This window comes from Ruegeria sp. H8 (assembly GCF_056532905.1).
Window position 1 is genome coordinate 1 of sequence record NZ_JBQFNY010000007.1, and the last position, 57421, is coordinate 57421.

Annotated in this window: 52 protein-coding genes (1 of these 52 cut by a window edge); 31 read left to right on the plus strand and 21 right to left on the minus strand. The window is 58.4% G+C overall.

Features of this window, described 5'->3' with window-relative positions; genetic code table 11:
* Window positions 1-224, plus strand: a 224-nt coding sequence (locus tag ACR0A2_RS15560; protein WP_480835953.1) for a transposase, incomplete at its 5' end; no start/stop codon positions are given.
* Window positions 225-232: 8 nt separating this feature from the next.
* Here the strand turns inward: ACR0A2_RS15560 and ACR0A2_RS15565 are convergent.
* From ACR0A2_RS15565 to ACR0A2_RS15585, 5 genes are read right to left on the minus strand one after another with little or no spacing between them, the layout of a single operon-like run.
* A complete protein-coding gene (locus tag ACR0A2_RS15565) occupies window positions 233-1249 on the minus strand; it encodes an Ldh family oxidoreductase (protein ID WP_152459696.1) in 1017 nt (338 codons plus the stop codon).
* Between the two features lie 11 nt (window positions 1250-1260).
* Window positions 1261-1890, minus strand: a complete 630-nt coding sequence (locus tag ACR0A2_RS15570) for a DUF3726 domain-containing protein (RefSeq protein WP_480835956.1) — start codon at window positions 1888-1890, stop codon at window positions 1261-1263.
* Window positions 1887-3575: a hypothetical protein gene (locus ACR0A2_RS15575; protein WP_480835958.1), complete on the minus strand. Its 1689-nt coding sequence runs from the start codon at window positions 3573-3575 to the stop codon at window positions 1887-1889. The genes ACR0A2_RS15570 and ACR0A2_RS15575 overlap by 4 nt, the downstream gene beginning before the upstream one ends.
* A gap of 4 nt (window positions 3576-3579) precedes the next feature.
* Window positions 3580-4554: a membrane dipeptidase gene (locus ACR0A2_RS15580; protein WP_480835960.1), complete on the minus strand. Its 975-nt coding sequence runs from the start codon at window positions 4552-4554 to the stop codon at window positions 3580-3582.
* The gene (locus ACR0A2_RS15585) at window positions 4554-5996 is read right to left on the minus strand and encodes an aldehyde dehydrogenase family protein (RefSeq protein WP_480835962.1); all 1443 of its coding nucleotides are present in this window, start codon (window positions 5994-5996) and stop codon (window positions 4554-4556) included. Before ACR0A2_RS15585 ends, ACR0A2_RS15580 begins: the two co-directional genes overlap by 1 nt.
* Window positions 5997-6099: 103 nt before the next feature.
* On the opposite strand from ACR0A2_RS15585, the gene ACR0A2_RS15590 reads away from it, so the two are divergent.
* The 3 genes from ACR0A2_RS15590 (at window position 6100) to ACR0A2_RS15600 (ending at window position 11560) form a co-directional block, all read left to right on the plus strand.
* Window positions 6100-6984 carry a LysR family transcriptional regulator gene (locus tag ACR0A2_RS15590; protein WP_480835964.1) on the plus strand — a complete coding sequence of 295 codons (885 nt, stop codon included), beginning with the start codon at window positions 6100-6102 and terminating at the stop codon, window positions 6982-6984.
* Between the two features lie 116 nt (window positions 6985-7100).
* Window positions 7101-10376, plus strand: a complete 3276-nt coding sequence (locus ACR0A2_RS15595) for an adenylate/guanylate cyclase domain-containing protein (RefSeq protein WP_480835965.1) — start codon at window positions 7101-7103, stop codon at window positions 10374-10376.
* A 20-nt stretch (window positions 10377-10396) separates the two neighbouring features.
* Window positions 10397-11560 (plus strand): hypothetical protein, encoded by a 1164-nt coding sequence (locus ACR0A2_RS15600; protein WP_480835967.1) that lies wholly within the window; start codon window positions 10397-10399, stop codon window positions 11558-11560.
* On the opposite strand, the gene ACR0A2_RS15605 is transcribed toward ACR0A2_RS15600, so the two are convergent.
* Together ACR0A2_RS15605 and ACR0A2_RS15610 are read right to left on the minus strand one after the other, a co-directional pair.
* Window positions 11557-15156, minus strand: a complete 3600-nt coding sequence (locus ACR0A2_RS15605) for a flavoprotein (RefSeq protein WP_480835969.1) — start codon at window positions 15154-15156, stop codon at window positions 11557-11559. The genes ACR0A2_RS15600 and ACR0A2_RS15605 overlap by 4 nt on opposite strands.
* Window positions 15157-15486: 330 nt before the next feature.
* Entirely contained in the window at window positions 15487-17064 is a 1578-nt protein-coding gene (locus ACR0A2_RS15610; protein WP_480835971.1) for a DUF5928 domain-containing protein, read from the minus strand.
* A gap of 143 nt (window positions 17065-17207) precedes the next feature.
* On the opposite strand from ACR0A2_RS15610, the gene ACR0A2_RS15615 reads away from it, so the two are divergent.
* A complete protein-coding gene (locus tag ACR0A2_RS15615; RefSeq protein ID WP_480447158.1) occupies window positions 17208-18026 on the plus strand; it encodes a sulfotransferase family protein in 819 nt (272 codons plus the stop codon).
* 199 nt (window positions 18027-18225) lie between these two features.
* On the opposite strand, the gene ilvD is transcribed toward ACR0A2_RS15615, so the two are convergent.
* A complete protein-coding gene (gene ilvD, locus ACR0A2_RS15620; protein ID WP_480447159.1) occupies window positions 18226-20058 on the minus strand; it encodes a dihydroxy-acid dehydratase in 1833 nt (610 codons plus the stop codon).
* A 107-nt stretch (window positions 20059-20165) separates the two neighbouring features.
* Here ilvD and ACR0A2_RS15625 point away from each other — a divergent pair, with 107 nt between their 5' ends.
* From ACR0A2_RS15625 to ACR0A2_RS15640, 4 genes are all read left to right on the plus strand, one after another.
* Entirely contained in the window at window positions 20166-20729 is a 564-nt protein-coding gene (locus ACR0A2_RS15625; protein ID WP_480447160.1) for a helix-turn-helix domain-containing protein, read from the plus strand.
* Complete coding sequence (locus ACR0A2_RS15630; RefSeq protein ID WP_152459709.1) at window positions 20726-20995, plus strand: CBU_0592 family membrane protein; 270 nt, start codon at window positions 20726-20728, stop codon at window positions 20993-20995. Before ACR0A2_RS15625 ends, ACR0A2_RS15630 begins: the two co-directional genes overlap by 4 nt.
* Window positions 20996-21066: 71 nt before the next feature.
* Entirely contained in the window at window positions 21067-21921 is an 855-nt protein-coding gene (sseA, locus tag ACR0A2_RS15635; protein WP_480835974.1) for a 3-mercaptopyruvate sulfurtransferase, read from the plus strand.
* Window positions 21921-23105 carry an amino acid aminotransferase gene (locus ACR0A2_RS15640; RefSeq protein WP_480447162.1) on the plus strand — a complete coding sequence of 395 codons (1185 nt, stop codon included), beginning with the start codon at window positions 21921-21923 and terminating at the stop codon, window positions 23103-23105. The genes sseA and ACR0A2_RS15640 overlap by 1 nt, the downstream gene beginning before the upstream one ends.
* 70 nt (window positions 23106-23175) lie before the next feature.
* On the opposite strand, the gene ACR0A2_RS15645 is transcribed toward ACR0A2_RS15640, so the two are convergent.
* Together ACR0A2_RS15645 and ACR0A2_RS15650 are read right to left on the minus strand one after the other, a co-directional pair.
* Entirely contained in the window at window positions 23176-24498 is a 1323-nt protein-coding gene (locus ACR0A2_RS15645) for an ammonium transporter (protein ID WP_171230246.1), read from the minus strand.
* A gap of 33 nt (window positions 24499-24531) precedes the next feature.
* Window positions 24532-24870 carry a P-II family nitrogen regulator gene (locus tag ACR0A2_RS15650; RefSeq protein ID WP_152459713.1) on the minus strand — a complete coding sequence of 113 codons (339 nt, stop codon included), beginning with the start codon at window positions 24868-24870 and terminating at the stop codon, window positions 24532-24534.
* 258 nt (window positions 24871-25128) lie between these two features.
* Between ACR0A2_RS15650 and ACR0A2_RS15655 the strand changes: the two genes are divergently transcribed.
* Complete coding sequence (locus ACR0A2_RS15655) at window positions 25129-27303, plus strand: transglycosylase domain-containing protein (RefSeq protein WP_171171870.1); 2175 nt, start codon at window positions 25129-25131, stop codon at window positions 27301-27303.
* 75 nt (window positions 27304-27378) lie between these two features.
* On the opposite strand, the gene leuB is transcribed toward ACR0A2_RS15655, so the two are convergent.
* Complete coding sequence (leuB, locus tag ACR0A2_RS15660) at window positions 27379-28482, minus strand: 3-isopropylmalate dehydrogenase (RefSeq protein WP_171120093.1); 1104 nt, start codon at window positions 28480-28482, stop codon at window positions 27379-27381.
* 91 nt (window positions 28483-28573) lie between these two features.
* On the opposite strand from leuB, the gene ACR0A2_RS15665 reads away from it, so the two are divergent.
* A complete protein-coding gene (locus tag ACR0A2_RS15665; protein WP_480447165.1) occupies window positions 28574-29101 on the plus strand; it encodes a redoxin domain-containing protein in 528 nt (175 codons plus the stop codon).
* Window positions 29102-29104: 3 nt separating this feature from the next.
* Here ACR0A2_RS15665 and ACR0A2_RS15670 read toward each other — a convergent pair whose 3' ends face one another.
* Window positions 29105-29998 carry a LysR family transcriptional regulator gene (locus ACR0A2_RS15670; RefSeq protein ID WP_152459717.1) on the minus strand — a complete coding sequence of 298 codons (894 nt, stop codon included), beginning with the start codon at window positions 29996-29998 and terminating at the stop codon, window positions 29105-29107.
* Between the two features lie 84 nt (window positions 29999-30082).
* Here ACR0A2_RS15670 and ACR0A2_RS15675 point away from each other — a divergent pair, with 84 nt between their 5' ends.
* Window positions 30083-30991, plus strand: a complete 909-nt coding sequence (locus ACR0A2_RS15675; RefSeq protein WP_480835978.1) for a Rossmann-fold NAD(P)-binding domain-containing protein — start codon at window positions 30083-30085, stop codon at window positions 30989-30991.
* Here ACR0A2_RS15675 and ACR0A2_RS15680 read toward each other — a convergent pair.
* Complete coding sequence (locus ACR0A2_RS15680; RefSeq protein ID WP_480835980.1) at window positions 30983-32011, minus strand: endonuclease/exonuclease/phosphatase family protein; 1029 nt, start codon at window positions 32009-32011, stop codon at window positions 30983-30985. The two genes, ACR0A2_RS15675 and ACR0A2_RS15680, sit on opposite strands and share 9 nt — an antisense overlap.
* Entirely contained in the window at window positions 32008-32838 is an 831-nt protein-coding gene (locus ACR0A2_RS15685) for a hypothetical protein (protein ID WP_152459720.1), read from the minus strand. The genes ACR0A2_RS15680 and ACR0A2_RS15685 overlap by 4 nt, the downstream gene beginning before the upstream one ends.
* Window positions 32839-32943: 105 nt before the next feature.
* On the opposite strand from ACR0A2_RS15685, the gene ACR0A2_RS15690 reads away from it, so the two are divergent.
* Window positions 32944-33147 carry a hypothetical protein gene (locus ACR0A2_RS15690; RefSeq protein WP_480835982.1) on the plus strand — a complete coding sequence of 68 codons (204 nt, stop codon included), beginning with the start codon at window positions 32944-32946 and terminating at the stop codon, window positions 33145-33147.
* Window positions 33148-33171: 24 nt separating this feature from the next.
* On the opposite strand, the gene leuD is transcribed toward ACR0A2_RS15690, so the two are convergent.
* The 4 genes from leuD to ACR0A2_RS15710 are packed head-to-tail and all read right to left on the minus strand — an operon-like array spanning window position 33172 to window position 35966.
* Window positions 33172-33777, minus strand: a complete 606-nt coding sequence (leuD, locus tag ACR0A2_RS15695; protein ID WP_171206408.1) for a 3-isopropylmalate dehydratase small subunit — start codon at window positions 33775-33777, stop codon at window positions 33172-33174.
* Between the two features lie 42 nt (window positions 33778-33819).
* Window positions 33820-34374, minus strand: a complete 555-nt coding sequence (locus ACR0A2_RS15700; protein ID WP_152459722.1) for an HdeD family acid-resistance protein — start codon at window positions 34372-34374, stop codon at window positions 33820-33822.
* A 37-nt stretch (window positions 34375-34411) separates the two neighbouring features.
* Window positions 34412-35815 carry a 3-isopropylmalate dehydratase large subunit gene (gene leuC / locus ACR0A2_RS15705; protein ID WP_480835985.1) on the minus strand — a complete coding sequence of 468 codons (1404 nt, stop codon included), beginning with the start codon at window positions 35813-35815 and terminating at the stop codon, window positions 34412-34414.
* Between the two features lie 43 nt (window positions 35816-35858).
* Entirely contained in the window at window positions 35859-35966 is a 108-nt protein-coding gene (locus tag ACR0A2_RS15710; protein WP_010438763.1) for a hypothetical protein, read from the minus strand.
* A 103-nt stretch (window positions 35967-36069) separates the two neighbouring features.
* On the opposite strand from ACR0A2_RS15710, the gene ACR0A2_RS15715 reads away from it, so the two are divergent.
* The 4 genes from ACR0A2_RS15715 to ACR0A2_RS15730 all read left to right on the plus strand — a co-directional run bounded on the left by ACR0A2_RS15715 (window position 36070) and on the right by ACR0A2_RS15730 (window position 38948).
* The gene (locus ACR0A2_RS15715; RefSeq protein ID WP_171230251.1) at window positions 36070-37422 is read left to right on the plus strand and encodes a mechanosensitive ion channel family protein; all 1353 of its coding nucleotides are present in this window, start codon (window positions 36070-36072) and stop codon (window positions 37420-37422) included.
* Between the two features lie 164 nt (window positions 37423-37586).
* Window positions 37587-37946 carry a ribosome silencing factor gene (gene rsfS, locus ACR0A2_RS15720; RefSeq protein ID WP_058276550.1) on the plus strand — a complete coding sequence of 120 codons (360 nt, stop codon included), beginning with the start codon at window positions 37587-37589 and terminating at the stop codon, window positions 37944-37946.
* A 44-nt stretch (window positions 37947-37990) separates the two neighbouring features.
* Window positions 37991-38461: a 23S rRNA (pseudouridine(1915)-N(3))-methyltransferase RlmH gene (rlmH, locus tag ACR0A2_RS15725; protein ID WP_480835987.1), complete on the plus strand. Its 471-nt coding sequence runs from the start codon at window positions 37991-37993 to the stop codon at window positions 38459-38461.
* Window position 38462: 1 nt separating this feature from the next.
* Window positions 38463-38948, plus strand: a complete 486-nt coding sequence (locus ACR0A2_RS15730) for a flavodoxin family protein (RefSeq protein WP_480835989.1) — start codon at window positions 38463-38465, stop codon at window positions 38946-38948.
* Window positions 38949-38951: 3 nt separating this feature from the next.
* Here the strand turns inward: ACR0A2_RS15730 and ACR0A2_RS15735 are convergent, their stop codons facing one another.
* Window positions 38952-39299 carry a hypothetical protein gene (locus ACR0A2_RS15735; RefSeq protein WP_480835991.1) on the minus strand — a complete coding sequence of 116 codons (348 nt, stop codon included), beginning with the start codon at window positions 39297-39299 and terminating at the stop codon, window positions 38952-38954.
* Window positions 39300-39334: 35 nt separating this feature from the next.
* Complete coding sequence (locus tag ACR0A2_RS15740) at window positions 39335-40045, minus strand: DUF599 domain-containing protein (protein WP_480835993.1); 711 nt, start codon at window positions 40043-40045, stop codon at window positions 39335-39337.
* A gap of 79 nt (window positions 40046-40124) precedes the next feature.
* Between ACR0A2_RS15740 and ACR0A2_RS15745 the strand changes: the two genes are divergently transcribed.
* The 7 genes from ACR0A2_RS15745 (at window position 40125) to ACR0A2_RS15775 (ending at window position 48716) form a co-directional block, all read left to right on the plus strand.
* Window positions 40125-41564: an FAD-linked oxidase C-terminal domain-containing protein gene (locus tag ACR0A2_RS15745; protein ID WP_257599799.1), complete on the plus strand. Its 1440-nt coding sequence runs from the start codon at window positions 40125-40127 to the stop codon at window positions 41562-41564.
* Between the two features lie 49 nt (window positions 41565-41613).
* On the plus strand, window positions 41614-42714 hold the full coding sequence (glcE, locus tag ACR0A2_RS15750; protein ID WP_480835995.1) for a glycolate oxidase subunit GlcE: 1101 nt from the start codon (window positions 41614-41616) through the stop codon (window positions 42712-42714).
* Between the two features lie 4 nt (window positions 42715-42718).
* Window positions 42719-44032: a glycolate oxidase subunit GlcF gene (gene glcF, locus ACR0A2_RS15755; RefSeq protein WP_480835997.1), complete on the plus strand. Its 1314-nt coding sequence runs from the start codon at window positions 42719-42721 to the stop codon at window positions 44030-44032.
* A gap of 119 nt (window positions 44033-44151) precedes the next feature.
* Window positions 44152-44943, plus strand: coding sequence for a trypsin-like serine peptidase (locus ACR0A2_RS15760; RefSeq protein WP_480835999.1), 792 nt, complete (start codon window positions 44152-44154; stop codon window positions 44941-44943).
* Window positions 44944-44966: 23 nt separating this feature from the next.
* On the plus strand, window positions 44967-45755 hold the full coding sequence (locus ACR0A2_RS15765) for a trypsin-like serine peptidase (protein ID WP_480836001.1): 789 nt from the start codon (window positions 44967-44969) through the stop codon (window positions 45753-45755).
* Window positions 45756-45878: 123 nt separating this feature from the next.
* Entirely contained in the window at window positions 45879-46346 is a 468-nt protein-coding gene (locus ACR0A2_RS15770; protein ID WP_170345716.1) for an Hsp20 family protein, read from the plus strand.
* A gap of 144 nt (window positions 46347-46490) precedes the next feature.
* Window positions 46491-48716, plus strand: coding sequence for a HEAT repeat domain-containing protein (locus ACR0A2_RS15775; protein ID WP_480836003.1), 2226 nt, complete (start codon window positions 46491-46493; stop codon window positions 48714-48716).
* A 109-nt stretch (window positions 48717-48825) separates the two neighbouring features.
* Here the strand turns inward: ACR0A2_RS15775 and ACR0A2_RS15780 are convergent, their stop codons facing one another.
* Window positions 48826-50301 (minus strand): NAD-dependent succinate-semialdehyde dehydrogenase, encoded by a 1476-nt coding sequence (locus ACR0A2_RS15780; RefSeq protein ID WP_171171834.1) that lies wholly within the window; start codon window positions 50299-50301, stop codon window positions 48826-48828.
* A gap of 284 nt (window positions 50302-50585) precedes the next feature.
* Here ACR0A2_RS15780 and ACR0A2_RS15785 point away from each other — a divergent pair, with 284 nt between their 5' ends.
* From ACR0A2_RS15785 to ACR0A2_RS15815, 7 genes are all read left to right on the plus strand, one after another.
* Window positions 50586-51668: a hypothetical protein gene (locus ACR0A2_RS15785; RefSeq protein ID WP_480620216.1), complete on the plus strand. Its 1083-nt coding sequence runs from the start codon at window positions 50586-50588 to the stop codon at window positions 51666-51668.
* A 177-nt stretch (window positions 51669-51845) separates the two neighbouring features.
* Window positions 51846-52964: a hypothetical protein gene (locus ACR0A2_RS15790; protein ID WP_480836006.1), complete on the plus strand. Its 1119-nt coding sequence runs from the start codon at window positions 51846-51848 to the stop codon at window positions 52962-52964.
* Window positions 52965-53021: 57 nt separating this feature from the next.
* Window positions 53022-54953 (plus strand): AAA family ATPase, encoded by a 1932-nt coding sequence (locus ACR0A2_RS15795; RefSeq protein WP_480836008.1) that lies wholly within the window; start codon window positions 53022-53024, stop codon window positions 54951-54953.
* Between the two features lie 4 nt (window positions 54954-54957).
* Entirely contained in the window at window positions 54958-55788 is an 831-nt protein-coding gene (locus tag ACR0A2_RS15800; protein ID WP_480836010.1) for a hypothetical protein, read from the plus strand.
* Entirely contained in the window at window positions 55785-57122 is a 1338-nt protein-coding gene (locus ACR0A2_RS15805; RefSeq protein ID WP_480836012.1) for a DUF6638 family protein, read from the plus strand. The genes ACR0A2_RS15800 and ACR0A2_RS15805 overlap by 4 nt, the downstream gene beginning before the upstream one ends.
* Window position 57123: 1 nt before the next feature.
* Entirely contained in the window at window positions 57124-57390 is a 267-nt protein-coding gene (locus ACR0A2_RS15810; RefSeq protein ID WP_171120117.1) for a hypothetical protein, read from the plus strand.
* 10 nt (window positions 57391-57400) lie between these two features.
* On the plus strand, window positions 57401-57421 hold the 5' end (the start) of the coding sequence (locus tag ACR0A2_RS15815) for a DUF1523 family protein (RefSeq protein WP_480836014.1). 624 nt of this gene lie beyond the right edge of the window; only the first 21 of its 645 coding nucleotides appear in the window; its start codon is at window positions 57401-57403; its stop codon lies beyond the right edge, outside the window.

Below are 57421 nucleotides of genomic sequence, written 5' to 3' on the forward strand. Positions count from 1 at the left end.
GAGAAGCGTTGAAAGACAAAGGGATACGCGCCTGCATCCCCGGGCGAAAGCAGCGAAAGACGCCTGTCGAGTACGACAAGCGCAGATACAAGCGGCGAAACCGCATTGAGATTATGTTTGGCAGGCTTAGGGATTGGAGGCGCGTGGCGACACGCTGTGACCGTTGTCCCAAGGTCTTCCTATCAGCCATCGCACTCGTAGCAAACTTAATTTACTGGTTATGAATCCTGACCTAGCCTGAGCCCAAAATTGCTTCAATCTTTGACAGGGTTGCGGAGTTCACTGCAACTCCCGCTTTGCTTGACGAAAGCCGGCTCTTGCGGCGGCCATCACCTGGCAGATGCGCGCCGTCCTGAGATCTGATCGACTCAACCAGAGTTGCCATGGCGTTTGAAAACAAACCTGCGGACGACGCCACGGGATCAATCGCAATGAAGAACTGCCCCGTTTTCGGGGGGCCACCGGCCGTTCCGGAAAAAGGCGATGCGTTCAACCCAAGTGTCGATCCGGTAAGGGCTGCGGCCATGACTTCGGTCAGCAAAGCAACACCCACGCCCTTGTAGCCGCCCGAGGGAGCCATGCTGCCTTTCAGTCCAACGTCAGGATCCGTTGTCGGGTTGCCGTCAGCGTCCAGCGCCCATCCGACGGGAATGGCCTTGCCTTCCCTTGCATGCTTCATCACTTCGCTTTTGGCGATGGTGCTGGCGCTCTGATCTATCAGCAGTGCGGGTTGACCATCTGTTCCCGGTGCAGCGATCGAGAACGGATTGGTCCCAACGACAGGTTTCGATCCGCCCGAAGGTGCGATGGATGCTGGCGCATTGGTGAACCCCAATCCGACCAGCCCTGCCTGGGCCAGCCGATACGTGTGATAGCCCAGCACACCGCAATTGTAGCTGTTTGTAATCGCCAATGCGGCGATGCCCTGTTCCTGTGCCGCAGGGATCAGCGCCTCGAAACCCAGATCAATGGCCGAATGTGCAAACCCGGTTTTGGCATCGACGCGGATGAGGCCCGGACGCGGGGTTTCAAGGGCAGGTTTTGCCTGACCGTCCACCTTGCCGCATTGAACATGCTCGCAATAGATCGGGATATACGCCAGCCCATGGCTGGCCACGCCGTCTGCCTCGGTCGCGGCTGTGGCAACAGCCAAAGGGCGTGCGTTTTCTTCGCTTGTGCCGGCGGCAACCAGCGCATTGAATGACAGCTCTTCGATTTCGGCAAGCGAGAGGGTTCTGGTTTCGGTCATCGGGTGGTCCTTCAATCGTTGTCTGACAAGCCTGAACCAGCGCCAAGCAGTCGGGATTCTTCAGTTGCGGGGGCATAGGTGCGATGCGCCACAGTGTTGAGGAATTGCCACGCCCCCGGATCCGGGTCAGCGCGGCTGTGCATGGAACGGGTGGGTCTGATGCGGCCGGTTTCGGTTATCCCGACGCGATTTGCCCTCTCCATTCCGAAATCTTCACAGCTGAGATGAACACCATCAGTGGTCGCTGAAACCCCGTCCAATGTGATTTCCAAAGTCGATTTCCGCTTTTTCGCCATGGTGGCGACAAAGGGCAGCAACAGAAGAGGAGCGGCAACATTGGAAATCAGAACTTTGCCTTGCGACAGGGCGTCCGGGAAATCTGATAATGCCGATCCGGTCATAAGGGGACACAGATCCCGGGCGCCGGACCACATGCCGTCCCGGGCCTCTGGGATGTGATGTTCCAGGTGCGGCGCAAATTTCTGCTTAAGCAACTGGGCCAGGATCGCAGGCCCGTCAAACCCCTGGACGCACAGCCATCGGGTTGCTTTCGCAGCTTCTTCCGCCACACCCCAGGCATATCCAGCCCCACGGGTTGCGCGTTTGGCGGTGGCTTCCACTTCGTTCAACGAGAAGGTCATTGCGCAACCTCCGGATAAACCCAAAGATCGGCGTTCGCGGTGTTCAGCTCTTCCGGGTAGGGCGCGCCCGCATACATGCAGATACGCACCCACCGATCCGAACGCGGGTCGAAATGCGTCGCCCCAAAGAAGGACAGTTTGGCGCGCAGCATATCAATGGGCATCACCTGCGCGCTGATCGTGTTGTCTCGAATTTCACCGTAGGGAGCGATACGGCTGATTTGCGCGCGGCGCACGCTGTGGCGGTGTTCCGGATGGCGCAACAGAAACTCTGCTATCGGAGCGTCATCTGGCCAGTTCTGCAACGCTGCGAAAGCCAAGGTTGCATCCCGCGCCGGTGCAAGAGGTTGTTCATAATCCGAGATCGGCTCTTCGAACCGCTCGCCCAGCCGGGGTTCCAGCTTTTCTTCGGATACGTACCAGGCCCGCGCGCAGTTTTCGGCGGCGGCCCAATCAAGGTTCAAAGCCCAATCAAAGCTGTTCCGGATCAACGCACGCACCGCTGATACCGGCATGGTCCCATCAATCACCTGTGCAGAGGCGTCGGTGTCTGCCATGCAGCTCGCAAGCCCGTCAACAAGCGCGCCGTAAGGTTCAAGGATCAAAGAGGCCAGCAGCTCCTGACCTTCTTCGGTCAGCGCGGTTTCGGACCAAAGGATCAGACGGTTCCAGGGGTGATTCTGTGTCAGATCATCCTTGGCCAGGTATTTTTCGATTTCTTGCAGATCCGAATTCAGCGCCGCCAGCTTTTCCATCTGCACCGGGTGTTCAGATCGCCACCAGGCGATTGACCGTTTGCAGCGTGCAAAGACATCGCAAAAGACACGTGCCTCATCCGCCGAAGCCACATCAATGGACCGAACGCGCGAGATCGCCTCCTCGCGCACTATGATCCAGTTGTTGAACAGTACCGGGTGATTGACGATGAACGGTGCCATACCCAGGCCGGTCGAATTCCCGATACCCAGCCAGCGCGCGATGTCCGGATCAAGCTCTGCGGTCTGGTCTCGGCCTTTGACCCATGCCATGTGCTGTACCAGATCGCGCACAAAGGCGCGGGTCAGATAGACCGACAGCATCTCGATCTGGAACGGACCGCTGACTTCGGACCGGCCGGCTGTCTTTTCGCGGTCCGCCGCGCCGAATTTGCCCGAACCATAAACGGCCGTGGTCCGCATCAGATAGCCGACCTTGTAGATCTGTTCGAGGTCGGGTTGCCGTCCCGCAGCAAGCTGATCCACCACATGAGCCCAAAGCCGTACGGAACGGTTCGCCCGCGACAGGGACAGTTCGGCTTCGCTGACGCGTCCGGCTTCTTGCAACGGAACATTCTGCGACAGACGGTCGATATCGTCCGCCGTTGGAATGCCGTCAAACAAGGTAAAGGTGGTATCCCAAGCCTCGGCAATCACCCGGTCCGATCGTTGTTCGGGCGGCAGGTCATGGGCAAAGGCGACCAGCGAATAGGCCCGATCGGGGCCTTGCGCGGTATAGACCGCATGGCCCACACCCTTGTTGTCAATTTCGAACGCGGGGCGCGAAAAGCTCCAGTTTTCTTCGGCCATGCGACGCGTCAGCTGCCGCATAAAGCTGAGCCGACATTGGTGCAACGATCCCAAACGTGACAGCCGCATGACCGTGGATGGGTCACGTCTGGCGATCTCTGTCTGCGCGTGTGGTTCCATTTGGTTACCTTTGTGGGACGAAGTTCTCGGCAAAGAACCGATACCAGTTCCCGCCCATGATCCCGGCCACTTCGTCATCGTTCAGGCCGGTCGCGCTTAACCCTTTTTCGATGTTGCCAAAGTCCCGGTTGTCCTGAAACCAACCCGGCATCGGTGGGAATCCCGGCGCCGAGGCCGAGCCTTCGCCATAGTCGATCTCTTTTGTCCAACGCCCCACACGCATCCATTCCACGACGCTGTCGGGCTGATCCTGACACAGGTCGGTACCGATCCCCAGATGTTCGGCCCCGTATTTGTCGGCAGTGCGGGCGATCATTTCGCAGAAGCTCTCCAGCGTGCAATCGGACTTGTCTTTCAGGTGGTGAGGGTAGACCGAAAAGCCCAGCATCCCACCTTTTTCCGTTACCGCGCGGATGACGTCATCGCGCTTGTTGCGCAGGGCCGGGGACCATTCGTGCGGATTGGCATGTGTAATCGCGATGGGCCGGTCCGAGATTTCAGCCGCCTCGATCGTGGAACGGTCTGCCGAATGGCTCATGTCGACCACAAGGCCCACGCGGTTCATCTCTTTGATGACCTGCTTGCCCATGCGGGTGATGCCGGTGTCTTCGGCCTCGTAGCAACCGGTCGCCAGCAGGGATTGGTTGTTGTAGGTCAGTTGCATGAACCGGGCGCCCAGATCGTGCAGGATTTCGACCAGCCCGATATCGTCTTCGATGGGCGAAGGGTTCTGAAATCCGAAAAACACGGCGGTCCGGCCCGTTTCGCGCGCCGTGTCGATATCGCTGGCCCACCGGCCTTTCATGATCAGATCCGGGTACTGCTCGAACCAGCGGTTCCATTTCTCGAAATTCAGAACCGTCTCGCGGAAATTCTCATGATATGCGATGGTGACGTGGATCGCGTCCACGCCCCCTTCGCGCAACTGGCGGAAGATCTTTTCCGACCAGTTGGCATATTGCAGGCCATCAATCCGCATCAGACAGGGCCTGCGCTGATATAGGCGGTTTTGACGGTCGTGTAGAATTCAGCCGCCGCCTTTCCCTGTTCGCGGGGTCCGTACGAGCTGTCGCCGCGGCCACCGAAAGGCACGTGGTAATCGGTACCCGCGGTGGGCAGGTTCACCGTCACCACCCCGGTGCGCGCGTTGCGGCGGAAATGGGTGGCACGGGCCAGTGATTTGGTCACGATGCCCGAGGTCAGGCCGAAATTGGTGTCGTTCACAACGCTCAGCGCCTCGTCATAGCTGCCGACCTTGATGACGCTGGTCAGCGGTGCGAACATTTCTTCGCGGTTGATGCGCATGTCGTTGGTAGTGTTCAGGAACACGCCCGGCGACATGTAGAAACCGTCATGGGGCATCTCCAGCCGCTGACCGCCACAGGCCAGCTCGGCGCCTTCGGTTTTGCCCAGTTCGACATAGGCAAGGTTTTCATTCAATTGCTGCTGGCTGACGACCGGACCCATCTGAACCCCGTCCTCCAGCGCGTGGCCGACCTTGATGGCCTGCGCACCGGCCACAAGCTTTTCGACGAAGGCATCATGGATACCGGCGTGGACGACCAGACGCGACGAAGCCGTGCACTTTTGACCGGTGCCGCCGAATGCCCCGCCCAGCGCCAGCGTCACCGCCAGATCCAGATCGGCATCATCCATGACGGCCAGCGCGTTCTTGGACCCCATTTCCATCTGCACCTTGGTCAGATTCTGGATCGCCGCGGCGGCAATGCCTTTGCCCACGGGCACCGATCCGGTGAAGGAAATCGCATTGACCTTGGGGCTTTCCACAAGGCGCTGACCGATGGAACGGCCCGAGCCCATCACCAGGCTGAACAGACCCTTGGGGATGTCTTGCCGCGCTATGATTTCGGTCAGGGCCGCGGCCGAGGCAGGGGTGATGTTGGCGGGCTTCCACACAACCGCGTTGCCATAGCAAAGCGCCGGGGCGATCTTCCACGAGGCCGTCGCGGTGGGGAAGTTCCACGGGCTGATGATGGCAACCACGCCAACAGCTTCGCGGCGCACGTCAATTTCGATGTCCGGGCGCACGGAATCGGCATTCTCACCGATCTGTCGCAGGCATTCGGCCGCATAGTAGGTGAAGAACTGACCGGCGCGGTAGACCTCGCCCTTGCCCTCGGCCAGCGGTTTTCCTTCTTCACGGCTGAGCAGAGTGCCGAGCTCCTCGGCGCGGGCCATCAGTTCGTTGCCGATGGCGTTCAGCACGGCCTGCTTGCGCTCCAACCCATAAGCCGCCCATTCCACCTGGGCCGCGCGCGCCTGATCCAGCGTTGTCTCAAGCTGATCAGCACTGGCCTGCGCGAACATGCCGACCAGATCGCTCAGATCCGATGGGTTGCGGTTTTCGATTTCGCTTTCGCCAGCCAGCCATTCGCCGGCAATCAGATTCAGTTTGGTCACGTCGGGCCCCAAATTCGCAAATTTCAGTTTGCGAAAGGATGGAACTTGCCGGCGACATCAGTCAAACTCAAATAACTTTAGAAAACTTCAGAAAGATTGAAGCATGGCCGTGAAAATTGAAATGCTGCGGTGCTTTTGCACCGTGGCCCAAACCGGAAATCTTGCCGAGGCAGCCAGCCGTTTGGGCCGCACGCAATCCGCGGTCTCAATGATGTTGAAACAATTCGAAGAGCATCTTGGCAAAAAACTGTTTGAAGGCGAACGGAAAAACCACCTTACACCGCTGGGTCAGCAAGTTCTTGAGCTTGCGCTCAAACAGGTGCGGGATTTTGACCAGGCCGTTCAGAATATTGAACTGGCGGCACAGGCCGAGCACGGGTTGATCCGTATCGTATCCGTGCCGTCCGTGGGGGCGTTGGTGTTTCCTGCCCTGCTGGATCATATGACGTCTCGCTTTCCCGGCCTGAAGATCGAGCTGCGCGACGGAGATTCGCAGCAGGTTCTGGATGCGGTCGCCGGGGACACGTCTGATATCGGCATAGCGTCCGGCCATTTTCCACTGAACGGGATCAGTGCAGAGCCGCTGTTTCAGGACCGTTTCGGCTTGGTTGCAGCGTCCGATCATCCGCTGATGACACGGGCGGAACCGCCAGCCATTTGCGATCTGGTGGCTCAGCCTTTCGTGCGAAACGCCTTGTGTGACTTTATCGAGTCCGCGCCTTTCCGAGAGATTTTGGACAGGGCCGAGGTCACCATTCACAACACGCATTCCCTGATCACGACTGTCAGGGCAGGCCAGTGGATCACGGTCCTGCCGCAGACCGTCGCGCAATTCATCCCGGACGCAGTCGCCTTTCGTCCGATTTCAGATTTGCCGGACAGGCGCGAGGTGTATCTATACGTCCGGGAAAGGTCGCGATTCCGAGAAATCTCGGAAGTCTGCCGTTCATTTGTCCTGTCGAGTGGATTTGGAAATTCAAGCCTGTGAATGCATCAAAAGGGGATTAACCCTGCTCAAAATCACAAATTAATTTGGTTTTTGCAGACTCACGCCCGCTGCCATGCTAGGTTCTCGTTTGAAGTGGGGGACTTCAGAGGGGCGATATGTCTCAAGACCTGAGGGGCTGGTTGAGCGCAAATGGATTAAACGAGTACGCGCAGGCCTTCATTGATAACAAGATCGACTTTTCCATTCTGCCTGATTTGACGGCCGAGGATCTGATCGAAATCGGTGTGACCGCTGTCGGCGATCGTCGGCGGCTTTTGCGTGCCATCGAGCAACTTGATTCCTCGCAGATCGCCGCAGAGCCTGAACCCGCAGCGCCGCACGAACCTGCGCGGCGGCAGGTCACGGTGATGTTTGCGGACCTGACCGGGTTCACGAAAATGTCCAGCAAGCTGGATGCCGAGGATCTGCACGCGTTGCTCAATCAGTTCTTCAGCAAAGTGGACAATGTGGTCGAAAAATACGGCGGACGCATCGACAAGCATATCGGTGATGCGGTCATGGCCGTTTTCGGAGCGCCGATCTCACATACCAATGACACGGAAAGGGCAGCACGGGCGGCAGCTGAAATCCACGCGGTTCTTCCGACGTTATCGCCGCCGCTGTCCTGCCATATCGGTATCTCTTCGGGTCAGGTCATCGCCAGTACGACAGGCAGCCAGTCGCATACGGAATATACGGTGACAGGAGATGGGGTGAATCTGGCGTCTCGGCTGACAGATATCTCAGGGGGCGGCGAGACTCTGGTCTCACATGACATTCAACGCGCGCTGGGCCCGTTGTTCGTGGGCGAATCCATCGGGGTCAAGGCGATCAAGGGGTTGAACGAGCCGGTTGAGGTCTGGCGTCTGGACCGGTTAGCCAGGAACATTCGGACCAGACGGCACAAATTCATCGGGCGCGAGCGCGAGATGTCGATTTTCTCGGCCACATTCGACCGATGCCAACGCCATGGAAAAGGTGAAGTGCATATCGTTCTGGGCGAACCCGGAATTGGAAAATCCCACCTGTCCGAGCAAGTGGCGGAACTGGCGACAAGCCTGTCCTACACGATCCACAACGGCGTTGTGATGGATTTCGGCGCGCGCGAAGGTCATTCAGCCATTCAGACCGTTGCACGCAGCATTCTGGGGCTTGAAGCGTCAGACGGGGCGGAAACCGGGGCGGCCGTTGCTAAAGAGGCCATTGCCAAAGGCTGGGTCAGCCCTTCCAACGCTGCGCATCTCAATGCTTTGCTTGAACTCGAGCAGGATCCGGGCCTGGCCGAGGTCTATGCGGTAATGGACAATAAGACCCGTCTGCGCGGGCGGCGTCAGGTGCTGGAGGAGCTGCTTTCCGCCAGCAGTCGGGAATCGCCCTTGCTTATTCAGATTGAAGACATCCACTGGGCGACGCCCGACATCCTGGCGGCGTGTTCTCATATCGCCGCGGTGACGCGGAACACGCCCTGTGTGTTGATGATGACCAGCCGGGCCGAGGGCGATCCGATCGACAGAGACTGGCAGATGGCCACGGATGGCGCGCTGGTGTCAAAACTGGAACTGGCACCGATGGGAGAAGAGCACGTCAGGCAACTGGTCGAAGAGTTCCGGGCCATCGATCGCGACTTGCTGGAAACCTGCGTCCAGCGCGCCGGTGGAAATCCGTTGTTTCTGGAACAGCTGTTGCGAAACACCGATGTGCTCAAACAGGAAACTGTGCCGGGCAGTATTCAGGGTATCGTTCAGTCGCGATTGGATGCACTGGATCGCGCCAGTCGAACCGCCATTCAGGCGGCATCGGTTCTGGGTCAACGGTTCTCGCCCGAAGTTCTGAATTTTATTCTGGGTGAAGGGCATCTGGACACAAGCAACCTGATCCGCTCGGCGTTGATCCGAGAGGCAGGGCCCGATTTCATGTTTACCCACGCGCTGATCCGGGACGGGTCCTATGCAACATTGGTCAAATCCGAACGTGCCCGTCTGCACCGACAGGCGGCTCAGTGGTTCGAAGACAAGGATGCAACCTTGCGCGCCCAGCATCTGGACCGGGCCGGGGCCAATAACGCGGCACAAGCCTATCTGGAAGCAGCCGACAAATTGATTCAGGCCTTCCGGTTCGACGATGCCAGCCCGCTGATCGAGCGTGCTTTGGAATTGCCGTCCCCGGCGGGTGTCCGATTTGACCTGCTGTGCGCGCGGGGCGAAACCCATCGGTTGCAGGGGTTGTCAAACGAAGCTTTGGACGAGTTCAAAGACGCCGCCCGTTTGGCTGAAACAGACGAGCAAATCGCCCGGGCCCATATCGGGCTTGCGCAGGCGGCGCGGCAAGCAAGCCTGTATCAGGACGCGCTGGAAGCGCTCGACACGGCCGAGGCAGCAGCACAGCGCTGCGGGTCCGAGGAAGATGAGGCCCAGATAAGCTATGTGCGCGGCAACGTCTATTTCCCGCTGGGCCGGAACAAAGAAGCGCTGAAGGCCAACGAGCGGGCGCTCTCGCTTGCCCGCAAGCTGGAATCCCCGCGCCTTGAGGTTGGGGCGCTGAGTGGATTTGGCGACGCCAATTTCATGAAAGCCTCGATGAAGACGGCGGCGGGGTTCTATACCCAAGCCGCTGAAAGGGCGCGCGAAAAAGGGCTGGTTCGGGACCTTGCGGCCAATTTGCACAATCTCAGCGTGGCGCGCAGCTATACTGGGGATGTCGGGCAGGGCCGAGCAGATGCCAATGAGGCGATTGAAATCTCGCAGACCTATTTCGCCTTCGTTCCGGAATGTGTCGCGCAAACATGCCTTGGTGTGGCCGAGACCTTTCTGGGCAGCCTCGACCGTGCGCTGGAAGCCTTTGGGGTTTCTGCCGAAATCGCAGAGCGCGTGGGCGCAAAACGCCTTGAAGCGCAGGCGTTGGAACATCTGGCCAGAACGCAGGTTTATGCCGGCCAGGTTGGGCGCGCACGTGAAACCGGTCTGCGAGCGGTCGAAATTGCGCTTGAACATGGCCGCAACTTTGTTGGACCCAAGGCCCTTTCAGCCCTGGCGATGGCCGAAACGGACCCGGATGAGCAAACGCGCCTTTTGAAACTGGGTTCCGAGATCATCGCCGAGGGATGTGTCGGCCACAGCCATCTGCACTTTTTCCCCGATGCCAGCGCCGTCATGCTGGCGCGTGGTGATTGGGATGCCGCACTTGAATATGCGGAAGGCCTTGCCGCGTTCACCAGGAACGAGCCGTTGCCGATGGTTGACTTGTCCATTCGTCAAACACGGTTGTTGGCCGAGAGCGGAAGGCAGAATACTCCACCGTCACAGCATAGCGGTTTTGCCGGTATGACCGAGCATTTTACCGCGATGGGCATTACCCAATCCTTGCTGGGCCGCGCGGATTTTCTGACCGGTTAGGCGGCAAGGCAGGAGGCTGAATGAGCGTCGAAAAAAAGGTTTGGCTTATCTCTGGCCTGCTGACCTTTGGGTTGGCCGCCTTGTTGCTCAAGCTTTGGATCGAACTGAACCATTTCGAGGAAGACCTGACGCAGCTGCCCGATCAGGCTTCGGTAGATGCGTATCTGTGCAGAATGGACGTGGCGCCGGACTATCGTTTGAGAACGGGGATTTTCATAAAGTCGTTCAGCTTTCTGGGCGCCAGTGACGTGCGGCTTACCGGCTATATCTGGCAGCACTACAAGGCAAAGGAACATGATGCGATCCTTCCCGCCGAAGGTGAGGTTGGATTTCTTCTGCCCGAAGCGGTCGATACGGCAAACGGCCTTGTTAAAGAGGCATACCGCTTGTCACAACCCGACGGCGTCTTGATTGGTTGGTATTTTGAACAAACCCTGCGCCAGAGCTTCGACTACACCAGCTATCCCTTCGATCACAAAACGGTTTGGGTGCGGTTCTCGCCCGCTTCTTTCAAGGTCAATATCGCGCTGGTTCCTGATTTCGAGGCTTATCCGGCAACCGGACCGGATGACATTTTCGGGATCGACAACCGGATCGTGATGGGCACGTGGGAGCGAGAAAACACCTATTTCGACTACAAGCTGTCGAAACTGGATACGACGCTGGGCATCCGGCAGAACGCTTACCAGACCAACACGCCCGAGTTGCATTACAACTTCGTCATCAAACGCAATTTCGCAAACGCGTTCATCGTTCACATGATCCCGTTGCTGGTCGTGGTGATGCTGCTGTTCGGTGCGGTCATGACCGTCACGCGCCGCGAGGGTCTGGTAGAGCGGCATGACTTCAGCACGTCCAGCGTGATCGGCACCTGTTCGGTTCTGTTCTTCGTGATCCTGCTGGCCCATGTGCAACTGCGCGAAGGATTCGCCGGATCGCCCGTGATCTATATGGAGTCGTTCTTTTTCCTGATGTATTTCATGCTGTTGGCGGTTTCGATCAACACGTACCTTTTCGCGTCAGAGGCGGTGCCGTCGCTGCGGATCATCCATTATCGGGACAACCTGATTCCCAAGGCCAGTTTCTGGCCCTTCGTGCTGCTGTGCATGGTGGCGATCACGGCCTATAACCTCAGCATCAAGGACAGCGCGGAACCGCCACCGATCAGCACGCGGGAGTGTTAGGCCACGGGTTCAAACCCGGGTTTGGGTTCGCCTTGCGCCATATCCAGCGTGTAGTCGCTCACCACTTCGGACGTACCCTCGCGCCAGCTTTTCAGGTATTTTTCCGGATCCGCGATCACATAGGCATATGCGGGTTTCATCGCCCCGTCGATGACGACGTTGATTTTCTTGCGCACATAGACATTCTCGGGTGAGCCGGGGCCGTGATACCCTTCCAGCCTGTCCAGTTCGCGGAGACCGGATTCGGTGACACGGTAGACCTCTCCACCCACTTGCTTGCCCATCCCCTGCTGATCCACAAGGGTTGCCATGCGATGCAGATACCCACAGTTGGGATTGTCGCAGAATGGTTCCTTCGGGATGATCAGGGGCATCGGTTGCCGGGTGCGCGCCATTCCCACGAAGTCGTTAAGAACTTTGCTGTGTGCGTCATGATTGGGGAAGCCCTGCTTCAGGGACCCATAGGTGAAATACAGGTAGGAGGGTTCTTTGACGGCCACGAAGCTTTCGTCACGCCCCTGTTCAGGGTCTGCCATCTTCAGGTTGTGATCTTGCGCCCAGGCGTCCAGCATGGAACGGATTTCCGGTTCGATCTGCATGCCCTGAACGAATTCGATGCACGGGGTCGCATCCATGTCTTCAGCCCGCAGCAGGATTTCCACCATCTTCGGTGCCTTGTTCATCACCGCCACATGCAATGCGGTGAACCCGTGATCGTTGACAATGTTGACGTCGATATCCCTGTCGATCAGGTCTTGGGCGGCCTCATAATCCGGCTTGCCCAGATCATGGCCGCTTTCGCCCAGTTCGCCTTCACCGCCCGCTGCATAGTGCAACAGTGAATCTCCATGGGCCTCGTCCACGATGTTGACGCCCACGACCCCTTCGTCGATGGCGCGGAACACGCGCTTCCATTCGTTGATGTCGTCGGCGGCAGCGGCTTCGCGCGCCCATTTGCAGACGCGATACTTTTGGTCGTCCAATTCCTCGAACGCATCCGCCAAAGCTTCCATGATCTGGTCCGGCGTTGCCATCATGCCGATGCCCATTCGGCCGTTCGACAGGCGACCTTCGCGCGGTCCGACGAAATCGACCCCAAGCGTCTTAAGCTTGTCGACGTTGTTCTGCGTGGTGATATTGTTCCACATATTTGTATTGCACGCGGGACAGAGGATCACTGGTTTCTTCTGGTATTGCCAAGCCACGAAGACCGAGGTCAAAAGATTGTCGGCGATGCCATTGGCAACTTTACCCATCGTGTTGCAGGTGATGGGGGCCACGATGACGCAATCTGCCCAGTCACATAGTGCCAGATGCGAGGCGCGCACCGGCATGTCGAAATTCAAATAGCGGAAATTCCACTCGTCATCGTCGCGGTAATAGTCATTGTGGGTGATTTTGGCGTCGATCCGTTCGGCACCGAAATCCCGAAAGAACTTCTCGGCCGAAACAGACGGGATCAGTTTCACGTTATGCCCCGCGTCGACAATACGTTCGACAAGCTCGGGGATCTTGTCCGCCGCCGACGACCCGCAGGCGCAGAGCAATACGTTTCGCTTTCCGGCGTTTACTTGATTCATCACCCCCTTGGGGTAGCCGAACGGGTTCTTCTCAAGGCTTGGGGTTTCATTCAGTTCGGATACCGGCAGCCCTTCCTTGCGCATCCTGGCCTGCAATTCACCGGCCTGGATCATGTCTACGATGTCTTCCAGCTTTTCACTTTTGCTGATGCATTTCCCTTTGAAAAACAAATACGGCACGTCCGGTCTTTCGCCCAGCGTCACCAGTTGCCGCCGCATCCTGATCATATTGGGATCGCGCCCGCCCACGTCGATCTGCTTGACGGTCGTTGCCCCGATATTCGAAAGAATGCTGCGCAGCATATAGGACCACGGGTCTTCGTCCTCGTAGAACAGAACCATCGTATTGTGCTTGATGATGCTGGCAACATCGCTTGGGTTTTCGGGCGGTTCGACCTCTTCGATCACCAACAATGCAGGGTCTTCGAGATCCCGCAGACCACGGAAAATGTTGCCCCGCGGCGCTTGCCAGACCTGCGAGGTTGCCGGACTCATATCGACTATGGTCACAACGTCTTCATCCTCGTCATAGTCTATGCACAGGCACCAGAACTCTTCGAGCAACGCAGTTTCCCGGAACACGTTGTCCGGCGGGCGGATCGCCTCGATCCCGGTGACGCGATTGAAGTCGATGTTGATCATCAGGTGGCGATTGCTGTCGGGGGTCAGGCTTTTCAACTGCGCCTTGAACCAGTCTTCGGGGGTTTGGATTGATTTGTCGTCGCGGGTCTCAAAGCTCTGGAACGAACTGCTCAGATGCAGGTTCTCGGATTGTCTGATATACTTTTCGACCATGTCGTGCATGTCTTTGGCGGTGGCGACCCGGCGGACAGTATCCGTGAACGACACCTGGGCCGCCCGCAGCAACTCGTCCTCGTCCACCCTGTAGTCGCCGTGAATGGCGAGGCTTTCCACCAAAACGCCTATCGAGTTCATGTTGGGGGTCGCCCGGCGGAACAGGTTGCGGCGTTTCTTGGGGTCTTTCGCCAGGTAACGTGTGCTGTCGACGTAATTGCACCGCTGCTTGAAGGTCTTCAGGTGCGTCTTGACCGCGGCCCGTGCCGAAAACCGCAAAAGGCCGCGGGACCGCATCGAGGTTCCGTCACGATCCGACATGGCGTGCCACAACCGTTCGACGGTTGTCACCCAAAGCTTGCCGTATTTCTCAGGGTGCACATCCATCATATGCACCAGCCCCGTGCTTGGATTACACTTGGCGATGACGGCAAAATGGCCGCCGGGCATAGTCTCGTTGCCATGGGCAAGACCGACCTGGAAATTCGCCACCAGAATGTCGTTGTCACCGCCCAGCCGGTTGGATTCGTCGATCGCCTCAAGCAGCAGCGGCACACTGGTTGTGTCTGCGTCCATGAAATAGGCCTGAACCTGAACCCTCTCGCGCAGCCCCTGCGTGTGAATGTAGGTGCAGGCGACGTCAAAAAGCTCGCCCAGCGAGATTCCGTCGTTCACGACAAAGGACGAGGGCAATGCGCATTCGCGGAAGATGTCATTCACTTCGCAGCTGAACCCCAGCGCCGACATGCTGAGAGCGGCCGCCGTGACACTGCAACAATTGATTGGCTGCTGAAAATTCTGCAACTGAACGCTGACCAGATCACCAAACATCGTTGCAAAACAGGGTTGCCGGACGCTCTCTGGTATCTGAAGCCAGTTCTGGCTGGATAGATACGCCAACCGGGTTCCATCCAGCGCAAGCGCTTCAAGGCTGACAGGGATATCCGAGATCTGAAGGTGTTCTTCATAGAAGTAATCACCGACATCCGCGCTGGCCAATGGGTTCCCGTTCTGGCGCAACTGAACCACGCCACGCAGCACGATATACATGCCGTTCGCTGGCAGAACCGCGTTTCCGGTCACCTCGATACATTCGAATTGTGGGTTGATGACGGCTGGGTCGGCGATCTGAGCCTTGCCCGGAAGAACATCATATATCATCTTCCAGTCTGCGTCGCTTGGGGTGTAAGGTCTGGATTTGGAAATTTGATCTATGGTCACAACTGTGTCCCCCCGGAGTTGCGTTGCAATATTTCAATCTTCGGTCAGCCAGTGCCTCTGGTTCTTCGAAGCTCGGACACCGGTCATTCAGAATAAAAGACCTGCCTGCTTTCCGTGCTTGATCCTGGCAAGGGCCGTGTTGCTGATGAAAAAGTATGAACAAAATGGCCCAATTGGCTGCACAGTATCCGATATTTGAATAAAAATCACGAGTGCAGTTGCAGCGGCGGCTGCTGCCTTGCGTGGCAGAACACCTGCCATCGGTGATTTGGATTGCGCGGGTCAAAGGTGTCTGCCTTCGGGCAGACAATCTGTGAAGGGCTTTGGGGATCAGTCGAGGAAAAGGTAATCCAACTGCATGATGGCTTGGGCTTTGTCTTCACCAACCCCAAGAAACTTGGCAATAACCGCTTCATTGTCGACGCGCGGGGCCGTTTCCCGCAGGCGCAGGTAATTGTCCAGCCGGGCGGCGCGGATCCGTTCGGATTCATAGCCCAGATCGTTGCGAAGGGTCGGCAGCAAGGAAGCAACGGTTTCCGTTGGGCTGTTGTCTCCGGCCAGCCCGACGCGACGCGCGTGGCCGATCAGATAGTCGTCCGAGTATTCGCATTCGATCTCAAGCACGTGGGTTTTGGCCTGGTCGCCGCAGAAATCCTCGAGCGTGTCAAGATTGGCCGGGTCAAGGCACAGCACCAGCTGATCCGACCCGAAACTGTCGAACAACAGGCGCAGAACGGCGCGCCGGTGACGAGAGCGCTTGGTCAGTGTGGATTCGATCCCGCCCAGGTCCGGCAGCAACGTATTTTCTTCGTTGAACAGGTATTCTACGCAAGGAATACCCGTTTCAGATGCGATCTGATCGACGAGACGTTTGGCGACATGCCATTTCTTGCAGACGATCACGAACAGTTCCCGTTCCGGGCCGAGTACGCTTCCGGCTTCCCAGAAGCGTTGTCCGAACCGGCGGCCGATACGCCCGCGACCGGTGAGAAACGCGTACAGATTGCGCCCCTCGTTCGAGATCGGGAAATCGACACCCTCACTTGCATAGAGCGAGCCGAGCCGGGCCTTCAACTCATGCGCCTCGGCGCTGATCTTGCGGGCGAACAGATAATCCTGGCCCAGCAACATGTCATAGTGGTCATTGTAGAACGTGACCGGCATTCCATAGTCCGAGAACATCAGGAATGTCGGCGTTCGGTTTTCAATCTCGTTTTTTGGGATCAGGTGACGCACCAGCGTCTGAAAGAAGGTTTCATCAGGGATCCACGTGGTCGAAAAAAAACGGATCACATCCCGGCGCTGACGCAGGAAATCCAGAATCATTTCGACGGTTCTACGACGCAGGCACCACCATTGGCTGCCAATCATCATCTGAATGTCCTGGGGGATGTCCCGCGTCAGACCGAGGCGCTTTTGCAATTCATAGGCGGCATAGAACCGCTTGGACTGCGTGCGCTCGTTGAAGTAGTGGCGATAGATCAGCCGGTCTTCCTTCATGCCGGTCTTGATCCAGTTGCTTTCAAAGAAATCGTGACTTTCGATGAAATCCTTGTCGTGATCGTCGAGGTAACGGTGCGTGTATTCAGCGGTTTTGATCGCCATGCAGTCACCCGACAGCATGTAGAAATGTGTGGCGCGGGGGAAATTTTCCACGGCGGCTTCCAGGGCGTTCAGCGTGGCCCGGACCAGCGACCATTCTCCCCAGCCGCATCTGACGCGTTTTTTTGCAAAGGTCACATTGGGGTTCTGATCCAGTGCGGAACGAATGCGCTCATAGGCTTTGGCGCTGGCGCTGGCGTCAAAATGGATGGCCATGCAATCGCCGACAGCGGTCAGTTGTTCGGCCTGTGCAATGATGGCTTCAGGGTCCTTGTGACACAGCAATATATAGGCGACTTTTGCCATTGAGATTACGCAATATCCGTTTCTGCCTGATTTCAACCGTGATACTGAGGATGAACGATTGAATAAACAGAATAATTTTGGTTCTTTGTAACCAAAAGCTGGCGTATCGGATCGAGACCTGGCCAGCGGAGGAGGCGCAGCAGATGGGGTTTCCCGGTACCTGGATGACCGAGAGCGAAAGCATGGTGTACCGCGTGGTGCCCAAATGTGCCTGCTCGACCATTGGTCAGATCATGTATTTCTCGGATCATGGTCAGTTCTTCGACGGTGACATCCATGATGCCAAGGACGGCATGCACAAATGGGCATTTGATCAGAGCCAGGAGCTGATCTCGAACAATGTGCGCAATCACGCGTCCTATTCGTTCACTTGCGTGCGCAATCCCTACACCCGCATCCTCAGCTCTTTCTTTGACAAGATCTGTGGCATTCAGCGCAACGGCAAGAGATACCGCGGCAATCTGGTGCCGACGCTGATCTATAACTACGGGATCGAAGTGGGCGGCGACGACGGCAAGGGAGAGTTTGACCAGATCGCCAGCTTCCGCCGGTTTCTGCTGTTTGCACGTGATACGATCCGGTGGCGGCGCCCGATGGACCCGGACATTCACTGGTCTGCGATGTCAGGCCACGTGTCCACTTTCATCGTGAACGGCGGTCACTATGACCGGATATTCTGGACAGAAGCGTTCAATGACGGGATGCAGGATGTTCTGGACAGTGTCGATCTGAAGCACCCGGTCAAACTGTCCGAGATTCCACGGTTCAATGAATCCGAAGGGCACGGGCCAAAACGTGCGCATCCGGTCGAGGACTACTTTGACGATCTGTCAATGCATCTGGTCTACGAGATCTACAAGCAGGATTTCGAGCTGTTCAAATACGACTTCGAAAACCCGGCGAACAAGATGCCGATCGGTGAAATCGATCTGGATGAAATCCACGCCAAATTGGGCGACTGACGGTGGGGTGCTCCTGCCCGTCGTCGATATTTCTTGCGAAACATCTCCTCCGGTTGGGCCCGGCGCCGCGCGTTGCGCGGCGCCGGGCCCAAGGCCAAACGTGGCATCAGCGAAGCTGATGGTGCGATTTGGGCGTGGGAGCTCTTGAGGGCGGTTGATTACCCGGCTCGCCGCCTCGGCAAGCCGGTCGCGCAGGTGCTTAGACTTGACGCACAGCCCCTTTTGCTGCGCTTGTCGTCAGCTTGGCATAGGCCTTGAGCGCGGTTGACACCTTGCGCTTGCGCGGTGCGGCGGGCTCCCACCCCTTTGCGTCCTGTTCTTCGCGGCGGGTGGCCAGCTCTTCATCCGAAACCGCCAGATGAATGGTGCGGTTGGGGATGTCGATCTCGATCGTGTCGCCATTCTGAACCAGACCGATCTCACCGCCTTCGGCCGCTTCGGGTGAGACGTGGCCGATCGACAGGCCTGATGTGCCGCCCGAGAAACGGCCATCGGTCAGCAACGCGCAGGCTTTGCCAAGTCCTTTGGACTTCAGATATGACGTCGGATATAGCATTTCCTGCATCCCCGGGCCACCGCGCGGGCCTTCATAGCGGATGACGACCACATCGCCTTCTTTCACCTTGCCCGTAAGAATGTCGTTGACCGCCTGATCCTGACTTTCGCACACGTAGGCCGAGCCGGTGAATTTCAGGATATTGGCGTCCACGCCAGCAGTTTTCACGATACAGCCGTCGCGGGCGATATTGCCGAACAGAACGGCCAGACCACCATCCTGGCTGAACGCGTGTTCTTTCGAGCGGATCACGCCGCCTTCGCGGTCGGTGTCCAGTTCCTTGTACCGGTTGGACTGGCTGAACGCCTGTGTGGTGCGCACCCCGCCGGGGGCGGCCTTGAACAGCTCCTGCGCCTTTGGATTGTTGGCGACCTTGATGTCCCAGTTGGCGATCGCTTCACCCATTGTGGCCGAATGTACCGTGTTGCATTCCTCGTGCAGCAGGCCTGCGCGGCTGAGCTCTCCGAGGATCGAGAAGATACCTCCGGCGCGATGGACGTCTTCCATGTGCACATTTTCGGTGTTGGGCGCGACTTTGCACAGGCAGGGAACGCGGCGGCTCAGGCGGTCCATGTCGGACATGGTGAAATCGACGCCACCCTCATGCGCGATGGCCAGCAGATGAAGCACCGTATTGGTGGACCCGCCCATGGCGATGTCGAGGCTCATGGCGTTTTCGAATGCTTCGAAGGTGGCAATCTCGCGTGGGAGAAAACCTTTTTCGTCTAGGTCATAATGGCGCTTGGTGATCTCGACGATGCGGCGGCCTGCCTCAAGGAACAGCTCTTTGCGGTCGGCATGTGTCGCCAGTGTCGAGCCGTTGCCCGGCAGGGCCAGGCCCAACGCTTCGGCCAGACAGTTCATCGAGTTCGCAGTGAACATGCCAGAACAGGACCCGCAGGTCGGGCAGGCATTCTCTTCGATGTGTTGAACCTGTTCGTCGGTGAATTTGTCGTCCGCCGCGGCGACCATGGCGTCGACGAGGTCGATTTTCTTGGCATCCAGATCTGCGATATCGATCTTGCCGGCCTCCATCGGCCCGCCCGAGACAAATATGGCAGGGATGTTCAGGCGCATCGCGGCCATCAGCATGCCGGGGGTGATCTTGTCGCAATTCGAGATGCAGACCATGGCGTCGGCACAATGCGCGTTGACCATGTATTCGACCGAATCCGCAATGACTTCGCGCGAGGGCAGCGAATACAGCATCCCGTCATGGCCCATTGCGATGCCGTCATCCACCGCGATCGTGTTGAATTCTTTTGCGACGCCACCGGCGGCCTCGACCTCGCGCGCAACCATCTGACCCAGGTCCTTTAGGTGGACGTGACCGGGCACGAACTGGGTGAACGAGTTGACGATGGCAATGATCGGTTTGCCAAAATCATCGTCTCCCATGCCGGTGGCGCGCCAAAGGCCGCGTGCGCCAGCCATGTTGCGGCCGTGGGTTGAGGTTCTGGATCGGTACAATGGCATGATGCTGTTTCCCTGTTGCCTCGGGTTGCATGTCTTGGGGTTCGTACGTTATAGCGCACGTACCACATGTGCGCTATAACGCACAAGAGGATTCGCGGGACGACGAGATGAACTCTGACGATATAACGCTGAAACTGCGAGACGTGCGTGCGGCATCGGGCCTGAGCCTGTCGAAAGTGGCCGAGATGACGGGCGTGAGCAAAGCCATGCTGGGGCAGATCGAGCGCGGCGAATCCAGCCCGACCATCGCAACGCTGTGGAAAATTGCCAAGGGGTTTCAACTGCCGCTCAGTGCGTTGATCGATACGGTGAACGGGGACCCTTCGGTTTTTCAGACCGTAACTTTCCCCGGCACGATCGAGGTCAAGATCGTCTTTCCATTCGATCCCGCTCTGGGGGCCGAGACGTTCCACGTCAACCTCAAGCCGAACCAAAGCCACGATTCGCCCGCCCACGCGACAGGCGTGACCGAGGAGGTCTTTGTTCTGAACGGCACGCTTGAGATCCTGCGCGGAGACGAGTGGGTTTCCCTACAGGCCGGGCAGGGGTTGCGTTTCGCGGCCGATCTTCCGCACGGATATCGCGCCGGTCCAACGGGGGCGGCCTTTCTGAACATGCATCATTACGCCCAACACACCGAATTTGTAGAGAACGGCAAGGCCCATTCATGACCGCATTTTTCGACAGCCTGACCATCGTCGACGCCATCGGCTCTTTCGGGGCTCTGATCGTGGTCGCCGCGTATTTCGCAACACAGATGCGAATGATGAACTCGGATGATCTGGCCTTTCCCGTGATCAACCTGCTGGGCTCGGTGCTGATCGTCTATTCCCTGCTCCAGAACTTCAATCTCGCATCAATGTTGATCGAAGGGTTCTGGATTCTGATCAGCCTCATTGGGATTATCCAACATTTCCGCCTGCGCAGCGCCAAGTGAGCGCTATCCAGCCTTGAACCCCTATGCCGCCGGGTATAGGGAAAAATCAAGCGCGCTTAGGGGAGGCTTTGATGCAGGACGATCCAAAAACCGTCGTATCCACCGAATGGCTGGCCGCGCATATGAAGGATCCGGATCTGCGGATTCTGGACGGGTCGTGGTACTTGCCCGCGCAAAATCGTGATGCACGGGCGGAATATGACGCAGGCCACATCCCCGGGGCGCGGTTCTTTGACATAGACGAGATATCAGACCACCGTTCCGACTTGCCGCATATGGCGCCTCCGGCCGAGAAATTCATGTCGCGCCTGCGGGCGATGGGTGTGGGCGACGGTCATCAAGTCGTGGTTTACGATGGTGCTGGGCTGATGTCGGCTGCGCGCGTCTGGTGGCTGTTCCGTCTGATGGGGCAGGAAAACATCGCAGTTCTGGATGGTGGATTCCCCAAATGGCAGGCGGAAGGGCGCGAGGTCGAAGACCTGCCGCCAGTCATCCGTGATCGTCATATGACCGTCCGGGTGCAAAATCAGCTTGTTCGGGATGTCACGCAAGTTTCCGCCGCCGCCAAGCTGGGTGATCATGAGATCATCGACGCCCGCTCTGCCAGCCGGTTTTCCGGGGCCGAGGCCGAACCGCGCGAGGGGCTGCGCTCGGGGCATATTCCGGGTTCACGCAATGTCCCCTTTGGCCAGTTGCTGAACGCCAATGGTACCATGAAGTCGCCGGAAGAGTGCCGCGCCATATTCGAGGCCGGGGGCGTCGATCTGTCGAAACCGGCGATCACCTCGTGCGGGTCTGGCGTGACCGCCGCGATCCTCAGCCTTGCGCTTGAACGCATGGGCAAGAAAGACCACTCGCTTTATGACGGCTCATGGGCTGAATGGGGCGCCTTCCCGACCCTGCCCGTCGCAACCGGAGAGACCTGATGTTCGAGAACCTGAAACCGCAGCCTGCCGACAAGATCCTGGCGCTGATGCAGATGTACCGCGAAGACCCGCGTGATCAGAAGATCGACCTGGGCGTTGGCGTCTACAAAAACGCGGAAGGTATCACCCCGGTCATGCGCGCCGTCAAAGCGGCCGAGCAGCGCGTCTGGGAAGAGCAGGAAACCAAAGCCTATACCGGGCTGGCCGGCGACCCGGCCTATGCGGATGCGATGATCGGGCTGATCCTCGGCACCTCGGTTCAACGCGGCAACATCGCCGCCGTGGCGACACCGGGCGGCACCGGCGCCTGCCGTCAGGCCTTCGAGATGATCCGTATGGCCAACCCGTCGGCCCGCGTCTTCGTGTCGAACCCGACATGGCCGAACCACTTGTCGATCCTGAACTACCTGGGGATCGAGACGGTTCCATACCGCTATTTCGATGGTGACACACGTGGCGTCGATTTCGACGGCATGATCGAAGACCTGAAGACCGCCAAGGCGGGTGACGTGGTTCTGCTGCACGGTTGCTGCCACAACCCGACCGGCGCCAACCTCAACATGGTTCAATGGCAGGAGGTCGTGAACCTGATCAACGCACTTGGCCTCGTTGCGATGATCGACATCGCCTATCAAGGCTTCGGCGACGGTCTGGAAGAGGATGCGCAAGCAACACGTCTGGTCGCGTCTTCGGTCAAGGAATGCCTGATAGCGGCGTCATGCTCGAAGAATTTCGGCGTGTATCGCGAACGCACCGGTTTGCTGATGGCCATCAGCGCCGATGCCGGGCAGACCGCTTTGAACCAGGGTACATTGGCATTCCTGAACCGCCAGAATTATTCCTTTCCGCCCGACCACGGCGCACGTGTTGTGACCACGATCCTGATGGACGAAGCCCTGCGCGCCGACTGGATGGCAGAACTGGAAGAGGTGCGCCTGTCGATGCTGGGCCTGCGTCGCCAACTGGCCGACGAACTCCAGCGTCTGAGCGGCTCGGACCGCTTTGGTTTCATCGCCCAGCACCGCGGCATGTTCTCGCGCTTGGGTGCGGCCCCGGAGTTGGTCGAGAAGCTGCGCGTTGAACACGGCATCTACATGGTTGGCGACAGCCGCCTCAACATCGCCGGTCTGAACGCCAACACCGTTCCGATCCTTGCACAGGCGATTGTCGACGTCGGCGTCTGATTTTCAGGCATTGCCAAACAAAAAAACCCGGGCATTCGTGCCCGGGTTTCTTGTTTGGGTGGAGGTGGGCTCAGCCTTTCGAGAATTCGGGATAGGCTTCCATGCCCAGTTCGCCCATGTCGAGCCCGTTGATCTCTTCTTCCTCGCCCACCCGCAGGCCGACGGTGGCCTTGAGGATCGAGAACAGGATGAAGCTGACCACGAAGACGAAGATCCCGATGGCTGCGAAGCCGATGATCTGGGTCACGAAGGACGCATCACCGTTGGTCCATGCCACGATGAAGGTGCCCCAGAAGCCTGCGATCAGGTGAACCGGGATGGCGCCGACCACGTCATCAATCTTCATCTTGTCCAGCAGCGGCACGGTGTAGACCACGATCACGCCGCCGATGCCGCCGATGATCAGCGCCTGGAACAGCGACGGTGCCAGCGGTTCGGCGGTGATCGAGACCAGCCCGGCCAGCGCGCCGTTCAGAACCATGGTCAGGTCGACCTTGCCATACATCACCTGTGTCAGGATCAGGGCGGCGACGGCACCGGCGGCGGCGGCCATGTTGGTGTTGGCGAAGATACGGCTGATGTCGGCCATGTCACCGATCGTGCCCATGGCCAGCTGCGAGCCGCCGTTGAAGCCGAACCAACCCAGCCACAGGATGAACGTCCCCAGGGTTGCCAGCGCCAGGTTCGAGCCGGGGATAGGCACAACTTTGCCTTCCTTGTTGTATTTACCGATGCGCGGGCCCAGTACGATGGCACCGGCCAGAGCTGCGAAGCCACCTGCGGCGTGAACCAGGGTCGAACCGGCGAAGTCGCTGAAGCCCATCTCGGACAACCAGCCGCCACCCCACTGCCAGGACGCTTCGATCGGGTAGATGATGCCTGTCAGGACGATCACGAAAAAGAAGAAGGGCCACAGTTTGACGCGCTCGGCCATGGTGCCCGATACAATGGACGCGGTGGTGGCGCAGAACATCAGCTGGAAGAAGAAGTCCGATCCGACGGACGCATATGACAGGTCGGTTTCGACACCTGCTAGACCAACCGGTTCCAGTGAGGTTGGCGAGAACGCGCCCAGAATGCCGGTGATGGTCCAGCCGTCGCCCGGATACATCAGGTTGAAGCCCACCAGCCAATACATGATGGCTGCAAAGGAAAACAGGCCCATGTTCTTGATCAGCTGCATGGCAACGTTCTTGGAACGCACCAGGCCGGCTTCGAGCATGGCAAAGCCCGCGGCCATCCAGAATACCAGAAAACCGCCGACCAGAAACAACAGCGAAGTCAGGATGTATTGCGTATGCTGCGCAGTCTCGCCGGTGGCCTCTTGCGCCAGGCCCATCTGCGGCAGCGCGACGATCGCCGCGGCAGGAATGAGAGATTTCATCAGGTTCATGTTCAGTCCTCGAATGATTGTCGGTCGCGGCGCTTACAGCGCCTCTTCGTTGGTTTCCCCGGTCCGCACGCGCAGCGCCTGCTCGACATCGAGGACGAAAATCTTGCCGTCGCCGATCTTTCCGGTCTTGGCGGTTTTGGTGATGGTCTCGACGATCTGGTCGGTCATCGCGGCAGGCACCACGATTTCCAGCTTGATCTTGGGCACGAAGTTCACCGCGTATTCGGCCCCCCGATAGATTTCGGTGTGGCCGGATTGCGAGCCGAAGCCCTTGATCTCGGTCACCATCATGCCGCGCACGCCGGCCTCGGTCAGTGCTTCGCGCACCTCCTCCAGCTTGAACGGCTTGATTGTCGCAATGATCAGTTTCACGTCTTTCCCCTCTGGTTCTCCGGTGGAACCGGTTTGTTTGCACCTGCAGAAAAATGCGCGACTGATCGTGGTAAGAAACGGCTCTTGAGGGCCAAAGGATCGCCAAACGGCGAAAAGTTGCACATTATTTGCACAAAATAGGCACGCTGATTAAATAATAGGCAGTATTGTGAGGGGAAATTTCGGAAATTCGGACCTCTACATACTCAGATCACCGGGGTATGGTGGCGCAAAAGAAAACCCGGGCAGAGTTTGAGCATGACTGAGTCCAAGCGACGCAAGCCGAAATTGGTTGCGGATAAAAGGTACCCGTCAAAGGGTCGTAAACCGTCGGCATCCAAGCGCCCGGCGGGCAAGAAGGCGACGGCTCGCAAAACCACCTCACGCAAAACTGCGCGCAAAAAGACGCGCAAAAGATCGGGGGGCAAAGGCGGCGGCATCTTGCGTCGTTTCTTCCGTTGGGTCTGGCGCATGGTCTGGGGTCTGACCTGGCGGGTCGGAGCGGTCGTGGCCATCCTGATCGCCCTGGCGGTGGGTGTCGTCTATTCCTCGTTGCCTGAGTTGGATGCCTTGTTGGACGGCCGTGCGCGCGGGTCTGTCACGCTGCTGGACCGCGACGGCAAAGTGTTTGCCTGGCGGGGCGACCAGTTTGGCGGGGTGATCACTGCTGATACGGTGTCGCCGCATCTGAAAAACGCCGTCATCGCGACCGAGGACAAACGGTTCTATCGCCATTTCGGGGTCAGCCCGCGCGGTGTGGCAAGCGCCGTGCGCATCAACCTGAGTGAAGGGCGCGGCCCGTTGTCCGGGCATGGCGGGTCAACCATAACGCAGCAAACGGCCAAACTGCTGTGTCTGGGCGTGCCTTATGATCCGACTGAATGGGAATCAGAGGCCGCCTATGAAGCCGATTGCCGTCAGGGATCGCTGTGGCGCAAGGCCAAAGAGGCCATTTATGCAATGGCGATGGAGGTGAAATACTCCAAGGATGAGGTTCTGACGATCTACCTGAACCGGGCTTTCCTTGGTGCAGGCGCGCGCGGGTTCGAGGCCGCAAGCCAGCGGTACTTTGGCAAGTCCGCCGCCGAAGTCTCGCCAGCCGAGGCAGCGATGTTGGCCGGGCTGTTGGTTGCGCCCACACGCTATGCGCCGACGAACAATCTGCAACGGTCGCAGGACCGGGCCCGCCTTGTAATCGGTCTGATGGAGGATCAGGGCTATCTGACCGCTGCGCAGGCCAGCGAAGCGCGGGCGCGCCCGGCCCAACTGTCCGAGGCGGCGGCTGCGCGGGCCGGGGGGTATTTTGCAGATTGGGTCATGGCCAGCGGGCCCGAGTTCTTTACCCGCAACACGACCGAAGATGTGGTGATCCGGACAACCTTGGATCAGCGCATTCAGACCTCTGCGGAAGAGGCGCTGAAGTTCATCTTTCAGGAAAAAGTGCGCGAAGGATCAAAGGCACAGGCGGCCATTGTGGTGATGTCGGCCGACGGTGCGGTGCGCGCGATGGTTGGTGGGCGCAAGACACGCGTTTCTGGCGCGTTCAACCGGGCGACGCAGGCGTTGCGACAGACGGGATCATCGTTCAAGCCATTCGTCTATGCCACCGCGCTGGAACTTGGATATTCGCCGCTGGATACGGTAATGGATGAACCCTATTGCGTCGATATTCCGGGGTCGGGCCAGTGGTGCCCCAAGAACTACACCAACAAGTATTATGGGCGGGTGACCTTGGCGGATGCGCTGAAAAACTCGCTGAACATACCGGCGGTGAAAGTGGCCGAGATTTCCGGCCTGGACAATGTTCGGACGGTGGCCAGCGGCTTTGGGATTGCCAGCGACCTGGCACAGGGGCCTGCGCTGGCGCTTGGTGCATCTGAAAGCACGTTGATCGAGATGACCGGGGCTTATGCAGGCATCCTGAATGGTGGGTCACAGGTTGAACCTTATGGGCTGACCGAACTGAAGCTGCTGGGCGACGAAACACCCGTCATGGTCACGACGACCGGTATTGGCGAGAGGGTGATCAATGAAAAGGCTGCCAAACAACTGACCTGGATGATGGAGCGCGTGGTCTCTGAAGGAACCGGCGGGCGGGCCAAATTGCCCGGCTGGCAGGTGGCGGGCAAGACCGGCACGACCCAAGCCGCGCGCGATGCGTGGTTCATCGGGTTCACGGCGGATTATGTGACCGGGGTCTGGATGGGGTATGATGACAACACGCCCTTGTCCGGCGTGACCGGTGGTGGCTTGCCGGCCGAGATCTGGAAAGAAACCATGCTGCGCGTGACCGAGGGCATGACGCCCACGCCCTTGCCGATGATGGCGCCGGAACCACCGGTTCAGGTTGCCCAGCCGCAGCCCCGCCGAAAGCGCGGAGGTTTTGCCAATGACATCAACAATCTGCTGAAGAACATTTTCGGCGGCAACTAAAGCAATCTCGAAACGCCAAAACAAAAAAAGGCGGTGCCCGGTGCACCGCCTTTTGTTATTTCTTACTTTCGTTACTTAGACGCTTGCGTCCAATGCAGATAGGATCGCGTCGCCCATTTCGCTGGTCGAGACGGGCTGAACGCCCTCATCCGCAAGCAGGTCGCCGGTGCGAACGCCGTCGGCCAGAACCTTCTCGATCGCAGCTTCCAGCCGATCCGCTTCCTCGCCCTGATCAAAGCTGTAGCGCAGAGCCATCGCAAAGCTGAGAATGCAGGCGATCGGGTTGGCTTTGCCCTGACCCGCGATATCGGGGGCAGATCCGTGTACGGGCTCGTACATCGCCTTGGGGCGTCCATTGGCCATCGGTGCGCCCAGCGACGCCGACGGCAGCATACCCAGAGACCCGGTCAGCATCGCGGCGCAGTCGGACAGGATGTCACCGAACAGGTTGTCGGTCAGGATCACGTCGAACTGTTTCGGCGCGCGCACCAGCTGCATGGCACCGTTGTCGGCGTACATATGGCTCAGCTCAACTTCGGGGTAGTCAGCGGAAACGCGGTTGACCACTTCGCGCCACAGGATGCCCGATTCCATCACGTTGGCTTTTTCCATCGAGCACAGCTTTTTGTTCCGGCGCATCGCCAGTTCAAAGGCCGAGCGTGCGGCGCGTTCAATCTCGGATTCGGTGTAACGCTGGGTGTTGATGCCGACGCGTTCATTGCCTTCCTCGAAGATGCCGCGTGGTTCACCGAAATAAACGCCCGAGGTCAGTTCGCGCACGATCATGATATCCAGACCGGCAACGATGTCTTTCTTCAGCGACGAGAAGTCAGCCAGCGCGTCAAAGCACTGGGCCGGGCGCAGGTTCGAATACAGGTCCATTTCCTTGCGCAGGCGCAGCAGGCCGCGCTCGGGCTTCAGGCTGAAATCCAGATCGTCGTATTTCGGACCGCCGACAGCGCCCAGCAGAACCGCGTCGACCTCTTGCGCCTTGGCCATCGTCTCATCGGACAGAGGCTTGCCGTGGGCGTCATAGGCGGCACCGCCGACCAGGTCCTCGCTCACGTCAAATTGAAGACCGCGATTGGCGCCGAACCAATCGATGATTCTGCGCACTTCGGCCATGACTTCCGGGCCAATTCCGTCTCCGGGCAGGATAAGGAGCGAAGGGTTGGACATGAAGGGTCTCCTTGCGTTTTGTTGCACAGGGCCTAGCGTCTGCGTTGCATCGGGTCAATGAGACGAACCTGCCAAAACAGAAGGAAAACACATGCTGACTCCTGGAAATCCGGTTCCTGCGCTGAAAATCGAAACTGTTGCCCATGGCAGCTTCGATCTTGACGCGGACAAGGGCGAAAACGGGACGCTGGTGATTCAATATCGCGGGCTGCATTGCCCGATCTGCATCAAGCAGATGGCCGAGGTCGAAGCGGCGCTGGATGATTTCGCGGCGCTGGGCGTCGAGGTCATCATGATCACCACCGATACAGCTGAGCGCGCGGCGGAAACCGCCGAAAAAGCCGGAGCGTCGCGCCTGCGTGTGGGCCACAGCCTTCCCCTGTCCGCCGCGCGGGATGATTGGGGCCTTAACATCTCGACCAAGCGCGAAGGCAGCGCCGAACCGGACTTGTTCGCAGAGCCGGGGCACTTCTACGTGGCACCCGACCGGACGCTGTACTATGCGTGGCAACAGACCACGCCTTTCGGTCGCCCGTCCATGTCGGATATTGCGGGTGGATTGAAATTCACATTGGGCAACAACTATCCCGCGCGTGGAACTTATACCGGCCCGCTTTGACCCTCAAAGAGCGGCTTTGAGCCCTTCTGCCAACAAATCCCAGACTCTGCGGATGCGCGGGGTCTGGCGCATGGCCTGAGGTGCGGCCAGCCACACGGGTAGAATCGGGATGTCCACATCCAGCGGCAGGATTTCCACGTCGGGGTCGGCTTGGGCAACCTGTACCTGGCTGAAGCCTATGCCACAGCCCGCCCGGATCAGTTCCCAATAGGCGCTTTGCAGGTCACAGCGGGTGGCGAAACTGTCGCGGCTGGCAGGCCACCCCTTTTCACGCATGGCTTTGATGATCTCCTGGTTCGCGTCAAACCCTACCAGATCATGCGTAAACAGTTCTTCGGGTGTCTTGGGGCGCCCCTTCCGATCCAGATAGGACTTTGCCGCACAAAAGCACAGCGGCACATCCCCGAGATAGCGGGAAATGAGATCCACCTGCGCCGGGCGATACATCCGCACAGCGATATCCGCCTCGCGATAGAGCAGATTCTCGGTGGTGTCAGTGGCCACCAGTTCCAGCTGGATCGTGGGCTCCTGCTTGCGGATGGACGCCAGTATCGGTGGCAGCAAGTGATGCGAGGCAAAGACGGATGCGGTGATGCGCACCGAACCTTCAAGCTGTTGCGATTGCCCCGCGGCGGCAAGGCTGAACGCGGTCATGGCGCTGTGCATCTGCTGGGCCATCGGCAAAAGCTGTGAACCCGCTTCGCTGAGCTTCAGACCACGCGCGTGGCGATCGAAAAGAGAGACACCCAGCTCATCCTCGAGGTTTTGGACCTGTCGCCCCAAAGTGGGCTGACTACGATTGAGATGTCGTGCGGCGGCAGACAGCGATCCCGTCTCGGCCACGGCCAGAAAGCATTGGATCAGAGACCAATCTGCATGTGTCAGAGCTTTATCCATTCAGAAATGAATACACGTTCTGCGAATTGCGGCAATTCCTTGCGCGAAGTGAATGGCTAGATTGATCTCAGTCAGGAGGCAAACATGGCACAATCTGCACTGGTACTGGGCGCAACAGGTCGTTTTGGACGCAATGCAGCCCTGGCGTTCAGGCGCGCGGGCTGGGACGTGACAGAATTTGACCGCAGGTCTGATTCGCTGTCACAGGCGGCGCGCGGCGTGGACGTCATCGTGAACGGATGGAACCCGCCCTATCCCGATTGGGCACGCGATGTGCCGGTACTGACCAAACGGGTGATAGATGCGGCCTCAGATACGGGGGCGACCGTGATCGTACCGGGCAATGTCTACGTATTTGGTGGAAATACGCCGGGCCCATGGTCGGGCGGGACTCCGCATCAGGCCAGCAACCCTCTGGGCCGGGTTCGGATCGAGATGGAAGAGGCCTATCGCGCGTCAACCGTGCGCACCATCCTTTTGCGCGCCGGGGATTTCATCGACACCAATGCATCCGGAAACTGGTTCGATCAGGTCATGATCAAGCGTCTTTCGCGTGGTCAGTTCGTTTATCCCGGTGATCCGGACGCACCGCATGCGTGGGCCTTTCTGCCTGATCTGGCCCGCGCCGCCGTCGCGCTGGCTGAGATGCGGCAAGACCTTCCCCGTTTTTGCGATGTTCCATTTGAAGGGTACACTTTGACCGGGACGCAGATGGCTCAATCGCTTTCGCAAGTCACCGGCCGGCCGGTTGCAGTGCGGCGCATGAAATGGTGGCCTCTGCAATTGGCCCGCCCGTTCTGGCGCATGGCCCCTCATTTGATCGAGATGCGGTACCTCTGGCACGTGCCGCATCAATTGGATGGCGGCTATATGAATGAATTGCTGGCCTCGTTTTCTGAAACGAACCTGGAGGATGCCTTGCGTTCCGCCATTCCGCCCCAACGTGCCGCTTCATCGTCAACAACCGGGAACAGGGGCGAGGTTCTAGGGTAGGATTATGTCAACCCAGACCAGTCGATGCCTGCTGGCAAGTCGGGCACTGTCGTACAGCATGTCACCTTCTACGGGCCAGACAATGCCGGTTTCCGAGATTTGCAGATCACTGGACGGCAACACGTAGTCAACGCGCATTTCCCCGGTGGCTTTCCATTCGACCGTTGCTGATGACCCCGATGGGTCCTTTGGCATCGGGTCCTGCACCTTGGGATCGGTCAAAAGCGCGCGAATGGCCTGCTTGTGGCCTTCTCCGCGGGTCGGGTCGAGATTGGCGTCCGCTGCTATCACGAAGGGGCCTTGAGGAACTGGCCCCAGACCGCCATTCAACAAAACCGACCACAGGCGAATCTCATCCCTGTTGCGCAGACCGTTGCGATCCTCGGGTCCGTCAAAAACCGGTGGGGCAGCGTGAAAGGTCATCAGGCTGAATCGCCCCTGCGGGGTTTCGATCGGAAGCACCCAATGCACGGTCGAGGGCAGGCGCTGAATGTCGTGCGCAGCTTCAGACGGGAAGGGGAGCCCATCCCTGCGTGGCAAAGCAGCCCCAGGCAGGTCTTTCCACCGCAGATCGGTGTAATCCTGAACGTCATCGGTCATGATTTCGAAACGGGACAACACCGCCACCCCTCCGTGGCCGGTGAACTTCCCCCAGCCCTGCGCGTCTCCGGGGCCTTGCGTTTTGCCATCACCGTCCAGATCCAGCGGCGTTTCCAGCCCAGCATTTGGTTGGGCGGAAAAGTGATAGGGGAAATCCAGGCCTGCCTCGCGCAGTTTCTCGGACAGGGCGCTCAGGGCTGCGCCTTCGAGATCCCAGTCGATGCCTTGCAGGGCAATGACATCAGGTCGCGCAGCGGCAATGACCTCGACAACGGCTTCAACCTGCGCATCATCCCGCTGGATGTCGCGCAGCAGCAGGCCGGGGCCGTTTCTGCTGAGTTCAGTGTTGTAGGTGGAGATGCGATAAACCTCTGCCTGCACCGATAAAGGCAGCAGCAGCAGAACAAGGGCACGGATCATGCGGCTTGCGTTGTCTCGCTTGTCGAATAGGCACGGCGCTTTTCCACGATCAGACCCGCGATGCGAAGCGTCGCCATGCCGCGCATGATCATGCTGGCGGGCAGGAAGGCCCAGGCGCACATTGTCCAGATCAACGTTTGCGGATTGCTCAGCGAGATCGGGGCGACGACGCTGCTCATGAGCTTGATTACAGCCGGAATGAGGAAGGGAAGCAGAACGCCAATGCAGATATTCAGGCGGCCATCGCGTTGCAGACGGGTAACGACATCGCCGCCCTTGGTCGGATCAAACAACGGTAGATTGGTCCACACGTTGAAGGCGCCATTGCCCGTGGGCCAGCCACGCACTTTGACCGCATAGGCAAAGCTGGCGACGGTGACCAAGGCGGCCACATAGGCCACACTGGCTGCGATCCGAACCAATTCGATCAACGGCTGGCCCGCATCCAAGGGCAGCATCAGCACGATCAACCGAACCGGGGAATAGGGAAAGTCCGCGACATTCGCGACGGCCAGACCCGCGGTGTAGGCGAACGCGGTCAGCTCAGTCGGCTCATAGGCGTTTTTGCAAACCAGGGTCAGAAAGGTGACCATCGACATCAGCCCGACAAACCGCAGACGGTTCACCGGCGGCGCATCGCGAAATTCAATAAAGCTGGGAAAGGCGGAATTGTACTCGGCGAATGTCAGGATGAACGCGAGAATCGCGAGGAAGACCAGAATCTCGGTCCCGTTCGTCGATGATACAGGCAGGTACAACGCGGGTGTCAGCACCATCAGTGCCACAAGTATTCCGCGTATCGCCGCCCCTGTTGTGCGCGCAATCACTATCCGAACCCTTTTTCAAACCGGATAAGTCGATCTTCGCCGACTTACATTCCAACTTGTGCCCATCGTCTCGAGTTTTTTGACGGATGCCTCTTTAGCGCCAACATGGACGATAAGCGGCATTTCGCTCAAGACAGGGTGCAGAAAACACGTGATTTCGGGCAAAATGATGGCGCAACTGGTGCGGGATTGCATCATTTTCGACGCAAATCCGACGTGTATCTCAATATGAGACCAAGATGTTGTGGTTCTGGTAAATTCAACCCCAAGAATGAGAACGGAGCCGCCTTGGCGACCCCGTTAGGTTGAGTATCCAAAGAATCGGCTAAGGCCTTACACCCAGGGGCGGGCCTGACTTGCGTGATCCTCGAATTTGTCGATGTGGTGGTCTTTCTCCATTGTCAGACCGATATCGTCCAGACCGTTCAGCAGACAGTGCTTGCGGTGCGGATCGATGTCGAATTCGATCACGACCCCATCCGAAGTGGTGATCTGCTGATCTTCCAGGTGCACGGTCATGCGGGCGTTCTCACCCTTATGTGCGTCTTCCATCAGGATCGCGTGGTGTTCTTCCTCGACCACGATCGGCAGGATGCCGTTCTTGAAGCAGTTGTTGAAAAAGATGTCGGCAAAGCTGGTCGAGATCACGACCTTGATGCCGAAATCCTTGATCGCCCAGGGTGCGTGTTCGCGCGACGAGCCGCAGCCGAAATTGTCGCCGGCGACCAGAATTTCGGCCTCGCGATAGGCGGGTTTGTTCAGGACGAACTCTTCGTTTTCCTGCCCGTCATCATGATAGCGCATTTCATCAAACAGCACGACGCCAAGGCCGGACCGTTTGATGGTTTTCAGATGCACTTTGGGAATGATCATATCGGTATCGATATTGATCAGTGGCATCGGGGCGGCCACCCCGTGGACTTTTTCAAACTTTTCCATGTCTGCACTCCTGCAGGAGAGGGCCGCGCCCGTATCCCGCGATTAAGCTTCTTTCGCTTCTGTTGTTTCGTCCTTGGGTGCGTTCTTGACGAAGAACGCCATGAACACCAATCCGAACCCGTTGAACAGCATCTCGATGCCCAGCAGGATACCCAGAAGGCTCAGCAAAGCGGCGGGTTCGCTGCTTGCATAAGACCAGATGATACCTGCGAGGATGATAGACAAGATGCCCGAGATCATCGTGGGCCAGAAAAACTGTGTTCCTTTCATCTGGAACGACAGAATGACCCGCGCGATGCCACCTGCCATGAACAGGATCAGCATCACGGTTGCCAGCGTCAGTGTTCCCTGAAGCGGATGATCCAGAAAGGACCAGCCCAGGAACAGCATGACCGCACCCATGATAAGTGACAGAATCTTGTTGCCTGTGCCTTCGACGGTGAAACCGCCGACCACCTGCATCGCGCCTGCAATCAGCAGCAGCGCACCGGTTACGACCGTTACGGCAAGCGAAGCCGCAATCGCATTGCCCAGCGCAAAGACGCCGAACGCAATTGATAGAAGCCCCAGCAGGAGCCATTTGACCCAGTCACTCATTTGTTCAATCCCTCAAATATCTAGATATGAGGGCACCTTACATCAATTCACGGACGTCTGTCAGCCGTCCCGTGATTGCCGCTGCGGCAGCCATTGCCGGGCTCAGCAGATGTGTGCGCCCGCCCCGGCCCTGACGGCCTTCGAAGTTGCGGTTCGAGGTCGCGGCACAGCGTTCGCCCGGTTGCAACTGGTCGGGGTTCATCGCCAGGCACATCGAACAGCCTGCCAGACGCCATTCGAACCCGGCCTCTTTGAAGATGTCGGCCAGGCCTTCTTCTTCGGCTTGGGCGCGGACCAGCCCCGAACCCGGCACGACCATGGCGCGCATACCGTCCTTGATCTTCTTGCCTTTCAGGATCTCGGCCGCGGCACGCAGGTCTTCAATACGTCCGTTGGTGCAGGACCCGATAAAGACGGTGTCAATCTCGACATCGCTCAGCTTCTGACCGGCTTTCAGACCCATATACTCGATTGACCGGCGGGCCGCCTCGACCTTGCCGCCTTCGAAATCCTCGGGGTGCGGCACGGTTGCCGTGATCGGCAGAACATCCTCGGGGCTGGTGCCCCAGGTGACGACAGGCGCGATGTCTTCGCCACGAATCGTGACAACCTTGTCGAAATGCGCATCTTCATCAGTGTAGAGCGTCTTCCACCATGCCAAAGCCGCTTCCCACTGCGCACCTTTCGGCGCATGCGGACGGCCTTTGACATATTCGAACGTGGTTTCATCCGGTGCGATCAGCCCTGCGCGTGCGCCGCCTTCGATGGCCATGTTGCAGACGGTCATGCGGCCTTCCATCGACAGGTTGCGGATGGCTTCACCGCAATACTCGATGACATAGCCGGTGCCGCCGGCGGTGCCGGTTTCGCCGATCACGGCCAGGGTGATATCCTTGGCGGTCACGCCCGGCTGCAATTTGCCGGTGATTTCCACCTTCATGTTCTTGGATTTCTTCTGGATCAGGGTCTGCGTGGCCAGAACGTGTTCGACCTCGGACGTACCGATGCCATGGGCCAATGCGCCGAATGCGCCATGGGTGGCGGTATGGCTGTCGCCGCAGACGACGGTCATGCCCGGCAGGGTCCAGCCTTGTTCGGGGCCGACGATGTGCACGATGCCCTGACGGACGTCATTCACCGGGTAATAGTGAATGCCGAAATCCCGGGCGTTCTTGTCCAGCGCTTCGACCTGAATGCGCGATTCGGGGTTTTCGATCCCGTTCACCCGGTCCGGTGTGGTCGGAACGTTGTGGTCCGGCACGGCAATAGTCTTTTCTGGGGCGCGCACCTTGCGGCCCGCCATGCGCAGGCCTTCGAACGCCTGCGGGCTGGTGACCTCGTGGACCAGATGGCGGTCGATATACAGCAGGCAGGTTCCATCATCGGCTTCGTGCGCGACATGGGCATCCCAGATCTTGTCATAGAGTGTTTTGGGGGACATGTGTCCTCTCCCGTATGTAATGAGAAATAGCTGGCGAGTTGGCTCAGGCGACGGGTAGGCGCGCCAGGACCGTGCGGGCAGCCCCAAAGAACCGTTCGCGCAGACGCGCGCGGTCTTCCAGATTCTGTTCTTGGGCCACATTGAGTCTCATGCGGTTCAGATATACCGCGCCTTTGCTGCAATCAAGGTTCAATACCGGTGTCAGACTTGCATCGCCTAGCATTGCTGTCCAAGCTGCCGTGCAGGAGGCGCGTATGAACCAAGACCTGATCCCCAGCTCGCTGACAGACCTTTACAACAACATGGTCGCGGGGTTCTCTTCCGAGCTTCAAGAACTGGTCGAGTTGGTGGTTACGCCGGGCTGGCGGCAGTATCAGTTGGTCATCATCCTTTTCATTTGGGCGCTGGCTTTCCTTCTGAAAGTTCTGACACAGCCGCGATGGGATGCCTGGACGCGCGCCCGCACCGGATGGCCGAAATGGCGGCTTCGCACCATGGTACAGCTGATGCAGCGGCTGACACTGGTCTATTTCGTGCTGCTGTCCTGGCTCTTGTATCAGGTTATGCAGCATGTCACCTGGCCGTCGCGCAGTTATCTCATTGGGATCATTGCAACTCTGGCAACTGCGTGGCTGGCGATTGCACTGGTGGCGAGGCTTGTCCGCAACCGGACGCTGCGACGGATATTCAAGTGGGCAATGTGGGTCTATGCAACGCTTGTTGCGTTGAATCTGACGGATGACGTGGCCGAATTCCTCGATGGGGTCGCGATTTCCGTCGGTGACCTGCATATTTCCTTGCTGGGCATTCTCAAGGCCATCCTGCTGATCGGAGTCCTGTTGACGCTGGCCCGCATCGGCACCCGCGCGGCCGAGCGTGGATTGCAGAGCAATGACGACATCACCCCGTCCATGCAGGTGTTGTTGGCCAAGGGAATTCAGGTGCTGCTGTATGGCGCGGTCTTTCTGGCTGCGATCCGCACGCTGGGCTTCGATCTGACCGGCATTGCGCTGTTGTCGGGCGCGATCGGCGTGGGCATCGGGTTCGGCCTGCAAAAAGTGGTGTCGAACCTCATATCGGGGATCATTATCCTGATGGATCGGTCGATCAAGCCAGGCGATGTGATCTCGCTGGGCGATACGTTCGGTTGGATCAATGCGCTGGGCGCACGCTATGTCTCGGTTGTCACGCGGGACGGGCGGGAATACCTGATCCCGAACGAGGACCTGATTACCAACCAGGTGGTGAACTGGTCGCATTCCGACAAATTCGTGCGGTTGGATCTGGATTTCGGCACCAGCTATGAGGATGACCCCCACAAAGTGCGGGCAACGGCGATCCGGGCTGTAAAGGCAGTGACCCGCGTATTGAGTGGCGGAAAACATGAACCGGTTTGCCATATCACCGGTTTTGGCGACAGCAGCGTGGATTACGTTCTGCGGTTCTGGATCAGCGATCCGACCAAAGGGCTGACCAATATCAGGGGCAATGTCTATCTTGCGCTGTGGGATGCGTTTCAGGATGAAGGCATCTCGATTCCCTTCCCGCAGCGCGAGGTTCGGCTTTTGTCGGAAAACGCAAACATGCAACAAATCGCAGAAGAGTGATCAACCCTGCGCGGGGCCGGACGCGCTTTCATTGAAATGTTGCATTCCTCTTGTTACCTTATTAGTACCCCGGCGCCGGGGTTTCACGGCGCGCAGCAAAGGAGGACTATGTCCTGTCACTACATACACAGGCGGGTTTGCCTGCCGAAGACGGGTCCCGTGTAATGGCCCACTCTCAGTCAATCAGCGACAAGCTGCTTGAGCGTATCCTTTCCTCACTTTCCGATGACAAGGCCGAAGACGTCGTGCAGATCAACCTGCAAGGCAAGTCGTCTGTCGCGGATCACATGGTCATTGCTTCGGGTCGGTCGACCCGTCAGGTCTCGGCCATGGCGGAAAAGCTGACGGATCGCATCAAGCAGGAATTCGGTTTCACCTCGAAGGTCGAAGGCAAGGATGCCGGCGATTGGGTGCTGATCGATACGGGCGACGTGATCGTCCATATCTTCCGCCCCGAAGTGCGCGAATTCTACCAGCTGGAAAAGATGTGGCTGCCCCAGGGCGGCAGCGCCTCGGCGAACTGAGGCGCCATCCCGGCCCGTATTGAGGGGCCGGAGGCGAGAGAGATATGCGTATCAGCATAGTTGCGGTCGGGCGATTGCGCGCCGGACCGGAGAAGTCCCTGCTTGATGATTATCTGACCCGCTTTGACCGGACCGGCCGTGGCCTGGGCCTTGGTCCCGCGCGGTTGATCGAGGTCGAGGACAAGAAAAACGCAGGCATGGGGGCCGAAGCCGCGTTGCTGCGCAAGGCGCTGCCCAAGGGCGCGGTGATCTGTACGCTGGACGAACGCGGGCGCGTGATGTCCTCGCCCGATTTTGCCGGGAAACTGGGTAGTTGGCGCGATGCGGGGCGGCAGGATCTGGCGCTGGTCATCGGCGGGGCCGACGGAATAGACCCTGCTTTGCGGGCCGAAGCCGACTTTTCCATCTCGTTCGGGTCGATGGTCTGGCCTCATATGCTGGTCCGTGTGATGCTGGCCGAGCAACTGTATCGGGCCGCGACCATTCTGTCAGGTGGCCCCTATCACCGGGTCTGACATGGCGCAGCTTCTGATCGTTTACCATTCGCGCACAGGTGGTGCCCGGCAGATGGCCGAAGCGGCGGCTGAATCGGCACGGGCAGAGAACGAGGTTGAGATCATACCTGCGGATCAGGCGGGGCCGGAGGATGTGCTGGCCGCCGACGGCTACATCTTCTGCGCGCCAGAGAATCTGGCGGCGATCTCTGGCTTGATGAAGGAATTCTTCGACCGCTGTTATTACCCAGTTCTGGGACAGATCGAGGGTCGCCCCTATGCGCAGATGATTTGCGCCGGGTCGGACGGAGAGAATGCAGCCCGCCAGATCGCACGGATCGCCACTGGATGGCGGTTGAAAGAGGTCCAGTCGCCGCTGATTGTCTGCACGCACGCGCAAACGCCCGAGGCCATTCTGGCCCGAAAAACCATTCCGGAAGATCAGCTGGATCGGTGTCGCGAGATCGGCGCCGCGTTGGGTGCGGGCCTGGCCATGGGGATTTTCTGAAGGTCAGTTCAGTTCGACCAACGTCGTGTCTTCGTTCCAGCCATCCACATTGCACCGGGCCTGAATCTGCACCTGTGAAACGTTTTTCGGAATCACCACGCCGCCAAGCGAGCGGGTAAAAGGTTGTTCTGTCTCGTGCGGGTGGTGCAGCACCCGCAGTCCCAGTTCATTCCCGTCCATGTCCAGAACGCGCCAGCCGTCGGCGTAATGATCCCAGCCTGTATCGGGATGCCGGATCGTCACGTCGAACCGCCATGTATCACCGGTGGCACTGGCGCGGACCTGTTCGATTGTCGGCGGGTCGGCAAGGGCAGGTGCAGCCAGAAGGGCGCAGAGAATCAGATAACGCATGGTTCGAACCTAGGGTTTAATGCTGCGCTTGGGGATCACGTCTCTGTGTTCGACGTTTGGGCCGTGAGGATCGCGCGGGAATGCGATGCAAACTCGCGGCGATACAGGACACCGAATGTGATCATCGTGCCCAACACCAATGCCATCGGCCCAAGAAACCACGCCAGCGAAGCAAGGGCGAAATAGGTGGCGCGGAGACCACGGTTGAAGCTTCGGGCGGCGGTCACGCAGATCTCGGCCGCCTGACCGGCCCGAGGATAGGCGTTCGGGTCTTCGGGGTCGTTGGGGACCGAGGCCATCAACACGGCGCAGTAGCCAAAAAGACGATGTGCCCAGACGTATTTCAGAAAAGCATTGGCCAGCAGCAGGACGACGACAAGTATCTTGATTTCCCAGACCATCGCCGGAGCGCTGCCGATGGCAAGATCCGTAGCCACCCCGGCCAATCGCTCGGTATTGCCCAACAGGGCCAGGCCACCCCCGATGGCAATCATCGTGGTTGAGGCGAAAAAGGTACTGCCTTGACGCATGGCGGCCACGACCTGAGCGTCGAACATGCGTGGCTGGCGTGTGACCATTTCGTGCATCCAGCCGCGGCGGTAGCCATCCATCACAAGGGCGACGGACGGCTTCTGTGGTGACGGGTGTTCGATCTTCCATCCGATCCACAGCCACGCACCCAGCAATATTGCCATGGCAGCATAATCCAGAGGGGAAAACAGGGCGGCACGTTCGATCCAGGTCATGGCGCGACAGTACGACCGGAGATCGGAACTTGCCAGTGCGGTAAATTGGTAATATTATTTTACCAAAGGGAGGGACGCCATGGAAATGCCAAAGCCAAGCCCGGACGTACTGAACCGGAAAGGCGCGATCGTATCGCGGCTGTCGCGGGTTCTGCCAGATACGGCAATTATCCATGATCCGGTTGAAACCCGAGCCTATGAATGCGATGCCCTGACGGCTTACAAATGCCCTCCGATGCTGGCCGTGCTGCCGTCGAGCACGCAGGAAGTCTCGGACGTTTTGCGCATTTGCCATGAAGAAGGCGTGCCGGTCGTGCCGCGCGGTGCGGGTACGTCGCTGGCCGGCGGGGCGTTGCCGACGGCCGATTGCGTCATTCTGGGCGTCGCGCGGATGAATGAGGTGCTGGAAGTTGACTATGACAACCGTTTCATCAGGGTGCAGACGGGGCGCACAAATCTGAGCGTCACCGGTGCGGTCGAGGAAGAAGACTTCTTCTATGCGCCGGATCCGTCCTCGCAACTGGCATGTGCCATTGCCGGCAATATCGCGATGAATTCAGGTGGCGCACATTGCCTGAAATATGGCGTGACAACGAACAACCTTCTGGGTGTGACCATGGTGATGATGGATGGCAGTGTCGTTGAAATCGGCGGCGCGCATCTGGATGCGCCCGGTCTGGACCTTTTGGGCGTCATTTGCGGCTCGGAAGGTCAGTTGGGCGTGGTGACCGAAGCAACACTGCGCGTTCTGCGCAGACCCGAAGGCGCGCGGCCGGTTCTGATGGGGTTCGACGACAACGAAGTGGCGGGCCGGTGTGTCTCGGACATTATCAAATCGGGTATTCTGCCGGTTGCGATCGAGTTCATGGACACGCTGTGCATAAAAGCATGCGAAAACTTTGCGCATGCCGGATACCCCGACTGCCATGCGCTGTTGATTGTCGAAGTGGAAGGGTCTGAAGCGGAAATCGACCATCAGCTATCGAAAATCATCGAGATCGCCAAACGCCACAACCCGGTCGAACTGCGAGAAAGCCAGTCGGCCGAAGAAAGCGCAAAAATCTGGCTTGGTCGGAAATCGGCCTTCGGCGCCATGGGGCAGTTGAACGATTACATGTGCCTGGACGGTACGATCCCGGTGTCGGCCCTGCCGACGGTGCTGCGCCGCATCGGCGAGTTGAGTGAAGAATTCGGGCTGCCTGTTGGAAACGTATTTCACGCAGGGGATGGGAACATGCATCCGCTGATCCTCTTCGATGCCAACAAACCGGGTGATCTGGAAAAATGCGAGGCATTCGGGGCCGAAATTCTGAAATTATGCGTGGACGAAGGCGGTTGTCTGACCGGTGAACATGGCGTTGGCATCGAGAAGAGGGATCTCATGTCGCATCAGTATGCCCCTGTCGATCTTGAGGCGCAGATGGCGGTCAAAGATGTGTTCGATCCCAAGTGGCTGCTGAATCCTGCGAAAGTTTTCCCATTGGATGTGTCTCGGGCGCGGCGCATTGCGGCGGAGTAAGAGGGCTCCGCCCCCTTGCCCCCGGAGTATTTTGGAAAAGATGAAGCAAATGAGACCTGAGACGGAAGCTGAATTGGCCGAGCTGGTGGCCGGGCTGAGCGGTCCGGTGCGGATTGCCGGAGGTGGTACGCGCGGTGTGACCGGGAGAGAGCCTGAACTGAAGGTATCCGGGCTGAGCGGTATTACCCTCTATGAACCCGGGGCGCTGACACTTGTGGCAAAGGCGGGTACACCGCTGGCTGAGATTGAGGCGGCGTTGGATGGGGAAGGGCAACAGCTGGCCTTTGAACCGATGGATCACCGGGGTTTGCTGGCGACCCGAGGTGAGCCGACGATTGGTGGTGTTGTGGCGGCCAACATCTCGGGCCCGCGGCGGATTCAGGCCGGGGCGTGCCGGGATTATCTTTTAGGAGTGCGCTTCGTCGACGGGCGCGGGCAGGTGATCAGGAACGGCGGGCGGGTGATGAAAAACGTCACCGGCTACGATCTGGTCAAGCTGATGGGTGGGTCGTGGGGCACTTTGGGCGTTCTGACCGAGGTGTCGTTGAAGGTCCTGCCCAAGCCGGAGCGAAGTTCAACCCTTTCTGTTGCAGTCTCAGACATCGGCGTTGCTGTGCGGGTTCTTTCGACAGCACTGAAATCGCCATTCGAGGTGACGGGCGCGGCATATGACCCAGATCTTCAAAAAGCCCTGATTAGGGTCGAAGGTTTTGCGGCTTCGGTTGTATATCGGACAAGCAGATTGATTGCTGAGCTGGAAGGTTTTGGGGACGTTGCCGAGGAAAGCAAGTCCGAGGCGCTTTGGGCTGGAATACGTGACGTTCATCCATTTCAGGGCAAGGACGGGGACGTCTGGCGGCTTTCGGTGAAACCGGGTGACGCGGCGGAGATTTCGGCGCGCGCCGAAGCGGATCAAGCGTTGTTTGACTGGGGCGGCGGTCTTGTCTGGCTGCGGGTCCCGGCAGGCACGGATGTGCGTGCCCGGCTTGGTGCGTTTTCAGGTCATGCCACTTTGGTGCGATCCGACCACGACACGATCAGAAAACTGGGGCGATTTCATCCGGAACCCACATCAATATCGGCTCTGACAAAGGGCTTGCGAGCGAAATTTGATCCTCGGAGTTTGTTCAATCCGGGGTTGATGAGATAGGGCGATGCAGACAACATTCACCGATGAGCAATTGCAGGACCCGGCGATCCAGCGCTCGAACGAGATTCTGCGAAACTGCGTCCATTGCGGATTTTGCACGGCCACGTGTCCGACATATCAGGTGCTGGGAGACGAGCTCGACAGTCCGCGTGGGCGCATTTACCTGATCAAGGACATGCTTGAAAACGAGCGTGTGCCCGACGAAAAGACGGTCAGGCACATCGACCGCTGCCTGTCCTGTCTGGCCTGCATGACCACCTGCCCGTCAGGTGTGCATTATATGCATCTGGTCGATCATGCGCGCGAATATATCGAGGCCAACTACAAGCGCCCGTTGACGGATCGGGTGTTGCGCTGGGTTCTGGCGCAGGTCCTGCCTTATCCGATGCGGTTCCGTTGGGCCCTGATCGGGGCTAGGCTGGGCCGTCCTTTCCGGTTCCTGATGCCTGATGCCCGGCTGCGCGCGATGTTGGAGATGGCGCCCAAGCATATCCCGCCAGTCAGCCGCAACGATGATCCGCAGAGTTTTGCGCCCGGTGGTGAACGAAAAATGCGGGTGGCGCTGATGACGGGCTGCGCACAAAAGGCGCTGAACACCGATATCAATGACGCCACGATCCGCCTGCTGACACGGTTGGGGTGCGAGGTCGTGATCGCCGAAGGTGCCGGGTGTTGCGGAGCTTTGACCCATCACATGGGCAAGGTGCAAGACAGTCATATGGCGGCAACCGCCAATATCAGAGCCTGGAAAAAGGAAATGGACGGTGATGGGTTGGATGCCATCGTCATCAATACCTCTGGCTGTGGCACTACCGTGAAAGATTATGGGCATATGTTTCGCAATGGCCCGCTTGCCGAAGATGCAGCGCGTGTGTCTGCAATCGCCATGGATGTCAGTGAACTTCTGATCCAGCTGGACCTGCCGGCGGGGGAAAACCAAAACCTGACCGTCGCCTATCATGCAGCCTGTTCATTGCAGCATGGGCAGAAGATCAAATCCTATCCCAAAGATTTGCTGAAACACGCGGGTTTCACGGTTGTCGAACCCGCCGACAGTCATTTGTGCTGCGGCAGCGCGGGAACGTACAACCTGATGCAGCCGGACATATCAGGCCAGTTGAAACAGCGAAAAGTCAGAACTCTTGAGGCGAAACAGCCTGATATCATTGCCGCTGGCAATATCGGGTGCATGATGCAGATCGGTTCTGGTACGCAACTGCCGATCGTTCACACGGTAGAGTTGCTGGACTGGGCGACCGGCGGGCCAAAGCCACCGGCCTTGCAGGGAACCGAGAACCCGGTTCCCGTCTTGCGGTGAATCATGCTGATGCCAGCGCGCATCATTTCCCAGGGAAATACCTTTGGTGCATGACCGCCCTATTTTCGCCCAACGCGGCACGTAGGACAAAAGCTTCGAAGTGAGTCTCGGAGAACCGCGTGCGTAACTGGATCAAGGCGATCGTGCTCTGTGTCTTGCCATGGGCGGCCACGGCGCAGGACACTAGGCTGGAAAGCCTGGATACGTCGGATTCCGGGCGCGAGTGGATGGCTGTCGGGCGGTTGGATATCGCCGGCGCAGGGTTTTGCACCGGAACGCTGGTGTCGCCGACGCTTGTACTGACAGCGGCGCATTGCCTGTTTGACAAAAGATCCGGACAACGGATCAACCCCGCGGATATCGAGTTTCTGGCCGGGTGGCGTTTGGGACGTGCGTTGGCCTATCGGACCGCGCGCCAGGCAGTGATCCATCCGGACTACCAATATGGCGTCGATTCTACGGCCGACCGGGTAAGCGCGGACGTGGCTTTGATCGAGCTGTGGCAGCCGATCCGTAATACCGCCGTCATTCCATTTGAGTCGGGCGATCAGCCCAAACGTGGCGCTGAAGTGGGCGTTGTGTCTTATGCGCATGACCGGTCAGAAGCTCCGTCGCTGCAACAGGTCTGCTCGGTCATGAACCGGCAGGCCGGGGTTATGGTCATGTCCTGCGACGTTGATTTCGGGTCTTCGGGGGCACCCGTTTTTTCTTTCACGGGCGCGCGCCCTCAGATCGTATCGGTGGTTGCGGCCAAGGCCAGTATGGACGGCCAGAGTGTTGCAATTGGAACCGCGGTTGAGCATTCGCTGCAATTGCTGCGTGACGAACTTTCTGCAGGGCGGGGATTTGGGCTTTCCTCGTCCGGATCGGGAACGAACAAGAACATAGGCGCAAGGTTCATTCGACCATGATGAGAGTCTTCTGGAGCTTGTTATTGGGCCTGAGCGTCTTGGCAACAGCGCCGCAAGCACAATCCAACAAGCGCAAGCTGACCGACCGGGATGACCTTTATGGTTGGGAGGCTATCGGTCGGCTGGATGTCCGCGATGCCTCGTATTGCACCGGCACTTTGATCGCGCAGGACATGGTGCTGACCGCAGCCCATTGTGCGGTGGATCGTCGTACCGGGAAGACTTATGTGCCCGAAGATATCACGTTTCGTGCAGGCCTTAGCAACGGCAACGCCTTGGCCGAGCGTCGAGTCACGCAAATCGCCCTTCATCCCAGCTATGGGGCGCAGAACCCGCTGTCGCACGAAGGTGTCCAGTTGGACGTGGCCCTGATGCGGCTGAACGAGCCTATCCCGTATTCGGTCGCCGACCCTTTTGCACTGCACAGCGGCCGTGTTCCGGGCAACGAGATCAGCATTGCCTCGTATGGGCGCGGACGGTCCGAGGCGATCACCCGAGAACGGTCCTGCCGTATCATCGACCGCAGGCAGGGTCTGATCACCTTTGATTGCGACATTACTTTCGGGTCTTCCGGGTCTGCAATTCTGGCCAAAAACGGTGCGCGCTGGCAGATCCTGTCCGTGGTATCGGCAGTAGGGACGAACGGCCGTAGAAAGGTGGGGTTTGGCATGGAGCTTGACGGGATCGTCGCCGAGCTCAAGGCCATCATGCGGCGCGACGCACCTCAGCCCAAGGCGTCGATCCGCCGATTGCAGGTCGGGTCCGGTAAGTCAGGATCTGGTGCGAAATTCATCAGTTCTGGCGGGGGTTGAACTCGGCGAAATCGCTACCCATGTGATGTGTATCGGATCGCCACAACGGGGTCCGGTACCTGAAATCGCCCGTCCAGTCGGAGGGCACTTATCGCAAATCGCTCAAGAATGAGGATATGACACATGCGTACGTTTGATTTTGCACCGCTGCACCGCGCCACCATTGGCTTTGACCAGATCGCCGACATGATGGATCGCGTTCTGACCAACGATGGGGCCCAGCCCAGCTATCCACCCTACAACATCGAAAAAACCGATGTCGACACCTACCGGATTTCGGTAGCCGTTGCCGGTTTTTCGGAAAACGACCTGACCGTGGAAGTGAAAGAGAACTCGCTTGTCGTGTCAGGCAAAAAAGCCGCCGAAGACAAAGAGCGCACCTATTTGCACCGTGGCATCGCCACCCGCGCGTTCGAGCGTCGGTTTGCCCTGGCGGATCATGTCCGCGTCACCGGTGCGAGCCATGAAAACGGTATGCTGAACATCGAACTGAAGCGCGAGGTTCCGGAGGCTCTGAAACCGCGCCGGATCGAGATCACCTCGGCCAAAGCCATCGAGAAGGATGTGGTGGACGCCAAAGCCGTGAACTGAGGCTTCTGAATATCCCGCGGCAGTTCACTCCTCCCGGACTGCCGCAACACACGCCCCGCGTTCCTCCAGACGCGGGGCGTTGTGTTTTGGGCGTGTGCGAAAACTGGTTCCCAGCAAATTATCCGCCTGATAGTCTTCGGTATTATGGAAAGCCGACCAAAACGTCGACTAGCAGCTATCCTGGCAGCCGACATCGCCGGCTACTCAAGATTGGTTGGTCTGGACGAAGAAGGTACCATCGCAAGGCTTCGCCGGATCCGCAGCGAAGTCATAGAGCCGGCGATCGCCCGGCATTCAGGGCGCATCGCGAACACTGCGGGAGACAGCTTTGTGATCGAATTTCGCAGCGCCGTCGATGCGGTTCACGCTGCCGTGGAAATTCAGGCCGACCTTGCAAAGAGAAACGCGGGTACCGATCAAGATAGCGTCATCACGTTTCGGATCGGCCTGAATGTCGGCGATGTGGTTTCGAACGGGGATGACATCCTTGGCGACGGGGTGAACGTTGCCGCGCGGCTCGAGGCACTGGCAGATCCCGGTGGTATCATTGTTTCACAATCCATCGTCGATTATGCGCGCAACAAAGTGCCCTATGGTTTTGCCCCGATCGGGCCACAGAACGTAAAGAACATCGCAGACCCGGTTCAGGCTTTTCGCGTAGAAGCGGAAATCTTGCCTTCCCCGCGAAAAAGCCGCACACTGAGGAAATCCCGCTGGCTGCCGCTGGCGGCTCTGCTCGTGATGTTGGCGGCTGTTGGGCTTTTTCTGACGAAACCGTGGAAGACTGGCCAATTGCGCGCCTCAGAGGCGCAGATGGTTTACCCTTTGCCGGATCTGCCTTCCATCGCAGTGTTGCCGATTGCGAATTACACCGATGACGCATCCAAGGAGATGCTGATCAACGGTATCTCTGAGGATTTGATCACGGACCTGTCTCGAATATCCGGATTGTTCGTCATCGCCGGGAATTCATCCTTCGCATACCGCGACAGAAACATAGATATCGCACGTTTCGCCGAAGAACTTGGGGTTCGCTATGTCGTTGACGGCAGCGTGCGACGTGCGGATGAAGATTTCCGGATCAACATTCGCCTGACCGACACATTGAACGGGCGATTGATCTGGGCGGACAGGTTTGATGGCGCGATTGATGACATCTTTGAAGTGCAGAAAACCATTGTTCTCGCAATTGCTCAGGAACTGGATCTTCCGCTCGACCCTCGAAGCCGGCAAGCCATCGAAAGCGTGGAAACCCAGACCATTGCAGCCCGCGAAGCCTTCCAACGCGGGTGGGAGTTGTATTCGCAGTTCAACGAACAGGACAACCTTGCGGCAATTCCCCATTTTGAAAAGGCCGTGGAACTGGACCCGGATTATGGGCGTGCATGGGCGACGCTTGCCCTGGCGCATTTGCGACCGCACATCTTTCATCATTGGAATGGGTTTGCAGGTGCAGGCGCGCAAATGCATATCGGCCTGTTTTACAGATATTACCGGGATGTGATGGAGCAGGACACCGCCCTGGTGCACGTTATCCGGGCTATTGTCAGTCTCAGTCTTCCGGATTGGAACAGTGCCGAAGGGGTAGGCCGGGGGACGGAAGACGCCAGACGAGAAGCAGCGAAAGCCATTGCGCTGCAACCCAGTGACCCCGAGGCGCATCTGACGATGGGATGGGCCTTGATTGCAGCGGGTGAGCCCGAGGAAGGACTGGCCTTTGTGCAGGCCGCGACCCGGCTGGATCCCAATTATCCCAGCCACTACGCGCTGTTTGAAGCGGCGGCTCTGTACGCATTGAATGACCTGACGGGCGCAGCAGATGTGATCGAGAAAGAGTTGAACAGAAACCCTCAGGCAACCGAGCTGATGCCATTTGCAGCCTCGGTTCTGGCCCTGAATGGAGATCGCCGTGCGGGCAGGGCCATCATCGACCGATGGCAAAAGGGCAAGCATGCCGGTGTCATACAGGACGCTGTTCAGAATTACCTTTTTATCATCCACTGGGTCGGAGAAAACCAGCATCTGAACGCCCGGCTGAACGACGGGCTTCGTCTGGCGGCGTTGCCTCCGGAAAAAACCATAGCAAGTCTGAGGGCAGATCTGTCACGGGGGGATGCCAAAGATCAGAGGACGGCAGCCCAATCACTGGCCCTGTTTGGTCCCGAGGCAGAGCCAGCGGTGCCGGAATTGATCGCGCTTCTTGAAAGCCCGTCGGTGTTTGTCCGCAAAGAGGCAGCCATTGCATTGGGGAAAATAGGTGGCGCGGCGTCTCCTGCATTGCCCGCGCTCGAAGCCATGGTTGACGGTTCGTTGCAGGGAAAGGTCGCGACCCGCGCAATCGAACAAATCCGCGATAAATCCGCAAAATAGCCGCGTCAGCGTCGATTGGGTCGCCGCCATGAACAGTCAAAACACGCCGCGATTGCGTTTTCGGATGCGGGGTCTCTGCCCACCGCAATGGGACAGAGACCGTATTGGATCAGACCGACATGCAGACGTATTTCATTTCCAGATAGTCTTCCATGCCGTGATGGCTGCCTTCGCGGCCCAGGCCGGATTGCTTGACGCCGCCGAACGGGCCCAGCTCGGTCGAGATGATGCCGGTGTTCACGCCGACGATGCCGTATTCCAGGGCTTCGGCCACTTTGTAGACGCGGCTCAGGTCCTTGGCATAGAAATACGAGGCCAGACCAAAAATCGTGTCATTGGCCATGGCGATCACGTCGTCTTCGTCCTCGAACTTGAACAGCGGGGCCAGCGGGCCAAAGGTTTCGTCCTGCGCCACCAGCATGTCCTGCGTCACGCCGGTCACGATGGTTGGCTGGAAGAACGTGCCGCCCAGATCATGAGGCAGGCCGCCAGTCAGGACCGCGCCGCCCTTGTCGGTCACGTCCTTGATATGTTCTTCGACCTTGGCGACCGCGTCGGCATTGATCAGCGGGCCGGTGGTGGTGCCTTCGGTCAAGCCGTCGCCGATCTTGAGTGCCTCTACTGCCGTTTTCAGTTTGGCCGCGAAGGCGTCGTAGACGCCGGCCTGCACATAGATACGGTTCGCACAGACGCAGGTCTGGCCGTTGTTGCGGAACTTGCACAGCATCGCGCCTTCGACGGCGGCATCCAGATCGGCGTCGTCGAACACGATGAACGGTGCGTTGCCGCCCAGCTCCATCGAACACTTCATGACCTGATCGGCTGCCTGGCGCAGCAGGATGCGGCCCACTTCGGTCGATCCGGTAAAGGTCAGCTTGCGCACGCCGGGGTTTTCGCAGAACTCCTTGCCGATCTCACTGGCCTGTGACGAGGGCACCACGTTGAACACGCCCGCAGGTACGCCGGCCTGTTCGGCCAGCAGCGCCAGCACCAGCGCCGACAGGGGCGTTTCGGTGGCCGGACGGGCCACAAACGCGCAGCCGGCAGCCAAAGCCGGGCCTGCCTTGCGGGTGATCATCGCGTTGGGGAAATTCCAAGGCGTGATCGAGGCCGCAACGCCGATCGGCTGCTTCATCACCATGATCCGCTTGTCGCGCTGATGGCCAGGAATGGTCTCGCCATAGACGCGCTTGGCCTCTTCACCGAAGAACTCGATGAATGACGCGCCATAGCCGATCTCGCCGATGGCTTCGGCCAGGGGTTTGCCCTGTTCAGCGGTCAGGATCTTGCCCAGATCCTCGGCGTTTTCCATCATCAGATCGAACCAGCGCCGCAGGATGGCTGCACGTTCCTTGCCGGTCAGTTTGGCCCATTCCTTCTGCGCGGCTTCGGCCTGTGCGATTGCTCCGGCGACCTGAGCGCGGCTGACGTCTGCCACTTCGGCGACCACATCGCCCCGAGCGGGGTTTGTGACTTTGAACGTGCCATTGTCACCGTCCACCCACTGACCGCCGATATAGGCTTTGGTTACAAGCAATTCGGGGTTCTTCAGGATTGACTTCAGATCGGTCGTTGCGTCCAGCATGATAAGCCTCCGGCGTGAATTGGGTTGCGCGCACCCAATCAGGTGATGTCTCAATTGTCTATGGCCACTCTGGATGTGGAATCAATCCAGATTTGATCAAAAAATACTTAACAAGTTAATTTAATTGAGTCACCCGAAATCTGCGCGTTTCATTGGCCGGTCTCGCCTTTCTTTTTGCTAAGGAGTTTGCCAAAGTCTGGGTGAATTTTGAGACCCAGGGGATGTAAATCAGTGTAACATTCCCTATCTTATTGGGTAATAGAAGAAAAAAAGGGATAGAAGCGATGTCGAACCAGCAATTCGAAGCGTTGATAGAAGAGACTCAAGCCAAAGTGCGCGAAAGCCAGTCTCAGATCGAAGGGCTGACCTCGCGCATTGAAGCGGCCCGCGCCAAGATCGGCACTGCCGAGGCCGATATCGACATCGAAAACGCCACGCTCGAGGATGTGCACGCCCATACCGAGGTGATGAACGCCAATATCGCCGAACTGATCATGGGGCTGGACGACGTCACCAGCGCGTTTTCCAAGGATTTTGACGAGATGCGCTCGAAAACCGGGTGGGAGTCGTTTGTCGGCATCTTCTCGAAAGGTAAATCCGAGTCGATGCGGCAGGAGCGGATGCGCACCGCTAATATCGATGACAAGCTGCAAGACCTGATCGCCAAATCCGACGTGATCGTGAAGTTGCTGCAAGGGCAACTGTCCGTGCTGGAAGAACAGCGCGTCAAGGTCGAGGACAACCTGACCGTCACGCTGGACGATCGCGAGGCAACCGTGGCGGAACTCGAGGCGCTGCGCGCCGAGATTCAGGGTATGGATCCGACGATCATCACGCTGGAAAACAAGATCAGCGTCGAACAGGACGCCGCCGCGCGCACCCAGTTAGAGACTGAATTGGCAGAGCTGAACAAGCAATACAACGCCAAGGTTCAGGAAGAGCAGGTGAAGCTGGCCAAGTCCCAGACGTTGGAGCGTTATATCGAAAAGGGCAAGACCTGGGTCGATTCACTGCAAAACCAGGCGGCGACACAGATGGTGCTGATCAACAAACTGCAAACAGATACGCAACAGCGCGTGGTGCTATATGATGCCCTGACCAAATCGCTGAAAACCGCACAGCAGCAGGACGTGGCCCACCGCATCAACGAGATCGGCGTGCAGACCGACCAGGAGGCTCAGACGGCAATGGCCGCCATCGGCACCGCGACCAACCAGAAAATGGCCGACATGCTAGAGGCGCATGAGGATCACATGGTCTTTGCCCGCGACGTGCTGGAGAAAAAAGCCAAGGCGGATGAACGCTTTGCCCGCCGGTTTGCCTCGATTGTCGAGAAGCATGATAAGAATTTGTATGGCGGATCGTAAGGGACTGCTTGTCTTTGGATTGTTAGGTCTGGTTTTCGCTGCTTTGATAGCGGTCTGTGCCTTAGACTTACTCAATTGCCAAAGCGAAGCCGAAACGTGTGATTCCGTCGCCAGGTCACTTTGCCGAGGAACTTTTCGAGCATTCGGAAAAGCAATTATGGGCATTCTCAAAGGAATATGACTAGTCCTACCCAAGATCATGTCGGCCTGACCGACACCTTCGCCTCGCGTCGCTATTTCCGCAAATTCGAGGTGATCACGGTTCACCTCCTGCGCGTGGCCGCGACGATGGAGGCTGAGGGCGCGATCAGCAAACAAGAGGTGCGGATCGTGTCGCGCTATCTCTCGGGGCTGCTCTACACCTTCCGCGCGCTCAGCATGAAGTACCTGCTGGTCGGGCGCGATACCGGGCGGTTCTTTGGCAGCCTCGCCATGGACAAGCGCGACAGCGGGTTTCCGGTGGCGGCCGAGCTGCTGACCATGGCCAATGACGCGCAGCAGGCGCAGGTGCATCTGGCGAATATGCCTTCGGAAGACGACCTGAAAACCGATATGGTCCGGACAATTATTGGCGACCGGGAGATTCCCACCAAGCTGCAATTCGCGCTGTCCCAAAGGCTCTATTACGAGGAATTGTTGAAAGGTCAGCTGTTCTGGGCCCGCAACGATCCTGAATGTCACTGGATCGGGAACGAAGGCGAACGGCGCAAGTTCCTGATCCACTGGGCGGTCTATGACAGCCAGATCAACCTGCCGGTCATCTACCTGATGCAGCTGGAAGACAGCGGAAAAACAGCCCTGCCCAAGGACCAGCGCCGCTGGCCCGAGGTGCAGGCGCATCTGATGGCGCAGAGCTTGGGTGGTCTGAAACTGGTGACCATCGCCAAAGGGTTCGATCAGGATTTCGACGACCTGCACCCCAAACATATGCGTCGCATTCATGTGGGGCCGATGTATTCTTCGGCCTTTACCGAGCAATCAGGACCCCTTCGGCAGGTGTTGGAAGATGCGCAATCTCCGCAAGGTCAGGATTGGGCGCTGGCATGGACCACCGAAGAACTGGAAAGCGAAGAGGTGATCGAAGAACGCGCCGGTTGGTTTTCTACCGTCGAACGCGAGGTCTTTGCACTGGACCCGTTCGGCGGGCAGGGGGCCGAGACTGGGGCTACGCGCACCCAGCGGTCGATCATCCTGCCCCAGCGGCCGTTTCAGGTGCTGGCCGAGCGCAACCCGCCAGGCTTTGCCGATGTGCGCAAGTTCGTCGTCAGCAAGACTGGGCAGGTGCTGAGATATTGAATTTTTCGCCTCCGACGGGAGTATTTTTGAAAAGATGAAGCAAGGGCGGTTATTGAGATGAGTTTGACGTCAGATCAGATGGAATTGCGCGAAGACGACATTCGCAAGCATTATCCCGCAGCGACCGCCCTGTTGAACGGGTTCGAGCATGCACCGCGGATTGCCAAACCCGTTGAGGCCGCCGTCGAACGGTCTCCGGGTGTGTCAACGGGGCGGCGGTTCCGGTCGACGACACCGGGTTTGGTGACACGGCGCACGGTGCGGGCGGATGGGGTGCATCTGGTTGAACGGATCGAGGCCTCGGATGATGGCGATACGCTGGTCTCACCCCCGCAGGCCACTGCGCAGCAGGCCATTCGGCGCGCGATTGCCATCGCTCTGGCCGTGGCCGAGACTTATGCGGACCAGACGCCGTTGGCCGATCTGAAACGTGCCAATTTGGCCGGGGATCTACCTGCCGCGCGCAAGACTGAATTCTCGCAATTGCTGACCGCCGAGGCTTTGATCACGCTCCAAACGTTCGGCAACGCGCTGGCCTATCTGATGTCTTCGCATCTGGGCGAAACCACCGTTGATCTCGGTGAGATCGAAGAGGTTTTGACCGATAATGGCCAACTTGCCCTGCATGGCGCGCTGTGGGAGCTGGACCAGACCCTCGCCAAACATGCCCCCGACGATGCCCACCTGATTGCCGCCACCAGCGCCTATGCCGAGCAACTGATGGAAAAGGCCGCGCTGCGCGCGCAGTCAGCAGGCCATCTGGCCTCGTTCCGGAATGCCGCCTGGCATATCGAGGCTGATGATCTAACGATCCGGGGGTTCGAACCAGCTTCAAAGGCGAAGTCCACCACCCTGACCATGACGTTCAAGAAACCGAATGAGGTGGTCGGCAACCATATCGCCAAATATCAGGCCATGAAACTGGCCAAGATGGTGATGGCCTACGACTTCGACCGCCGCCTGAACCCGTTCGCGGAACTGGGCGGGTTCATCTTTACCTTCATGGGCGACGGCAAGCCGGGCACCGGCAAGACGACCCTGATCCAGATGATGGCCGGGCTGATCAACGACTACTGCCAGAACGCAGGCTATCCATTCCGCTATCAGAACCTGAGCACCGATAATATCGACAGCTATCAAGGCAAATCCGGCCAGAACGCCAAGGCGTTCATCAACACGATCATCGACCCCTCGGTCATCGGTTTCGGCACCATCGACGATATCGATCAGCTGGCGGGCAAACGCGGCGACCGGCAGTCCTCGGCCGGGCAACTGGAAATCACCGCCGTTCTGATGGAGAGCTTTGCGGGCGCCAACACTGTCGTGCGCGGCAACTGCACCTTTGGCATGTTCTCGAACTACCCCGAGAATGTGGACGACGCCCTGCGCCAGCGGGCGGGCGCGCGGTTCCTGGTGGACGGGCCGCAAACGCGCGAGGATTACATCGATATCCTGCACCTGCTGATGGGCCGCAACCATGACATCCCGCTGGGTGAGCACGAGGCCTATGCCGCGCAGGAAATCAAAAAGGCTGTCGCCGCCAGTTTCGAAAGCCACTCCCGCCCGCATGAGGACGCGCTGTTGCAGGTCTATGACCGGGTTTCCGGCGATATCGGCCAGATGGACACCATCGCCAAGCTGGGCACCTACCTCAAGGCGATCCAGCAGGCGGATGAGCGTTTTACCGGCCGCGCGATCAAGAACATCACCGACGCAGTCAAGGTCCGCGCGATGGATTTCGAACTGCCCGACGAATGGATGGAAAACCCCGACCTGTTCCTGTTCCGCGACTACGACACCAAGAAAGCCATGATCGAGGACCTGCGCCAGCCGATCACCGTCGAGATGGTGATCCAGGAGATCAACCGCTACGCCGACAGCGAGTTCCGATATGCCGACAAGAGCGACGAGGTGGCCATCGAAAACGCCGTCCGCGAGATGGGTCGGATGGAAGAGGCCAAGCGGCGGTACCTGGAGGGGAAGGGGTGACGCTATGATTAAACCACTACGAGAATTCAACAATTCTGTCAAAGCAGGAATTACAAGTGATCACCCTATGGAGGTTGGTCGCGCACTTACAAAGCTTTTTCTCGCAGTTATTGTTGTTTTGGCTTTTCTTCCACAACACACTCAAGATGACGGATGGAACCTTCGTGCGTTTGCTTTTTTAACAGCGCCCGCGAATGAAATTGGCGACACGTTCGCAGGGGTTGCAGGAGTTTTGGCATTTCTTTGGATCATTATAACAGTTTGGCTTCAAAGTCAGGAACTATCGGCTCAGCGCACCGAACTCGAATTGACAAGGATAGAGTTCCAGAAAATGGCTGAGGCGCAAAAAAAGCAAGCGGAGATACTGAATACCCAAAGCGAGCTCTTACTAGATGAACAAAAACAACGAAGGGAAATTTATGCTTCTTCTAATTCTGATGCTTTGGCTTCACACCTAAAAGACCTGATCGCCGACTTCATTCGAAATCAGAACACAATTGGCTTCTTGGAAGATAGTGAAATTGAAGGCAGGTTGTTGGATAATTTGCCCGACCGACTCGAGGGCCTTGAGCTGCGTGAATTAATAAATACGACCGGTCCCTTTAGTCCACGGCCATACTTTATCGCGTTAAGAATTGGGATTCAAAATATCCTATCAGGCTCGCCGAATAATGGCATTTTTTATTCGAAACAACTAATGGTAATCTATGAGAATTGCTTAAAACTCGAAGTTATCCTCCGTGAGGCCGGAAACCCAACTCAGATCAAGTTTAGAGACTACGAGTTCCCTCAACTCTTGGAGTGTCTAAATCAGAATGTAAGGGCATCTCGTTGATCCGCCTCATCGAAAAAGGCCTGATGTTCGGCAATCTCGTCCACATCTCCAGCCCGGCTCTGGTCGAGCGGTATAACCGCGCTTTGCAGCATCTGGCGGGCAAGACCACGGCGCTGACGGATTTCCATGTCGATATCTCGGGCTATTCGCCAGAGGTGGGGATTGAGCTGGACGACCCGCTCTACCTCAACCCCAACGGGGTCAACCGGCAGTTCATCCTGCTGACGACCGAACAAAAACGCGCGCCTCTGCTGAACGTCAAATTCTCGACCTCACGCGATATTGTGCGAGACTTCATCGAGATGAACGAGGCGCAGCTGTTCGCCCTGACCGCCACCGATGCGGTGGCCGGAGAACTGGTGAACTCGGTCTTCAAACTCACCACGCCGCGCGACCTGCTGAACCTGCGCAAGATCGAGATCGAGGCCGACACAACAGGCGGCACCCTGCGCAAGGCACAGCAACTGGCAGGCATGGTCGAACGGTTCAAAACCAAAGAGGACGCCTGGTTCGATGATGTGCTGATCGCCAAGATGATCGAAACGGCCAGGGAAACCGGAGACGTCACCCGAAACCCGGTGCGCCTGCGTCATACGGATTTTGAGCAGCGCAATTTCTGGACGGCGCATTTCGGTGGGCTTTATCTTTTTCCCGATGTTGATCACCCGGCAGCGATTTGCATGGGTGAAAAGCCTGACGACCTGCCGATCAAATACACGTTTGATCCGTCGCAGCGGAACCAGATTGCCAAATTTCTGGACTACAACGATCTGGTTGAGCCCATCGTCAAGGCGCGCGGCGTGGATGCGGCCGCGATCCTGCAACAGAAGATGGATTTCCTGACCGTCGATGCGGCGGCGGATGCCGATGTCAACCTGACCGGGCTGGATCGCAGCGACATGCGGCGGTTGGCGCGGAACCACGCGGATCGTCTGCCGCAGGCCTATCACGGGCTTGCGCAACTGCTGCGCTGGGCAAGTGACGGGGGTCCGTGGCCGCGCATCACCTCGGACCACCCGGCCTATTTCTACACGCTTCGCGCCGCCGATACGCCGAACCGCGATCTGGTGAACATGCTGCTGTCCGAATTGGCCCCGCTGGACCCGCGCCAGATGTTCATCTGCCACAAAGAATTGTTCTACCGAACATATTCGGGCTGGCCCGAGAGCAAGAAGGCCTATGTGGCCGACTTCCTTGCGCGCGAATATCAGGTGGACAAGCAAGGCGCCCGCGCCGCCCTGTTCGGACATGAGCCGGATATGAGCGGCGACGATCGCGTCAGCGATGACATAATTGCCCGGGTCGGTCCGTGGGGTTCGGTGAGGAAAGGTTGAAATGATTGGATTATTACGCCTTTTACTGATCTTGCTGGTGATCCAGACGATTGCCTATGTCGGGCTGTCTTTCTATTCACGCGGCATACGCCGGCGCAAACTGGAGAACTGGTGGGACGAAAAGGGCAAGACGGGCAACAAAGAAGCCTTTGTCGAACGCGGATTGCATGTGTATGACAACTCGTTTCGGCGTAAACTGATCCTGGGTGTCTATATCGTGCCGTGGGTGGCGATTGGCGCGCTGATCTACATCGTGAATTACATGTGAGGGTTTAGGCATGGCCTATTTGAAATGGGCG

Excerpts from the sequence above, each read along its gene's own strand:
- ACR0A2_RS15770 (WP_170345716.1), top strand. The coding sequence starts at position 45,879 with ATGCGTACGTTTGATTTTGCACCGCTGCACCGCGCCACCATTGGCTTT.
- ACR0A2_RS15690 (WP_480835982.1), top strand. The coding sequence starts at position 32,944 with ATGGACGATAAGCGGCATTTCGCTCAAGACAGGGTGCAGAAAACACGT.
- glcF (WP_480835997.1), top strand. The coding sequence starts at position 42,719 with ATGCAGACAACATTCACCGATGAGCAATTGCAGGACCCGGCGATCCAG.
- ACR0A2_RS15655 (WP_171171870.1), top strand. The coding sequence starts at position 25,129 with ATGACTGAGTCCAAGCGACGCAAGCCGAAATTGGTTGCGGATAAAAGG.
- ACR0A2_RS15730 (WP_480835989.1), top strand. The coding sequence starts at position 38,463 with ATGGCGCAGCTTCTGATCGTTTACCATTCGCGCACAGGTGGTGCCCGG.
- ACR0A2_RS15590 (WP_480835964.1), top strand. The coding sequence starts at position 6,100 with ATGGCCGTGAAAATTGAAATGCTGCGGTGCTTTTGCACCGTGGCCCAA.
- ACR0A2_RS15740 (WP_480835993.1), bottom strand. The coding sequence starts at position 40,045 with ATGACCTGGATCGAACGTGCCGCCCTGTTTTCCCCTCTGGATTATGCT.
- ACR0A2_RS15790 (WP_480836006.1), top strand. The coding sequence starts at position 51,846 with ATGACTAGTCCTACCCAAGATCATGTCGGCCTGACCGACACCTTCGCC.
- ACR0A2_RS15735 (WP_480835991.1), bottom strand. The coding sequence starts at position 39,299 with ATGCGTTATCTGATTCTCTGCGCCCTTCTGGCTGCACCTGCCCTTGCC.
- ACR0A2_RS15670 (WP_152459717.1), bottom strand. The coding sequence starts at position 29,998 with ATGGATAAAGCTCTGACACATGCAGATTGGTCTCTGATCCAATGCTTT.
- ACR0A2_RS15570 (WP_480835956.1), bottom strand. The coding sequence starts at position 1,890 with ATGACCTTCTCGTTGAACGAAGTGGAAGCCACCGCCAAACGCGCAACC.
- leuD (WP_171206408.1), bottom strand. The coding sequence starts at position 33,777 with ATGGAAAAGTTTGAAAAAGTCCACGGGGTGGCCGCCCCGATGCCACTG.
- ACR0A2_RS15800 (WP_480836010.1), top strand. The coding sequence starts at position 54,958 with ATGATTAAACCACTACGAGAATTCAACAATTCTGTCAAAGCAGGAATT.
- rlmH (WP_480835987.1), top strand. The coding sequence starts at position 37,991 with ATGCGTATCAGCATAGTTGCGGTCGGGCGATTGCGCGCCGGACCGGAG.
- ACR0A2_RS15665 (WP_480447165.1), top strand. The coding sequence starts at position 28,574 with ATGCTGACTCCTGGAAATCCGGTTCCTGCGCTGAAAATCGAAACTGTT.
- ACR0A2_RS15645 (WP_171230246.1), bottom strand. The coding sequence starts at position 24,498 with ATGAACCTGATGAAATCTCTCATTCCTGCCGCGGCGATCGTCGCGCTG.
- ACR0A2_RS15595 (WP_480835965.1), top strand. The coding sequence starts at position 7,101 with ATGTCTCAAGACCTGAGGGGCTGGTTGAGCGCAAATGGATTAAACGAG.
- ACR0A2_RS15580 (WP_480835960.1), bottom strand. The coding sequence starts at position 4,554 with ATGCGGATTGATGGCCTGCAATATGCCAACTGGTCGGAAAAGATCTTC.
- ACR0A2_RS15630 (WP_152459709.1), top strand. The coding sequence starts at position 20,726 with ATGACCGCATTTTTCGACAGCCTGACCATCGTCGACGCCATCGGCTCT.
- ACR0A2_RS15575 (WP_480835958.1), bottom strand. The coding sequence starts at position 3,575 with ATGGAACCACACGCGCAGACAGAGATCGCCAGACGTGACCCATCCACG.
- ACR0A2_RS15745 (WP_257599799.1), top strand. The coding sequence starts at position 40,125 with ATGGAAATGCCAAAGCCAAGCCCGGACGTACTGAACCGGAAAGGCGCG.
- ACR0A2_RS15710 (WP_010438763.1), bottom strand. The coding sequence starts at position 35,966 with ATGAGACTCAATGTGGCCCAAGAACAGAATCTGGAAGACCGCGCGCGT.
- rsfS (WP_058276550.1), top strand. The coding sequence starts at position 37,587 with ATGGCCCACTCTCAGTCAATCAGCGACAAGCTGCTTGAGCGTATCCTT.
- leuB (WP_171120093.1), bottom strand. The coding sequence starts at position 28,482 with ATGTCCAACCCTTCGCTCCTTATCCTGCCCGGAGACGGAATTGGCCCG.
- ACR0A2_RS15680 (WP_480835980.1), bottom strand. The coding sequence starts at position 32,011 with ATGATCCGTGCCCTTGTTCTGCTGCTGCTGCCTTTATCGGTGCAGGCA.
- ACR0A2_RS15780 (WP_171171834.1), bottom strand. The coding sequence starts at position 50,301 with ATGCTGGACGCAACGACCGATCTGAAGTCAATCCTGAAGAACCCCGAA.
- ACR0A2_RS15785 (WP_480620216.1), top strand. The coding sequence starts at position 50,586 with ATGTCGAACCAGCAATTCGAAGCGTTGATAGAAGAGACTCAAGCCAAA.
- ACR0A2_RS15715 (WP_171230251.1), top strand. The coding sequence starts at position 36,070 with ATGAACCAAGACCTGATCCCCAGCTCGCTGACAGACCTTTACAACAAC.
- ACR0A2_RS15610 (WP_480835971.1), bottom strand. The coding sequence starts at position 17,064 with ATGGCAAAAGTCGCCTATATATTGCTGTGTCACAAGGACCCTGAAGCC.
- ilvD (WP_480447159.1), bottom strand. The coding sequence starts at position 20,058 with ATGCCATTGTACCGATCCAGAACCTCAACCCACGGCCGCAACATGGCT.
- ACR0A2_RS15810 (WP_171120117.1), top strand. The coding sequence starts at position 57,124 with ATGATTGGATTATTACGCCTTTTACTGATCTTGCTGGTGATCCAGACG.
- ACR0A2_RS15565 (WP_152459696.1), bottom strand. The coding sequence starts at position 1,249 with ATGACCGAAACCAGAACCCTCTCGCTTGCCGAAATCGAAGAGCTGTCA.
- ACR0A2_RS15615 (WP_480447158.1), top strand. The coding sequence starts at position 17,208 with ATGGGGTTTCCCGGTACCTGGATGACCGAGAGCGAAAGCATGGTGTAC.
- ACR0A2_RS15700 (WP_152459722.1), bottom strand. The coding sequence starts at position 34,374 with ATGAGTGACTGGGTCAAATGGCTCCTGCTGGGGCTTCTATCAATTGCG.
- ACR0A2_RS15795 (WP_480836008.1), top strand. The coding sequence starts at position 53,022 with ATGAGTTTGACGTCAGATCAGATGGAATTGCGCGAAGACGACATTCGC.
- sseA (WP_480835974.1), top strand. The coding sequence starts at position 21,067 with ATGCAGGACGATCCAAAAACCGTCGTATCCACCGAATGGCTGGCCGCG.
- ACR0A2_RS15625 (WP_480447160.1), top strand. The coding sequence starts at position 20,166 with ATGAACTCTGACGATATAACGCTGAAACTGCGAGACGTGCGTGCGGCA.
- glcE (WP_480835995.1), top strand. The coding sequence starts at position 41,614 with ATGAGACCTGAGACGGAAGCTGAATTGGCCGAGCTGGTGGCCGGGCTG.
- ACR0A2_RS15600 (WP_480835967.1), top strand. The coding sequence starts at position 10,397 with ATGAGCGTCGAAAAAAAGGTTTGGCTTATCTCTGGCCTGCTGACCTTT.
- ACR0A2_RS15640 (WP_480447162.1), top strand. The coding sequence starts at position 21,921 with ATGTTCGAGAACCTGAAACCGCAGCCTGCCGACAAGATCCTGGCGCTG.
- ACR0A2_RS15675 (WP_480835978.1), top strand. The coding sequence starts at position 30,083 with ATGGCACAATCTGCACTGGTACTGGGCGCAACAGGTCGTTTTGGACGC.
- ACR0A2_RS15775 (WP_480836003.1), top strand. The coding sequence starts at position 46,491 with ATGGAAAGCCGACCAAAACGTCGACTAGCAGCTATCCTGGCAGCCGAC.
- leuC (WP_480835985.1), bottom strand. The coding sequence starts at position 35,815 with ATGTCCCCCAAAACACTCTATGACAAGATCTGGGATGCCCATGTCGCG.